A 57,671-nucleotide genomic window follows, 5' to 3' on the forward strand; every position below is an offset into this window, starting at 1 on the left:
CGTTCAAGCTGAGTACTGCGCTTATGGCTGTCCATACGGACTGTTACGCACCAATTGGACTAATCCAACAAGGCGGCCCTCGCCGGAGGGAGACGCGGCTACTGGCGCGGCTCGCTGACAAGCCTGTTCTGACCTTATACGCGCTGTTGGCAGAGCTTAGCGAACGTGGCGTCATGGTATCCTGCGACACGCTCTGGAGATATTTCAAGCGCCAGGGCCGTCAGCTTCAAAAAAACGTGTTCGCGACCGAGCAGGATCGTCCTGAGGTCTGGTGGAAGCCGCACCAGTCGAAAATCGATCCTTGCCATTTGTCCTTATCGACGAGACCTGAGCGACGAGCAAGGTGGGATGCGTTTGCGGTAGATTTGAGCGTGCTGCCCTCAGCTTGTACGAATTTTCCGATGGATTGAACGCGACGTAGGCAGCGAATAGTTTTCTTGCCAGACGGACTAGACCGATCGGCTTAGCCAGAACCGGCAAAATCCTAACGCGTTAGCCCGAATATCCTTCGTATCAAGAACGCTTACACTTCAACGCGTCGGGTTACGTGCTGAGGTGATACAAATGCTTACAGAATCGGCTTCGCTCGAAAACGGTCAATCGTTAACCTCAATCTATAAGCGCCCCCTCAAAGATATTTCTGACTTCCGACGGCCTTCCGCATCCTTCATAGCTCGTGGCAGGGCTCTTTTTTGGGAAGGAGAAGAAGAGGCCCAAAAGATCGAAATTGTTGAAGGCGTCGTCCGGGCGGTCCGACTCCAGGAAAACGGATACCGCCAAATCCTGGCCTTCTACTGGCCCGGTGATGTGGTTATGCCAACCCATTCAACGCACCAGCAGTTTACCGCAGAGGCTGTAACCGATTGTCGTGTTGTACGATCAAAAATCTCAGGAGTGTGTCGCAGCGATCAGCCCTGTGGTGCACACCAAGTTTTGGCAGACACCCTGACATTGGTGATGACTATGAGCCAGAAAAATTGTGTGGCGCGCATTGCGTGGCTGTTGTTGCGCATCCGACCGCACCTTCGTGCCGATCCCAAGCGTCCGGACGCGCTCCGGCTACAGTTACCCCGGGCTGACATTGCCGATCACGTAGGAACGTCACTTGAGACGGTTTGCCGCACGCTCGCGGAATTCAAAGCGAAAAACCTCATCGATCTTCCTAATCGCAAGACCATCAGGTTCACTGACCTTGAAGGTTTAGCGAGGATTTCAAACGGACGCGTCGTCGATTGAATTGAATCTTTAATTGAGTGTTTTCGTTGATTTCGCTGCGGGCCAACGCTTGGTATGCCGGCACTTGGGGCGCGCCCAGTCGTCGGGCGCGTCCCCTGGCTGCAACGCACTGCGCACAGAAATCGAAAATATCCCGAAGCCGGGGCTACCGGGTGCTTTGCAGTTTAGCGGTCATTCGCTCGTGCGTTGTTCAACGCACGAGCTTCTGTTTCCGAGATTCCGACCGGACGGTAGGACTGGCCTGTCGACGGAATACCGGTTGAACCGGTCGACCGGTTAGATAAGATTCAGGTCCGCTCTCCAGCGCGTTCCTGTATACGTCGAATACGTCATCGATGGCGTCAATCGTCCGATCGATATCATCGTCGGAATGGGAATAGCTCACGACGAGCGAGGGGAGCAGCAAGCCGCGGCGGATAGTTTCCTGCAGAAACAGCGTGCGAAAGATCTGCGATGACGCTCCGGTAACATCACAACATGCATAGACCAAATTTGACGCCCGGCCGGCGAGCTTGAAATGTTCGGTGAGCCCGCGATGGCGTGCAGAAGCTTCGATACCGGCTTTCAGGCGATCTCCCTGGCGATGCAGCGTCTCGACGACCGGTTGGTCTCGATAGGTGTCCATGACAGCCAATGCCGCGGCTAAGGCATGGGTCTCGGCGCCGTGCGTGCTCGAAAGTAGGAAGACACGATCAAGATTATGGTCTAGGCCGCCGAGTTTCATGATGCTGCGCTTGCCGACCAGCGCGGAAATCGCGATGCCGTTACCAAGCGCCTTGCCAAATGTCGATAGGTCTGCTTCGATTCCGTAGTGCTGCTGGGCAGAGCATTTCGGCCAGCGAAAGCCAGTGATCATCTCGTCGATGATTCAAGAGGGCGCCGTGCCGATGACAAAGTTCTCGCAACTTGGCCAGAAAATCGGCCGCAGGTGGCTCCTCCCTTTCGGCCTCGAGAATAAACGCCGCAATTCGGCCTGGGTATCGCGCAAAGAGCGATTCTGCCGAGGACAGGTCGTTGTACCGGAATCCGAGCGTCAGCTGCATCGCATCCACGGGAATGCCAGCGTCCATCGGTGTTCTGCAGATTGCCCAATCGTCGTAGGAGAAGAACGGATGGTTGGAGCATAACGCGACCATGTCGCGGCCGGTGTATGCGCGAGCAAGCCGGATCGCGGCAGTCGTAGCCGTCGACCCATCTTTGGTGAATTTTTGCCATCTCGGCTCCGGGCACCAGTTCGATTAGCCGTTCCGCGCACTCGGCCTCCAGCGGCGAAGGTCGCATGAAATTTGTTCCTCGCGCTAGTTGTTCGGTGGCTGCTTTGACCACCGGGGCAAAGCCATGGCCGAGCGACACAGCGCGCAGTCCCATCCCGTATTCGATGAACTCATTGCCGTCGACATCCCAGACGTGGCTGCCGAACCCCCTTGAGATGAAACCGGGCGCCAAGAGCGGATATTGATCGTCTCCCTTCGCATAGGTGTGTGCTCCTCCAGGGATCGCGGCGCGTGCCCGTAGCCGTAATTCGTCTGACGCACTGAATTTTTCGAGACCCGCCCGCGTCGCCCTCTTCCCTGAGCAATAAGAAGACCCCATCCTCATAACCGAACCCTCTCTCCTCTGCTTTCGACGGATCAGCCGTCTCCCGCCAATCTGTTGCGAGCCGACCTCATTTTATAAGGCCAAATGGCACATACTTGATGGTCCTCAAGTATGTGCCCGTCGTGGCGAGCACCTCAGAAAGTCGCTTCGAATCGCTCTGCCGGGGCGCGAGGCAAGGAGGGCTCCCGTATTGCAGGGGCCCGGCAAATCGCTCTGGAGGTCACCGTCTACACGTCGTCGTTATTGAGCTTTGTCAGATTGACCAAATGCAGAAGCAGCTAGGCTGAAGAACGCCGGGCCTCAGGTCGAATGCGAAGCATGTCTGATCAGTTCAGAGACGCGAGAGTCGAAATAAGTGTCGCGAAGGCGACGACACGGGTCATCGGCTGGCCGGTGTTCGGTGTCGCGTTTGCGCTGATTTGCGTCGTCGTATGGGACATTACTCTGCTCTGGCTTGTCGCTCGACTCTGTCGAACCGTGTTCTTTTAGAAACCAGGACCATAACCATCCATCATGCCGCATGATCTTCTCTGAAACAATTCTCGCTGGTGCTTATACCGTCGACATCGACAGACATCGGGACAACCGAGGGTCGTTTGCGCGGGTATTCTGCGCCGATACGTTCCTCGCACATGGGCTCAAGCCGGTCGTCGCGCAGGGGAGCATCAGCTATAATGCGAAAGGCGGCACCCTACGCGGCTTGCACTTTCAGTATCCACCGGCAGCAGAAACTAAGTACGTGCGATGCACAAGAGGCGCGGTGATCGACGTGATCGTCGATCTAAGGCCGGAGTCGCCGACGTATTTGGGCTACGTCACTGTCAATCTGTCTGCAGACAACGGCCGCGGGCTTTACATACCGGAACGCTTCGCCCACGGCTTCGTCACGCTCGCCGACGACACCGAGTTGATATATCTGATTAGCAACTACTACAGTCCAGGCGCTGAAGGCGGGCTGTCGCACGACGATCCCGCCCTTGCAATAATTTGGCCGGTCGAGGTGCGCGTGATCTCGGAACGGGACAGGGCATGGAAGCCCTACAGCGAGATCGGCGCTGAATTGAAGGCGCGAATGAGTCCTGCTCTGCGGCAAGACACCTAGGTCAAGCGGCGCAGCGATCTTGCAAGGGCGAGACGCCGTCATTTCGCGACCGCCGCGCTAAAAAGCGGAACGTGACTTGACAACTGTCAATAGCTCCACGGCGACAAAAGCTAGCGTGCCCTTAGCCTTCGTTGCTTTCCCCGCAGGAGCTACCAAATGTTGAAAGAGGTCACTTCCCCCGTCGACTCCATGGCTCGATCTGCGCGGGCATCAGAGCCGAGTTGCTGTCGTTTCTGCAACACGCCGCTCGAACGGGTTTTCATCGATCTTGGACTGTCGCCGCTGGCCAATTCGTATCTGCGGGATGAGAAAGCGAGGCAGGATGAGCAGTTCTTTCCGCTGCGCGCATACGTCTGCAGTGAGTGCTTCCTTGTCCAACTCGAGGAATGGGAAGCGCCGGAAAATATCTTCGGGGACTATGCCTACTTTTCATCCTATAGTGAGTCATGGCTGCAACATGCGAAGTCGTACGTCGCTCGAATGATAGAAAGATTCGGAATCGGTGCTCACAGCAGGGTCGTGGAGATTGCAAGCAACGACGGGTATTTGTTGCAATACTTCGTCGCGGAGGATGTGCCGGTTCTAGGGATCGAGCCAGCTCAAAATGTCGCCGCTGTCGCGCGCGCAAAGGGCATCCCGACCCGTGTAGAGTTTTTTGGTGAACGCGCCGCCCGAACGTTGAGACGTGAGGGGCTGCGCGCCAATCTTCTGATCGGGAATAACGTTCTTGCCCACGTCCCCAATCTGAACGACTTTGTCAAAGGGATGAGCATCCTCCTTGATGATCAAGGTGTGATCACGATGGAGTTTCCACATTTGATGCGATTGGTCGACGAATGTCAGATCGACACAATTTATCACGAACACTTTTCGTATTTCTCGTTCATCGCGGTCGAGAAGATCTTTGCGGCGCACGGATTGACCTTGTTTGATGTCGAGGAGCTGCCGACACATGGTGGGTCGCTTCGGATTTTTGCGCAGCACAGCAACACGGAATGGCATCCGATCTCACATCGCGTATACGATCTCAGGGCACGTGAAATCAGCGCTGGGTATGCCGATATCGATCACTACGATGCGTTTGAGGAACGCGCGACGCAAACAAAACTCAAGCTGCTCGCGTTCCTTGAGGAGGCGAAACGCCAAGGTAAGCGCGTCGTGGGCTACGGTGCCCCCGCCAAGGGCAATACCTTGCTGAATTACTGCGGCGTCACTCCCGATCTTATCGAATATACGGTTGATCGAAACCCACATAAGCAGGGCTGCCTACTGCCTGGGACTCATATCCCGATCTTCGACCCCGAGCGGATTAATGTGACGAAGCCGGATTACATACTCATTCTGCCTTGGAATTTGAAACGAGAGATCGTCAATCAACTGTCGTTCGCCCGGAGCTGGGGAGCTCAATTTGTGGTGCCTATCCCGGAGCCAAGGCTCGTAGATTGATCCTGATAGGCTTTGTTTGGATAGGTGTGCCATGGATGACATCGCGCGACACGTCGATCTTGCGAGCCTCGTGGAGAGCGAGTCTGCGGTCGATCTGTCGAGTGACGAGAGCGGGAAGGCGATCCACGAGTTCATCGCGGAGATGTACCCGATTTGCCGCAGCATCACCGGGGATGGGGTTAGAAAAACTATCGACTTGATCAGAAATTACATCCCGCTCACAACCTGTGAGGTCCCGTCCGGTCTCCAGGTGTTTGATTGGACAGTTCCTCCAGAGTGGAATGTTCGAGATGCATACATAAAGAATAGCGCCGGAGACCGTGTGGTCGATTTTAAGAAATCGAATCTGCACCTTCTGGGTTACAGCGTACCGATGCGGGCGCGTATGACGCTCGACGAACTCAAGCCGCATCTTTATTCGGATCCAGAGAGACCTGATTGGACGCCCTATCGCACCAGCTATTATGAAGCAACCTGGGGCTTCTGTTTACCGCACAATCAACTTCTCACCATGCCTGAGGACGATTACGAGGTCTGCGTCGACTGCAGCCTCGAACCAGGTCATCTAACATATGGAGATCTAAGGCTACTTGGTCATACTTCAGATGAAGTGTTGATCTCTTGCCATATTTGTCATCCGTCGCTGTGCAACGACAACTTGTCTGGAATAGCGATTGCCACCGCGCTTGCCCAGCATCTTCGAAAGATGGATCTTCGATACACTTACCGGTTCGTCTTTGTACCAGGGACGATCGGCTCGATCACCTGGTTGGCGCTCAATGAGGCACATGTCAAACGAGTAAAGCACGGATGTGTAATAACCTGCGCAGGTGATGCCGGCCCGATGACCTACAAAAGGAGCCGTCGTGGTAATACGGAGATCGACAGGGCCTGGTCCTATGTTCTCGAGAAGAGTGGCGAACCCTACGAGATCCAGGAGTTCTCACCCTACGGCTACGACGAACGGCAGTATTGCTCGCCCGGCTTCAATCTTCCGATTGGGGCCATCATGCGAACACCGTACGGAAAGTTCGCGGAGTATCACAGCTCAGCTGACAATCTGGATTTTGTTTGTCCTGCTGCCTTGCGCGACACGTTGGCGAAAACAATTGCCGTCATCGATGTCATCGAGAACAACGCATACTACCGGACGCAAAAGCCGTTCTGTGAGCCAAGGCTGGGCAATTATGGCCTTTACAATGGACTTGGCGGCCTTACAGCCGGGGACTTCCAGATGGGGCTGTTATGGGTCCTGAACATGTCAGATGGAGAAAGCTCGCTTCTTGATATTGCCGAACGGGCCAAACTTCCCTGGGAAACGATCAAACAAGCTGCGGCGGCACTGAGCCGGGCAGGTCTCATAAATGCAGCTGAGTTGGACCTGAAGGTTAGCACGATAGAGTCGTCTGGACGTTAAAGGGCCGAGGGCTGGACGGTTCGGATCTTCGATTGTTGAGAGGAGCTCCGGTGGTAGACGGAACTTGGTGTTCGACTTGGGCAGAAGCCAGACAAGTCATGATTCGGCGGTCGTGCTTGATTGCCGGCTGGCTAGCGCTGGCCTTCATTGCTTTTGCAACGCTTGCCCCGATCCAGGACCGGCCGATGGTAGCAAATTTGCACCTTGAGCACTTCGCGGCTTTTGCCGCCATGGGCCTGGCGTTTGCCGTGGGCAGCCCGCGCCGCCCGATCGTCATCGCAGCGACGATGGTCGCCAGCGCCGTCGTACTCGAGAGCCTGCAGTTGCTGACAGCGGACAGGCATGGCCGAATCGTCGATGCCTTTGTGAAGGCGACGGGGGGAGTTTGCGGGGTCGGTATCGGCCAAGTGATCGCGAGCTGGTTATCTCGGATCGAAATCCGGCTCGCGTTGCCGGCGAAATCTCGTCACTAGCTAGCGCGGTACTCGCGACCGGAGCCGGTCGGTTGCGGTGCTCGGATCTGCGCGGAGCAACTATCTCATCTTTCACGCAGACTTTCCTGCTTGTACCTCATGATCGGTGACAGGAGGTAGCTGATAACGCTACGAGAGCCGGATTTGATTTCGACAGTGGCAGCCATCCCGGCCGAAAGGCTGACACGCCTGTTGTCGATGTCCATGTAGTTGCGGTCGAGCGATACCCGTGCGGCGTACAGAAGCTCCTGCCCCTTCGGTTCGCTACTGGTCGTCTCTGCACCCAAAGATTTGGCGGTGCCGTTCTCTGGCGGCTTGTTACGAGCGATGGCATCCTGGGAGATGCTCGTAATCTTGCCATGCAACAGCCCGTACCGGGTGAAATTGAAGGTGTCAATCTTGATAGCGGCTTCCTGGCCTGCTTCGACAAATCCGATGTCCTGATTTGAGATCATGGCTTCGACCTCGAGATTGCTGTCGGTTGGTACGATCGCCATGAGTTGTTGAGCCGGCGTGACGACACCGCCAACTGTGTGAACGTCGAGCTGCTGCACGACACCGTCGATCGGAGCGATCAGGTTTTGCAGACCCGTGTGCCGCTCGGCCTTGATCACGTCCTGGGTTAGTCCGGCGGACTTCTGTTCCGCCTTGGCGAGCTCCTCGAACAAAGTGCGTTCGTACTCGGCGATTGTCTTGTTTCGGGTCTCCACGAGAACGCCAATCGCGGCGTCGGCCTCACCGAAGCGGCTTTGTTGAACCAGTATCTCCTGGCGCTGGCCGAGCAGTTCTTGGTATTCTGTCAAATATTGCAGCTTCGATCCCAGTTCCTTCTGGTACAGCTGCTCGCGTATCTCAACGCGCTGCTGAAGCGGAACGATCGTTGACTTCAGCTTCTCGATCGACGCCTTGGAGGTAGTTCGTTCGGCTTCCTTCTGTACGATCTGCCGGTCAATTGCGGCCAGTTTTGCCCTCTGCTCGGAGGTCTGACTGCCAAGAAAGCGACGATGCATCTCGACGAGCGAAGGAAGCGCACCGGGTGGCGGTTCGAAGGCTGAGGCAGGATTTGCGTTGTTTGACAGCAACGCCTTGAAACGCGCAGCGTCAAGCTGGGCGCTCATTAGGTCGCTCTTCAGGTGATTGAGTTCGGCTGCTGAAATTGTCGCGTCCAAATCAATCAGGTGCTCACCGGCTGTGACGGCCTGCCCGTCGCGGACGTATATTGTGCGGACAACGCTGGTTTCGAAGGGTTGAATGGTTTTGGTGCGGCCGCTTGGAATGACCTTGCCGGGAGCAACAGCAACAATATCGACCGTTCCAAGACAGGCCCATGCCAGTGCGATGGCGAGCCCCGCCATCATGCTGACGACGATAGCGCGCCCCACGGGGGAGGGAGGTGTCTCAACGATCTCGAGTGCGGCAGGCAAGAAGGCGAGTTCGTCGCTCGGACGGGCTCCATCGGTGGGCCTTAGCCTCGCGACCGCACGTCCGAGCTTGCGGGCGTGATCCGCGAAGACAATGACGGCGTTCCCCGAGTTGCTACTCTGTGCTGGCCCCTGAGGTTTGGGGGACCGCGGCTTATCCGTTGACCGCATGTGGCCAGCGAGGCTGGCGAACTTATCGACCAGGCGCGAAAAGACGACTAGCGAACGAGCCTTCGAAGCTTGAGCTACGCATAGGCCATCCCGAGCCAGGCGCAGGACCCGAGTGGCGCTGGCGCGGCGTCGGATGATGAAAACCAGCCGCCCATCCCAGGTGGCCTCGAGTTCAGATCTGGAGATGATGGCCGGTCGCTCGGCACCGGGTGCCAGGATAACCGCCTCGTGGCCATGCACTTTTCCGAGCAACAGGAAGCTTCCGCCTCGAAGCGGAATAATGCCCGGCAGGGGATGCGCTGAGAGTCCGTCCCAGTCGGTTCTCAAACAGCGCGCAAAGAGGTCCATCTCGCTCGCATATGCGAGCATTTCTGAAACATTGATCGCAGCATTGCCCGACCACCGGCGAATGCGGTCGGGATTACTTTCAATACCGCGGAAACGAAGCAGGACATCCAGGACGAAGAGTCCCGGGTCATCGACGACCTGTGTAGCGATCGGCTCCATTAGGCTCATCGGCCCCAAGACAGGATTGGGGGTGAATAGGCGAAGTTTCGTCGCGTCGCGGCAGAATCACAAGAGAGAGATGCACTAGCGAATCTCATGGAAGCCTGCCTGCAATCGATAGAGCTTCGAGTATCGTCCACCGCTTTTGACCAAATCTTGATGGGACCCGTCCTCGATTACTCGGCCATCTTCAATCGTGATGATGCGGTCGGCCATTCGCAAAGCTGATAGCCGATGGGCAATGATCAGCACAGTGCGGCCCTTTGCAATCGCCGCCATATTCTGTTGGACGATATGCTCGCTCTCGTAGTCGAGTGCGCTGGTAGCTTCGTCAAAAATCAAGATCCGGGGATCGGTTACTAGTGCGCGTGCGATCGCTATGCGTTGACGTTGTCCACCGGATAAACTGCTCCCACGTTCCCCCACGATAGTGTCATAACCTTGCGGCAGTCGCAGAATGAAGTCATTTGCGCCGGCCATCATCGCCGCCTCGATCACGCGTTCTGTCGACGTCGCCGGATCGCCGAACGCGATATTGTCCCTCATCGAACAGTTGAAGAGGACGCTATCTTGAAGAACGACACCGATCTGTCGGCGCAACCAAGCAGGATCCACCTGCGCCACATCGATTCCGTCGATCAGGACCCGGCCACGCTCGGGTATATAGAGCCGCTGCACGAGCTTGGCCAGGGTGCTCTTGCCGGATCCCGAGGCGCCCACAATTCCGATGATTTGGTTCGCCGGAACATGGAGGTGCACATCTCGAAGGATTTCAGGTCCATCGATGCGGTAGCGAAAGGTCGCATGCTCGAAGGTAATATGGCCTTTGATCGCAGCCAGCGCCATCTTGCTGGCACTGTATGCCGGCTCGGGCTCTGTGTTCAGAATATCGCCAAGGCGTGCGATCGAAAGTCTGGCTTGGTGGAAGTCCTGCCAAGTTTGAGCCAATCGAAGCACCGGTGCGCTTACGCGCCCAGCGATCAAATTGAAAGCAACAAGCTCTCCGACGGTCAAATCGCCACTCATGACAAGTCGCGCGCCCAAGTAGAGGATGGCCGCGCTGACCAGTTTGCTGACGAGTTGAACCGATTGACTTGCCACGTTCGCCAGGCTTGTCACCCCGAAACTCGCGGCGACGTATTCGGCCAATTGCTGCTCCCAACGGCGCTGGATCTGCGGCTCGACCGCCATTGCCTTTAGCGTCTCTATTCCAGTGACACTCTCGACCAGGAAGGCCTGGTTTTCTGCGCCACGTTGAAACTTTTCATCAAGTCGTCGCTGAAACAGCGGCGTGACGCCGGCGGAAATTCCAACGTAGACTGGAAGCGAGAAGAGAACGACCCAGGTCAGTGCCGGCGAGTATATGAACAGCACTGCAATGAACATAATAGCGAAAAACAGATCGATAATCAGCGTCAAGGCTGAGCTCGTGAGGAAATTTCGAATATTCTCCAGTTCCCGCACTCTCGCAACGGAGTCGCCGACCCGACGAGCCTGGAAATAGCCGATCGGCAGCGCCAATAGGTGCCGAAATAGCTGTGCTCCGAGCTCCACATCGATCCGATTGGTGGTGTGGGAAAACAGATAGGTGCGAAGGATGCCAAGCACCGATTCAAATACTGCGATCGCGACAAGGCCAAGGGCTAGCACGTCCAGCGTGCTCATACTTCGGTGAACCAGGACCTTGTCGATGACGACCTGAAAGAAAAGGGGTGACGCCAGCGCAAGGATCTGAAGAAAGAATGAGGCAGCCAGTACTTCGATCAGCAGTCGGCGGTACTTGTGAATCGCGCCCAGAAACCAGGTGATGTCGAAGCGGCGTGCAAGACCGGAAAGAGACGCGCGGCGCCTCATCAGGATCACCGATCCGTCCCAAGCGGCTTCAAGCTCGATCTGCGACATCAAGACCGGCTGAGAGCGACCAGGTTCGAGAGCGATAACCTTGTCCTCACCGGCCTTTCCGAAGATCAAGAATTTGCCGTCTCGCAGGATGGCGAGTGCCGGCATGGGCAGGCCGGAAAGTCGAGACCAATTTGTTTTGACGACGCGCGCCCTCAGCCCCAGCTCCTTGGCGCAGCCGAGTATCTCGGCAACCTTGATAACCGCTCCAAACCGATGCCGGAGTCGTTCTGGATCTACCGCGACTCCGTGAAATCGGAGCATCATAACCAATGCAATCAATCCCTGATCGGGGATCGTGCCAATTGGCCCGAGTTCCTTGTGCATTTGCGCTCCGCGCTGCCTCACGCAGTTGCGGCCCGGCAATCTCTGTAGCAGTGCAGATCGACCATGAAAGGTATGTCGCTCCGGTGTTGTTGTCGCTCAAGACACAACCCGGTATCCACCGATTGAGGCAGCAATCCGACACAAGAATGGGCCACCGCGGCATATTAGGCCAGGCCGCGAAAGCAAGTTGACGGCCGTCAATATCGGCGGAAACAGGTCGCCTACTGTCCAATAGATGGTTGAAATTGTAACGAGAGCAGCCGCGTGCCGCCTGATCGAATGGCAGCAAACTGGAATTGGCGGTCGCGCGGGCCTTGTTCCGACTCATCGGTCAGGAACGCGGCAATGATGGAAACTTCGTTCGATTTCGGCGAGGGGCCGGTAGTCGAGGGTTCGGCCAAACGTGCGAGAGCGCGTTCGGAGCTAGATGCCCAACACGCCGGCCGCGACAAGTTCGACGAGTCGGCTCGCCACACTCTGAAAGTGTTGTTCGCGAACAAGTTCTTCTTTCGCAACGGTGGCTCCGAAGTCGTCATGTTTGACGAGATGGAGTTGATGCGGAGCCGGAACGTTGGCGTAGTTGAATTCTCAATGAATGACGACCGAAACATTCCATCGCGATTTCAGCCGTACTTCGTATCGCAAAAATCGTACCGAACCCCCTCGCGAAGCGGCAAAATGAGATCCGCACTTTCCCTTATTCACTCGCCTGAAGCAGTCTCGAGCATTGCGCGCTTGATCGAGGATGAGAGACCGAACATCCTGCATTGCCACAACATCTACCACCAACTCACTCCCTCTATCATCACCGCTGCGGCGAAACGGGGAATTCCCGTCGTTCTAACGCTCCACGACTACAAACCAGTATGTCCGGTCTATACGCAGCTGAGCAATGGAAAGGTATGCACGAGATGCGCGGATGGTGGTTTTGAGGCGCTTCTCGCGCAACGTTGTGCCGACGGGTCGTTCGGTCGCAGCGCTTTGCTCTGGGCGGAAGCGCGGTATCATGCATTGGCGGGAAGCTACCGCCGCGTCGACAAATTCATTGCGCCGAGCAAATTCATGTACGAGGCCATCGTCCGCCGGTTTGGTACGGACAAGGTGGTGCACATCCCGAATGGGATAGACACGTCGCGTGTCGAGATGTCTGCGAGCGATGAAGGTTACGTATTGTATTTTGGACGCCTGGCACCTGAGAAAGGCGTCGAGACTCTCCTTCGCGCTCATGCGGCGGACCAGGCGGCCTGGCGACTGGTCGTCGCTGGCACGGGACCGTTGCTGGAGGAATTTCAGCGCAAGTATCCGGCGGCGGAGTTCAAAGGGCATTTGACAGGACCCAGCCTGGAAAGGACGATCAAGGAAGCGGCCTTGATTGCGGTCCCTTCCGGGTGGCACGAAAATAGTCCGCTATCGATCCTTGAAGCGATGGCAAACGGAAAGCCGATAGTGGCGTCACGGATCGGTGGCATCCCCGAGCTCGTCAGGGATGGAGTGACGGGTCTGTTGTCTGACCCCGGCGACGTTTCGCAGCTGTCTGAAAATATCAGAAGGCTTCTCGCTGATCGCGATTGTCGTGATAAATTCGGGCGCTGTGCGCGGAGGGTCGTAGAGACCGATTATTCACTTGAGTCGCATGGAGCCGCGTTGTTCTCGCTGTACGAGGGCCTAATCGAACTGGCCGGTTTGCATAAGAGAATTGGATCATAAAATGGACCTCACTGTCATTTCGACGTTCCGCTGCAACTCGAAGTGCCAAATGTGCTACATCTGGCAAAACCCGACCGAACCGAAGGAAGAGGTGTCCCTCGCAACGTTGTCGAAACTTCCTTCCGGGTTTGACAATCTGAATGTTTCAGGCGGAGAACCGACGCTTCGCAAAGATCTCGCGGAAGTAATCGACATCGTCTACCCCAAGGCAAGGGTGACGGAGATATCGTCGAACGGCCTTCACCCCGAGCGTCTGATTCCGATTATCAAGAAGTACCCGAATATCAAGGTGCGTTTTTCCTTGGAGGGCGATCCGGAAACCAACGACAGAATTCGTGGCGAGAAGGACGGATACAGCACCAAGATTGCGGGGCTGCGCATGCTTCGTGAAGCGGGTGGCACCGATCTCGGTTTTGCGATGGTCATTCAAGATGAAAACGTCGATCAGCTCGTCAACGTCTACGAGTTTGCCCGGAAGGAAGGATTCGAACTGGCGACTTCAACGCTCCATAACGCTTGGCAATTCTACAAGAACGACAACTATTTCTACGATCGGAAGGCGGTCGCGCGAAAGGTCGAAGGACTGATCTCGTCGATGTTGCGCAGTCCGAAGCCAAAGAACTGGTTTCGGGCTTACCTGAACCTTGGTTTGATCGAGAAGATCCTTGGCCATGATCGGCTGATACCTTGCAGCGCAGGGAAGGACTTCGCGTTTATCGACCCCTGGTCGGACGTATGGGCATGCAACGTCCGCTCCGATCTTCCCATGGGCAATCTTGCCCGGCAATCATGGGACGAGATCATGAACAGCGAGGTCGCGCAGCAGACGCGGAAGAAGGTTGCAGGCTGCGGCCAGAATTGCTGGATGGTGACCACGGCGCGAACGGCCATGCGGTCCAACCTGGTCCCTCAGCTGCCGAAAACCGTGCCGTTGCTCTGGGTCTTGAAGAACAAGCTCAAGGTATCGATCGGCAAGAGCATCTGTTTTGACAGCTACATCAATTATTCCGACGTGAGGCCGTCCCCGCACGTCGAGCGGATCTCGTTTCTGAACAAGAACGTCAAGGGCCGGCTGGTCAAGGGACGCATTACGCCCGACGAGCATTACCCGTTGCGAACATTCATGAACAATTGAAGTTGTGGAGGAAGGTCTGATGAGCAGGCGCGAGATCTATATGTTCGGCTTCCGCGGCTTCCCGCAGGTTCAGGGTGGTATCGAGACGCACGCAGAGAATCTCGCACCGCGGGTGGTCGAGCTCGGCAGAAGAGTTACCGTGTGCATGCGGTCTCCCTATGTCGAGCCGAACGCCGCGAAAATATGGAAAGGGGTTCGAATACTGCAGCTGTGGACGATACCGAATAAGTACTTCGAGACGCTGCTTCATTCCGTGATTTGTGCGGCCGTAGCGGCGGTCCGGAGACCTGGTTTGGTTCATATTCACGGCATAGGGCCCGCAATCGTAACTCCATTGCTGCGGGCCATCGGTCTGCGGGTCGTTGTCACCCATCACGGCGAGGACTACAATCGCGAGAAGTGGGGCTGGGCGGCACGCGCGGTGCTGCGAACCGGTGAAGCCATGGGGATGCGCTACGCCAACAAGCGCATCGCTGTCAGTCGCAGCATTGGTGACCTCATTGCGTCCAAGTATGGACAACCCTGTGAAGTTATACCGAATGGGGTCGCATTTTCGGACATGCCGCAACTGAGCGAGAGGGTCGCCGAATTGGGATTAGAGCCAGGGCGATACGTATTGACGGTCGGTCGTCTGGTTCCCGAGAAACGACAACTCGATCTTCTGCGTGCCTTTGCGGCTGCAGCACTACCAGGATGGAAGTTGGCGATTGTTGGCAAGATCGATCACCAGAACGAATATGCAGATCAACTGGTCAGAGAGGCGGCAGACTGCCCAAACGTGATCATGGCGGGCTTTCAGACCGGCGACGCGTTGCGACAACTCTACGCTCACGCTGCGCTTTTCGTGTTGCCGTCATCACATGAGGGCCTGCCCATAGTGCTGCTTGAAGCGCTAAGCTATGGATTGCCGGTGCTGGTGAGCAATATCGCTCCAAACCTCGAAGTCGTGGAAGATCCCGCACACGTTTTCCAGGTCGGAAATTGCGAGGAGATGCGCGGAAAGCTATCGGCGTTGACTGCCGCACGCCTGAGCGCGGAGGAGCGCGAAGCCGTGCGTCGTGAGAGTGCATTGCGTTACGATTGGTCCGACATCGCACAGCGAACGTTGGAAGTATACGACGACCTGCTTGGCCGGAAATGGCAAGGCAATGTCGCGCGGTCGAGTGGGACCGCAAACCGAAGAACGCAACAATTGAGAACAGGCCGCTACGACCTCGCCCGGAGCGTCAACGACAATCTTGCGAAGCCGCTCGTTGGTTCATCGTCGGCAGAAGTCGAACTGAAATAATGAGATCGGGTCGGCGGCCTCTGGCAAAGGCGCACGACGATCTTTTTGGTCTTCACGCTTCCGCCGTTTGCGGCCACCGATCCATAGCGCTGTTCCACACTCCTGCCTGGGCGTGGCCTTTGGCTATCGTCTAGCAGTTCGTAGAGACTGGCCACGCCTCAACCCACCTGCGCGCGCCCTTGGGAAAGCCAAGGCAAACCTCCACACGTTCACCTGGGCATCAGCAAGCCGCGGTCAGACCCTGCGGGCGCGTCTCGGCTGCCAGTGCCACGAGTTCACTATTGCACTCTTGCCTTGATTCTGAGCACAAATTGGGCTTCCGAAACCGGCTCAACCCTGAGAGGCTGCGGACCGGGGATTCGCAAGGCGACGAAGCGTCGGGTCGGACGCCGAAGCGGCTAAGCGTTGGTGGATTTTATACGGATGAGCAGGGTGGACACGTCAAGCGCAATTGACCGGCTGATCGTGCCGATCGTCGAATTGGCCGGCGAAAACCTGATGAGCCTACCCGACCCCTCGTTCGACTTTGTGCCGGACAAAATGAGAGAAGGAATCTCGGCCATTCATCTGCGCTTGAAAGCGGAGCTGAAAGCGCTTCTGCAGCTACGGACTATATATGGCGATATGATTACGTGCCGGATTGTTGCCGGTGAATATCCATGGATTCTCGGTGAATTGTCACACTACCAGCATTTGAGGCTTGCTTGGTCGCAGCTCATGCGGCTGAGCGACCTGTTCGATGAAATCATGAAGGAGATTGATCGCCTTCACAGCGAAACGCTGGAGATCCTTTCTGTCGATGTCGACCGAGCGATTGGTTGCGCGGCTAGCGGAGGCGCCCCTCGAATGGGGGCGATCGACCGGGACACGCGTGCGGATCGTTGGTATGAGGTTGCGCCACAACCGGAGCCGCCAATCTTTGACACCATGAGGATGGCGAGCGAATGGTCCGACAGCGCCCCTCCTTTCGCGGATTACTACGGTGCAGCTCGGTGCGACCTATTAAGCCAGATTGATGCAACCATGCAGACAATGTCTTCCGGCATCGTCGGCTTTCTGTCGGATCACGGCGGCGAACTAGTAGATCTGGTCGGACGTTACCACGATATGATCAGGAACTTTAGAACGGCTGCATCGCGGGATATGATATGAAGGTCACAGAGGGGGGCTGTGGGAGAACCGGGAAATTGCGCGATTCAAGTTATGCAGGTCAGCGATGGTGTTGCGCCGAGAACCTGAATTCAAACTTATCAATCCGAGGACTGTTTCGTGCTGACCTGCAAATGACGGGCAGTCACCTTGCCGGAGACTGAAACGAGCTCGTAGCTCAACCTTTGCCCTTCGGTCAACGCGGAAAGCCCGGCTTCCTCAACGGCTGACACATGGACGAATACGTCTTTGCCTCCACCGTCGGGCCGGATAAATCCATAACCTTTGAATTTGTGAAACCAAACTACAAATCCGGTCGCCAAAGTACCTCCACGAATATTCCTCATGTCCTGTTCCCGGATGTCGGACTCAGGACCTCAAATCGCGCGTAACGTAAATTGCAATCGCGCGTAGCTATCGGGGCCTAAAGTTGTGAACCCCGGTCGTCTTTCTCAGTTAATCCGTCTCGCTCCAGTCAGGCTCGGTTCAGAGCCGCGAGCATCTGTCGCAGCAACCATCCCCGAAATATGCGTTCTCGACTTGCAAATAAAGTAGGCATTTGCTTCGCAAATACGCAGCAGCATGGCGAATTCTTGATTGCCTTTCTCGCGCGTTAAGTGCTGGCCGCCCCAGCAGATGCTTTCTTCGCCAACCCCACGCAATAGATAATGTCTACGGGACCGGTCGGTTTCAAGGAAGCGTCGACCATTTTTGCCGCAGCAAGACCTGCCGCGTATGCTACGGGAGGGCAAGTGCTGTGCTGCATCAAGGCACTCCTCGAAGAAGAACTAAGCCCGCGACGCCGGGCTAGCGGGGTGCCCAAAGGCGATGGAAGCGCCGATGTGGCTGCGAATGGGAGGACGGCAGAAAGTGACAGTTCGATGAGCATAGGGGTTGTTCGGGGGAGCCAGCTCCTGAGCCGAAAGCGCTAATCGGAAGATCGTTAGGCTCATGACCGAATCCTGCGTTGCGGAGAGCTTGATCCTGTCCGCTGCACGCCGCTCCGCTCCGAACGCCGGGAGCGGGCCCACTAACGTCACGTTGAAGAACGCGAATAGCTTGAGTTTTCCGGTCCACTTCAAGCAAGCTTACGTCGACCGGACGATGAACAATTTGACTGAGCTCAAGTGAGGGATAACCACTTGCTTTCTCAGAGCGGCGCCCGCGCCCAAATCAGAAGATCAGATAATTCGGAGCGGGAGCTTTAGCCTGCTGGCAATTTTCTTATGGCTTGTGGCGTTCTCCGCAAACGTCTCGAGACCGTATGCACACTCTTGCCTTGCAGGATCAGGGACCGCAACTGCTCGATTTCGTCATTACTCCACGGTGGAGCAATTGGACGCTTCGAAGCGGGCAGTGTTAGCAATGTCACACTCCCTTCGGGTGGGTGGCCAACGTGAGAATGCCGCGATACTAGTGAAGCGGCGTGAGTTGGTAAGTCGTAACAATCGGCTGTTCCTGCCCGGCATCATAGTTCTGGCTGGCTATGGCCCGAATGGTTTCGCGGTGCCTTAAGTAGGTCGCGCACACGTCCCCCTCATCGTCGCCGTCCGCTGTTGCGCGGCGGGCCAGTGCCGCCCAATCGATTGCGCAGAGAATTGGTTTGTCACCGTCAAGCAAGGCGAACCGTATGCCCCAGTGGTCCACTACAATCCCGGTCGAAGGGTCTGACCGAAGCGGCATGGCGATCAATCTCGGTTGAGCAATGCGTTACGGGCTACCTGCTTCTATAGGCAACGAGCGCGGCAAGGGCCGCCTTCGCGTCACACTGCTAGAGCGCGTCTTACCGTCCAGATAAGCGCAGCATACGTGGGAGGACGACCAGGAATCTGACCAACGTCAAATTGCAGAGGGGGAATACTCATGCACGGGAGCCCCCGACGACGAGATCCTGAGTCATGCGAGCCGCATACCGTCTACAATCAGTAAGGTCTGCAGTCGGCCGAACGGACCGCGTCTTTTTCAGCCGGCTCTCCCAGCTCCTGGCGGGGGGCGGCCGGCAGACAGTTCTAGATCGTCGCGCAGGTCCTGGGTGTTCAAGGTACAGCCCTCAGGGCGGCCCCCGACCACCTCGACGAGCCGTTCGGTCAGATGTAGTCGACCGTGAAGAATTCCCCAAGCCATTGATTTGGAATCCAGAAGCGGGATTTTGTCGTGAGTGGATTTGCCGGGAAATGGGTCTGCAGGAGGGGATTCCTGCGATCCAGGTAGCACGCGAGACTGCTCATGCAGGGGATTCGTACATAGAAGCATTATGGCCGTTTCCGGGGGCTCCTGACGAGGTTCTTCGCGGCCCCTCATGATGCCAGCACAAGGCTCGCCATCATCAGGCCGATGGCCGCGATCCAGCCGCCAAGTGCACGAACGGCGATGGCTCGCCAAGATGTTGCGCTGTCCGAATTCGTTCGTTTGAATACCGCGGTCAGCGCCATCGTCAGCGTGATGGCTCCGTAGCCCACACAAGCCAATCCTGCCGCAAACAGTAGCCGGTCGGTTTCGGGCCCGAGGTCGGCGCCGTTCGCTGCTCCCCGTATCACGGCGACTGCGAACGCAATCGCGCACAGCGCGAGCGTGGGGACTTGCGCCGCTGCCGCGAGCAGCATGCCGATTGCGAGCATCATTGTCGCGTCCGCAAGCTGTGCGGAAGCCGCGCCGAAAACGTTTCCAAGAGACAACCCGACCAGCAGTCCAAGCGGAAACACCAGGATGAGCCAGCGCCCCTTGGCGACCCCGAGCGTACCAGCCAGCACGCCGGTCGCAGTCCAGAGAACGACATCCTGAAGATCGGTGAGGGGGTGCACCGCACCCATATAGAAATCGCCGAGGCGGGCCGCCACGATATGCGCCTCGGCGGCATTCGCGCCGGCGAGCATCATCGCAGCGCTCATCAAGGCCCGTGCGGATTTCAGCTTCATGCGAGGGCTCCGACGCCCTGGGCGAGGAAGTAGCAGCCAATTCCCGCGATGCCGGCGCCCAGTCCCTGAATGATGCGCTCGCCGGCGGGCCAGCGCGTCAACGTACCGATCGCGATGCCGCACAGGTGCAGGAGGCCGGTGGCGGTGACGAAGCCGACGCCGTAGGCCAGCGCATTCGCCGCGCGTGGAAGCTCGGCTCCGTGCGCATGACCGTGAAAGACCGCGAAGATCGCAACGACGACGGCGGCCGCGGGAAAGGGCAGGCGTAGTCGGGCCGCAACGGCGACCCCCAGGATCACGGCCGAGACGGCAATCATCACCTCCGGCATCGGAAGCGGAACATGCAGCACGCCCAGAACCCCGCCGACCGCCATGACAAGCGGGAATGTGATCGGCAGGATCCAGATTGCGGGCGCCAAGTTGCGCGCCCCAGATCCCGACGGCCACCATTGCGATCAGATGATCGATGCCCGTGATCGGATGGAGCAGGCCGCTGACGAGGCCGCCCGCCACGCCGGCCTGCTCGTGCGCGAGAGCCGGTTGCGTCAGTGCGAACGAAACGATCGCGGTCGTGAGGGCTCGGGGGACGCGTAAAGACATTGTGTGCGACTCTCGCTTAGATCGCGGCGAACACGCGCGCCAGACGGCCGATGAACCAGAACATCGACACCGACCCGATGAGATAGGCCGGAAGGGCCTCGCCCCAGCGCGGCACGACGGCATCAAGCCGTCGGTGCGCCCAGATCAATGCGAGCACGAGCAGCACGAAGGCAAGCTGTCCAATCTCCACGCCGACGTTGAAGAACAGCAGCGCTGCGGGAAGGAGCCGGCGTTCGAGCCCAAGTCCCGCCAAGGCGCTTGCGAAGCCGATGCCGTGGACCAGGCCGAAGGTGAACGCCACGATCCAGGGATAGCGGGCGGTGAGTCCGATCTCGCCGCGCTGCTGCTTGACGATTTCCACCCCGATGAACGCAATGCTCAATGCGATGCAGGCGTTGAGCGGGCGTTCCGGCACGCCGATCAGGCCGAAAGCTGCCGCGGCAAGCGAGGCGCTGTGTCCGATCGTGAAGGCCGTGATCGTCTTCACCAGACGCCAGCCGCCGCCGACAATCCAGATCAGGCCGAGCACGAACAGCAGGTGATCGGCGCCGAGCAGAATGTGATCGATTCCGTAGTTCACATACGTCTTGGCCAGTTCGATCCACGCCTCGAGCGTCGGGGCGCCGGTGCCAAGGACGGAGACGACGGGATTGGCCGTCGAGATCGTGTAGCTGCGCGGCTCGCCCTCGATCGGGATCAGCTTGATCAGGACGATCGACATATTGGAGCCGAGATTGGAGATGGTGATCGGACCGACCAGCCCCTTCTGGCCGCAGTTCATCTCGGGCAGGCGGAGAAAGCAGTGGGACGGCATCCGCAGATCGACTCGCGATGCGCCGATCGATGGCTCGATGCTCCAGCGGCCGACGAACGCGCCGGGACGGACCTCGCGGAATTCCAGCACGCCCATCGCCGCTTCATGCGCACTGAGCGCCGAAGGCCGGATGAGCGCAGCAAGGGCCAGGGTCAGGGCCAGCAGCGCCAATCGCAGATAGTGGATCGCCCTCACGGCTCGTACCGCACTTGGTACGACGCCTTGAGCCGCTCGACCGCTTCCCAGGCCAATCTGCGGGTCTCCTCCGTATGCCAGATCCGGGCGGCCTCATCCCGAACCTTGTCGAGATTGGCAAGATTCCCCGGCCGCCGGGAATCCAGCCGAGCGACATGCCAGCCTTCCCTGGATTGCAGCAGCCTCCATTCCCCCTCTGGCATCGTCAGCAGTCGATCACGGAAATCTTCGCCGAAGGATGCCGCGAGACTCGGGATCGGCCGGGCGAGGATGGCGCGCGTGAGATGCTGTAGCTCCTCGGATTCGCGCTGCTGTGCGATGTCCTCGAGCTGGCGCTGTGCCGTGGACTGGTCCGTCGGCGGGGTGATGTAGAACGACACGCGCTCCGGCTCGTCGAAGCGGACGTGGTTCTCTGCAAACCACGCTTGCAGCTGCTCATCCGAGGGGCGCGGGACGCGGATCTGGTCGAAGATCAGCAATTGCATCTTGTAGGCGATCCGATCGCGGATCGTCTCGTCGCCGCGGTCCACGCCAAGCGTCTTGCCTTCGCGGTAGAGGATCTCGCTCGCGACCCAGCTGTCGATCATCTTCTGGAGTTGGTCGCTGGAAGGGGCGCGTTCCTTGTCCTCGTCGAAATTGTCGATGAAGGACTGGCGCATCACCTTGGTCACCGTGATGATCTTTTCGTCCTTGGCAGGTGGATGCAGCAAGGCATCGATGCCGAAGATGGTCGCTCCGAGCAAGGTGAAGTGCAGCAAAGGTTCGCGCACGAGTCGCACAAGTGCAGAGGTAAAAGAGCGCGAGGGCGCCGTTCCTCCCTGGGCAACATCGGCGTTCGGGTTCAAACCTTCGGCGTGCGATATCGGAAAGGACTGCACTTCAACTGGTGTCGCTGACACTGACATGCGGTTGTCACAAACTCTCGTAGCACGCGTCTTTGCGCTTTATGCGGCCGCGCATTTCATCTGTCATCTTCAATCGCTCATGCGACGAGGAAAAATGCAATGGGCAAACGCAGGAGACAAGATGCCGCACATGCAGTGCGCACCTGCGTCGGGCCGAACACAAATCTTTCACGAAGCTGTATCGGAACTTTGGTCACTATCGCGACGTGCAGGGAGCCGCTCACGCGGTTGGGCCAATCGGGTTTCAAGTCCCCGCACCTCTGCCGAATTTTCTCGATATGTGAACTGAACGAGGGGCGATAGATGTTTCCATCTGGCAAGACGATCCTGTTGACCGCCGCATCGGCATCCTTGGCGCTGACTCAGAGCGCTGCAGCCGAGGAGTTCGATCGCGGCGAGCGCCGCGGCAACCCCTATGTTGCCGGTGACATGCACAACCACAACACTTGCACGGATGGTTCGGTTGCCGCTGGCTACACGATCGACCGCGCGGTCGGGCGGGGCACCGCGTCCGCAGGTGGCAACAACTTCGATTTGGACTGGTTCACGCTCGGCAACCACGGCGGCTCCGGCAACCGCGACTGCCGCTTCAGCGACACCAGCGCCAATCTTCCGGGACAAACCACGACGACCTGGAGCCAGACGCTCGGCCAGACCATCGACGGGATCACGATCAGCAGCCTGAAGGGCACCCCGAACGGTACCGGCACCGGCGCGCAGATGTGGCGCTGGCAGTCGATCCGCGAGATCGAGTATCCGACCATCGTCGACCGCTCGGCGAAGTACGAAAAGGTGCTGATCGAGGGTCTCGAGTGGATCGCGCCTGGCCATGAACACGTCGACGTCGCCGTCATCACGGGGCAGCACCCGCGGAACCGGAAGGGGACCGGCAACGCCGACAAGATGGCGGAATTCGAGTATCGCTTCGACCGCGCAGATACTGATGCGATCGGCCCCGTCGTCGACGCCGGCGGCAATCAGCTCTGGCCGGGCAAGGACAACGTCCACAACACGGGCACGGCAGGCCACCAGAAAGCGCTCACGGGCATCAAGTGGTTGCAGACGAACTATCCGCTGCAGCCTACGTGATCCCGACTCACACCGAACGCCAGGGGCCGTTCAGTGCGACCGCCAACAAGGGCTACAACATCGAGCACTTCCGCGACTTCAACAACGCGGGCCCGACGGTTGCGTTCGGTATCGAATCGCCCGGTCACTTCGCCGAAGGCGGAGCCAGTGGCGGCTCCGGCTCATACACCGCCGCCGCAGTCGGCGGCGGCACCTACGGCATGAGCGGCATTTACACCGCAAAAGTCGGCGGCCTGTGGGACGGGCTGCTTGCCGAAGGCCGTAATTCCTTCATCTTCGTAAGTTCCGACTGGCACAGCCGCGGTGCGGGCGGCGCGCGTGACTCCTTCACCACGGCCGATTTCATTCCCGGCGAGTACACCAAGCTGTATGTTCCGAATGCCGGACGGTTCTCGTCGCAGCACGTCATCGACGGCATGCGTTCGGGCAACTCGTACTCGGTCAACGCGGACCTGATCGGCCCGGATATGGTGTTCCGCGCCAAGGCGCGCGGCGACGACTGGAAGACCATGGGCGAGACGCTGGCCGTGAGGCCCGGCGAAAAGATCACGGTCGAGATGGAACTGACCGTTCCGAACGAGAACAACAGCCCCTACAGCTTCAACAATCCGCTGCTGTTGCCGGTGGGGATCAAGCAGCCGCTCAACAAGCCAACGCTCGACCACGTCGATCTGATCACTGGCCAGATCACGGGCGTCGTTGCGCCTGACGCGCCCAACTATGCGGTGGCGAATGCCGCGGGCACGGCCGGCGCGGCGATCGTGTACAATCCGTCGGCAATCATTGCCCGGCAGATCCCCGCAACGCAGATGAAGCGTGAGCATAGGGGAGACCGTGACGGCGTGCGGCTGCGGTTCACGACGACGTTCACCGCAGGCACCAAGTCGTTCTACATCCGCGCGCGCGGAACGAACATTCCGAATGGCACTCCGAACGTCTCCGATACCGCTGGAAATCTGCTGCTCGATGCCAACAACGCGCAGGTCACCTGTACCGATCCGGCGTGCCCGACGCATCTGGAAACGGTGAATGGCGCCAAGAAGGTGACCCACGACGTTCAGGCCTACTCGAACGTCTGGTTCTACGCCAATCCGATTTTCGTCAGGCTGGAAGGCTCGCCGAAGCTCCTGGTCGAGACCAACGCCGAGCTGGCGCGTCGGCTCGGGCAGCGGGCTGACAACGATCACGATCACGACCACGACCACGATGATCATCATCACGACCACCACTGACGTGACGTGAGGCCATCCGGCGGGACGCATCGCGCGATGCGTCCCGCCGTACTTGTTTCGAAATGACTGATCCCGCCAGCACGCCCTCGATGTATCTGTTTCGCATCACCGCCTGCGCACTGGGCCTCTTCGCCGGCCTCGGCTGCGGTGTGGCCGCACCTGGTGCCGCCGCGCCCGCCGCGAACGAACCCACACGGGAACAGTGCAGCGCTGCGGTCGCGGAGGCGCGCGCATTGGCCGCGAGCTTGCGGCCGGACCATCTCTCCCGCTACTTTGCCGAGCGGCACCTCCACCAGGCCATGGCTGAAGCCGGCAACGGCGAATTTGACGAATGCCTGGAAATGGCCGCGCGTGCTTCTGACGAAGTGCGCGAACGGCGCCATGACCTGCGGCCGGGCGAGAGGCTGAACGTGCTTGGGCCCGACGAGTAGCAGTATCGGATTTTAGAGATCCTGCACGCTGTCATCGCAGCGTCATGCTTGCCCGCACATTGTCGGCCCGCGTTTCTAGAACAGGTAGACGTTGCGACATGGATCAGATTGAGCCGCTTTTTCCGATTCCCCTGCTGCGCTCGCCCGGGCTGCTTCCGCCCTCGCTGAACGAAGCCGCCGTGGCCGCGATCCGGGACACCCACGTCGAAGGCAATTTGCGCTCGGGCCAACTGTTCCATACCGAGGTTGCCGATCCCCACGACAACGAGCTGTTCCGCCAGATCGCCGAGCTTGCCGTCCCGAAGCTGGTCGATTTCGGCGTTCTGTTGTTCGGCGAAGAGCTGCGCTGGACCGTCAAGGAGATGTGGACGAACATGCTCGAGACGGGCGGAAACCAGACACTGCATTCTCACGCCAACAGTTTCGTCTCGGGCATCATTTATCTGGCGCCGTCGCATGCGGCCTGCAAGACGGTCTTCGTGCGGCCGCCCGGCGGCTTTGACTTCTCCTTCAGGCACCACACGCGAACCGCCGCCATGGGTCCCTTCAACGCGGGCAAGTACGTCCTGCCGGAGGCCGAGCCCGGCGATCTCGTGCTTTTTCCGAGCTATCTCTACCACGAGGTGCCGAGGAATCAGGGCGGGCAGAGAATTACGATCGCCTTCAACGCCATTCCCGATCATCTCGATTGCTGGGGCTATCGCATCAACTTCGCGCCCTGAGTGCGGCGAGCCGATTGCTCTTCATCACTCGCCAAACTCGCGCAGCAGAAGCTCCCGCGCCTCCCTGCGCGATGGTGCAGCCTGGTCGATCTGGCGCAGCAGGCGCGCGGCCGCCGCGCGATCGGAGCCGATCAGGGATTTCGCCATGCCGATCAGCGGTCCGTAGGCTGGATCGAATTCGGAACTCAGGCGAAGCGCGTCGATCAGGCCCGGTGAAGCCGCTTCGATCAAGGCGGCACCGCGCGGATCGCCCGGCAGAGACGCGCCGGCTTCCAGAAAGCGATTGCGCGCGCGCCAGTAGGCGTCGAGGCGCGCGCCCAACGCATCGCGTTCGGTTCCGCTGGCCAGGAGTTCATTCGGATCCGGTCGGATGTCTTTCGTGATGGCAAGCAGAAGCGACCAGGGTGCTGCCCTGAGTGCGCGGACGTTCCGCCGCGCATCGAAGGTCACGAACGGATAATCGTCCGTGTTGCGCGGTCCTTGACCTGCGAATGTGGAGAGGCTGCGTGGACCTCCGAGGTATTGGCCGAGCAAATCGATCGGTGCCTCGAACCCCAGCGGCCGTATGACTCGCGCGGTCGCTGGATCGTGCAGCCGAGCAGCGAGCGCATCGGTATCGAGATGGCCGCCATCCCGGGTTCCGATGAGTGCGAGCATCGGCGTGCGGACACTGTAGTGATTGAGCCAGGCCGAGCCGTCGGGATAGACGTCGAGGAAGCCGCGGATGATGGCGCGCAGGGAGGGAAGATCGAGCTGGTACAGCGGCAGCCATTGGCAGAAAATCCCTCCTGGCGCGAGCCTGCGTTTCACGGCCGCGAAATGCTCCACCGTATAGAGCGCGCCGCTGCCATCGAGCGCGGGGTGAAACAGGTCGGCGATGATCACGTCGTGCTGGCCCGTATCCGCAGCGACGTAACGGCGGGCGTCCGCGACGGTCACCCGCGGGGCGGAAGCCGGCGGTGGATTGACGAACCAGGGCAGCAGGTCCACCACTTCCCGGGAGAGTTCGACGCCGCGCGCGCTGACTCCAGGCATCTGCGCGCCACCGACCATGGTGGCGCCCGTACCGATGCCGAGGAACAAAGCCCGATGCGGAGCCTCGTGAAGCAACAGCGGCAGCATCGCTTGCCGGTAGTCGGAACGCGTTGAACTCGTCCCGCCCATGCGGAAATGCCCGTTGACCTCGAGGTAGCGCGTACCTGCGGCGTCATCGACCGCGCTGGCAGTCGCCATGGGCCCCTCACGAACCGCAAGCAGCGCGCCACCCGACGGCACGCGCGTCAATGATGGCGCAGGCTTGAGCCGCAGCACGAGCGCCAGGATCGCCGGCGCAGCGGACCACCGCAGTGCCGATCGGCCCGGCGGCAACAACAGCAGGTAGCCGAGCGCAACGGCGAGCAGCGCCGTCCAGGCGCCAAGGGCCGGAATCAGGAATTGAGCGGCGACCAGCGGCGCGATGCAGGCGCCGAGGCTGTTGATGCCGACCGCCGCACCGAGCGATCCGCGCTGATCGCTCACCCGTTGCGCCAGCAGGCCAAACAGCGCGCCCATTGCGGTCGCGGGGACCAGAAAGAGCGATATCGCCACGGCAAGTTCGCCGAATATGTCCGCAGGCGATGCAATCTCGACCAGGTGGCCGGCGTAGGGCACAAGCACGGCGGTCGTGATGCAGGCGAACGCCGTTGCGGCGAGCAGGCCGCGAAGATTTTCAGCATTCGCATCTCGCCCGATCCGCTGCCAGAGCAGGCCTCCTGCCGCGGTGCCGAGCAGATACGCAGCCAATAATCCGGCGAAAGTGTAGACGGTATCTTCCATCACCTGCGCGGCGAGCCGGACTACGAGCACTTCGAATGCGATTCCGAACAGTCCCGTGGCGAACAAGGTGATCGTGATCCGCAAGTCCCGAATTCGCTGCGGCCGCCGTTCTTCCGCATCGGCGTTGCCAGCCGACGAACCGAACACGAGCGCGGCCAGGGCGCAGAACATGTTGACACCGGCGAGGCTGATCAGCGTTCCCGAAAATCCCAGCGCCGGGATCAGAAGGAATGTGGAGGCGAGCGTGCCGGCCAGAGCCCCGGCCGTATTCGCCCCATACACGCCTGCCGTGACGCGCGCCTCGCCGCGCGCGTGCCGCATCATCCGTTCCAGGGCGGCCAGCGTTCCGCCCATGGCTATCGTTGCGGGCAGCAGCACGAGCGTTGGCAGCGCCAGGCTGCCGGCCCAAAGCAGGGCAGGAGTCGGTTCGGTACCGAGCAGAGGTGACAAGGCCCGACCGGCCGCGGGCAGAAGCCAGACGCTGATCAGGCCCCAGACGGCAATGACGGCTTCAAGGACCGCATAGACACGCCATGGCGATTTCGAGCGGCGGATCGGCCGATCGCGCGCGAACGCGCCAAGAGCCAGGCCGCCGAAAAATCCGGCAATGACACCGAGCACCGCCATCATCTCGGTGCCAAGCGCGAGGCTCAACTGGCGCGTCCACACGATCTCGTAGCCGAGGCCCGCAAAGCCCGATGCTGTCACGATCGGGACCAGCGCCCAACGGTGGCTTGCAGCCTGACGGGCGCGCGCCGATGCGGCTTCGTCCTGCACCGCGCGCGTGAACCGGTCTGCCGAAGCGATCGCAGTGCTATCCGGCTCAGATTGCATTACCCTCACTCCCGTTTCGAACGCGGCCGGCTGCGCGGGCCAGGCCGGGATTCCGGTATTCGCCTATTCCGTCGGCCACGCTGGCGTTCTCCGCCGACAGAAGCATCCGCTCCATGTCAGTTTTTTTCAGGATTTGTGACGGCCAGTCGGTGCCCTTGCCTTGGCGCAGGCCGGCGCGGGCGCGTTGACGCCGCAAGTGCGATGCGATCAGAACCTAGCCGCCACCGTCAGCCGGACCGCGAGGGGCTCTGCGGGATGGACGTGGCGATCAGCGACGCCGTCGATCGGCTCTCCCGGCAATCGCGACAGGTAATAATATTCGATCTGGTTGGTCTGGGCGTTGAAGAGGTTGAGCACGTCGAGTTGCACCCGCAGGCCATTGTCGAATCTGTAGCCGGCGCGCGCATTGAAGATCAGCGACGGTCGCGAACGGACGCTGTCGTCCTCGATAAGGGGACGCGGCCCAAAATAGCGTGCCTTCAGCGCGCCGAACCAGCCGGTGTCGCGACCGAGGGTGACTGCACTGCTTGCCACCCACGCCGGTGCGCCGGGGATGCGGGCCCCGGCGGGGTCGAAATCGGTGAAGCGCGCGTGGGTATGGGCGACGTCGAGGTCGACCGTCATCCACGGCAACGGCTTGTACTGGTTCGTCCACTCAACGCCGACTCGGCGGCTGGGCCGGCTTGGCTCGGTGGTGCCGGCGTCCCCGACGAACAACAGCTCCGAGTCGAAGTCGAGTACGAATACCGCCAGCGAGCTGGTGAGACCCTCGATCACCCTGGTGCGGATGCCGAGTTCGGCGCCGCGAGAGCGCACGAGCAGCGGCACGCGGTCGAGCGGCGTCACCTTGTCGTTGGGGTCGACGGTGATGGTCGCACCGCGGATGTCGTTGCTGTGCAGGCCGTAGCCGGCATTGCCGTAAAACTCGGTCTTGTACCAGGGCCCGAGCACGAGACCGGCCTTCGGGCTGGCCATCGAGGCCTGCGCGTTGCCCGAATTCTGCGGCGTATCGCTGAAGACATGCCCGGCGAAGAAATCCTCGCGGATACCGACCGTGGTGCGCAGCTAGTCGGTCCAGCGCGTGGTCGTATCGGTCCAGAGGCTGACATTGCCCTCCTGCACGCGGTCGTCGCGCACGGTCGAGAGCCATGAACGCTGCTCCGTCTTGAACAGGCCGACATGGATATCGTCGTAGCGGCTCTGCACGCCAATACGGGTTTGCGCCTCGACGCCGGCAAAGCGCCAATCGAAAGTGTGCCGGGCATCGACGCCGCCGAGAGTACGACTGTCGAGCTGGCTGAACTGGTCGCCATTGACGGGGTTGTCGAGAAAGTAGGTGAAGTCGTTGAAGAGCCGCAGGTCCGAGCGTACGACATAGGCGCTGACATTGGTCTGTCCGTAGTCGCCCGACTGCGCCCAATTGCTGGACAGGCTGAATCGGTTGGTCGTGCCGCCATCGGTCGGATCGAGCGTGCCGAGGCGATTGATCAGGCCCTGGTCGATCGCGCGTTGGGCGACCTGGTCGGTCGAATTCCAGCCATTGGAGTAGGCCATCGCCGTCAGCGTCAGGCCGTCGGTCGCGGTGCCCTGGCTGTAGCGCAGGACGCCGTTCAGCTTGCGGACATCGTCCGGCACGTCCCACGGGCCGTCATATTTGGCCGCCTCGACCGCCGCCAGCAGCGTGCCATCGCCAACACGGCTCGATCCCGCCGCCACTGCGCGGCGATAGCCGAAGCTGCCGAAGGTGGTCTCCGCGATGTTGTGCGGCAGCTTGTTGACGTAGTCGATCGCCACGGCGCCGGCGGAGGCGAAGTCGCCCTGGTCGGCGAAGTACGGTCCCTTGCGGACATTGACCGACTGGATCAGCTCAGGGATCAGGAAATTGATGTCGGCGTAGCCTTGCCCATGCCCGTGCGTCGGCATGTTGACGGGCATGCCGTCGACGCTGATTGCGAGATCGGTACCGTGATCGAGATTGAAGCCGCGCAGAAAGTACTGGTTGGCTTTGCCTTCGCCGGAGTGCTGCGTGACGATCAGCCCTGGCACCACTTCCAGCGCCTCGCCGGGCCGCGAGAACGGAATCGCGTTTACCTCGCGGCCGCTGATGCGAACGGCGCTCGCGGCGGTGGGCTGCAAGGCGGGCGGGCCGACAGGTGCCGCACCGCTCGTACCGCCACCTTCGGTCGGGTTGTCCGTGCGAGCGGTAGTCAGGTTGCGCGAATTCCCGTTTTTCGGCGGACGTTTGCGTTTCGGATGCTGTTCGTCTGGTGCCGCAACGGTGACCGGCGGAAGCTCGGCGGGCGCGCCCGTACTGCGCTCATGGGCTACGGCCGGAAGCGCGCACAGGGCGGACGATGCGGCGGCGGAAAACATCCGCAACAAGACCTCACGCACCACCGCGTCTCCGCACCACCAACCTGTCCAGCAAGGCCACACTATAGCAGGTGAGTATGACGATGTGGCAACAATATCATACTGGCACCTGACGGCGATCGCGGGTCGCAGAGTGCCGGGATCGCAACAGGCCGTGGAAACATCAAGGAGGTGATCGTCGCTTCGCACAGGTGTCACATCGGCAACCGATAAGCTTGCTCGCCTAGGCGACCGCTGCCTGACAAGCCCAGCTTGGCTTGAATAGGCGGGCCCGCCGGCTTTCCTCGACTGAGATTCTTGCGCGTTGCTGTCAACTGGCCGATGACGAGGGACATGAGAGGGCCGTATAAGGCGACGCGGCGGATATCAGTACGGCTCGCACTCGTGCTGGCGCCTTTGCTCGGTGTTTCCGCCTCGACTTCGGCGCTGCCGGCGGACTTTTCGGATGTCGACGCACCAGGCTTCACGGAGCCCGCGGCCGGCCGCCCGTTCTGGGAGCCTCTCGCGACGTCGATATCGGCAGACGATCCTGCGGTGCCATCGCGGTCTCCCGTCAAGCGGCAGGCGATGCGCGGCAATCCGCTCTGGGCAGTTCCGCTCGCAGTGCTGTCGGATACGAACGAACGGCCGATCTTCTCGGCCTCGCGGCGGCGGCCGCCACCACCCGTGGTTTCGATGGATGCCTCGAAAGCGCCGCCAATGCCGCCGAGCCCGCTGCCGGCCGAGCTGCGGCTTGTGCTGGTCGGAACCGTCGTCGGCAGCGATCAGAGCGTCGGGATTTTCGTCGACCAGACGACCAAGGCCACGCTGCGCCTGAAGCTCGACGGAGATTATCAGGGCTGGCGACTTCGCTCGGTGCATCGCCGCGAGGTGACGATGGCGCGCGGTGAGCTGACCGAGACGCTGACACTCCCGCAAGCAGCCGAGGCCGCGCCCGCATCACGGCCCGCGGTTGCAGAAAGTGCGGTGAGCCGAGGCAGCTCGCACACGCCTCAGTATGACTGAGTGAGCCAATCCCCTTGATGTTGCCATCGAGGATCGGACGCACAGCAGGCGCAAGCTGCGAGAATCGGGTCCCCGGAACGACTTCCAATACTGGCGCGCGTTGAGGGATCGCTGAAGGTAACGAAGACCAAGCAGGATACTGATAGTCTTGGTCGGCCGGCAGGACTCGAACCTGCACCCAGACCGTTATGAGCGGTGGGACTCGTCGCCGCCGTTAAGTTTCCTGCCCTTTTCGTCGAATTCGAACACGTTCGCCGCGCTTCGTGCGGATTGTCATTGGTGCGAAACTGGTGCGGATCGTCTGTAGTCGAATCTTGGACTAGGGCCTTGCGTTCTGTTGGTGATAACGTGAGAACGCAACTCAGACCCGTGACCGACGGCAAGCGACCTCCATACGGCATCGTGCCGGCTGATCGCCGCGGCCTGCCAAGGTTGCACGCATATGGGAAGTAAGCAAAAGCGGTTCATGGCAAGCCAGGCGGAGCATAACGTGAGTTTCTTGGAGCGCCTAAAGACAGAGGCATCTGCTGAGTGGCGGGCCTACACTGAGCATCCCTTCACGAACGGATTAGCCGACGGCTCGCTCGCCGAAGCGGCGTTTCGTTACTATCTCGCCCAGGATTACCTGTTCCTCATCGAGTTCGCGCGCGCCTACGCGCTCTCGGTCTACAAATCGCCCAAGCTTGCCGACATGCGTGAAGCAGCGGCCGGTCTTTCGGCCATCCTTGATGTCGAGATGAACCTTCATGTGAGGCTCTGTGCCGGTTGGGGTCTGTCTCCGAGCGACCTTGAACAGGCCCCTCCGGCGGTCGAGATGCTAGCCTATACTCGCTACGTGCTGGATGCTGGAATGCGCGGCGACCTGCTGGCGCTCAAGGTGGCGCTGGCCCCTTGCGTGATCGGGTACGCGGAGATCGCGAAGCGGCTTGCTGCGCGACCCGATGCGGACGCTGCGACGAACCCCTATCGCGTTTGGATCGCCGAGTACGCCGGCGCGCCATACCAAGACGTCACGGCGAAAGCGGCAGCACACTTGGAACGTCTCGCCGATCTCTACGCCACGCCGGCCCGCGAGGCAGAGTTGATTGCGATCTTCAAGGAAGCCACCCGACTCGAGGCAGACTTCTGGGAGATGGGCTGGCGCGCGGGCCAGCGTGTCGAATAGCCGGTAATTGTCTGGCCCATAACCTGAAGGTCATAGGTTCAAATCCCATCCCCGATTTGAACCTGCCGTTCAACAGGCTCCTGAGTTTAGGCGGACGATCGGAGGGAATATCGCAGATTTGTGTCGTGTGGGGAGAGGCGGTAGCGGTCTCCCGCTACCAAGGCTGCGATTTTGCACTCCAAACTGAGATTTTGTACGATTTCTTACGCTAGATGGTAGCGCCCCAGCGCATCGACGTAGGTTTATAGCCCCGTGACCGCTAATGGCGCAAAGCTGTCATTCATACCAAACGGCATATCGTTGTCGATTGGAATGAGTGGAAAACGTCGTTTCCAACGGGCAGGGAGATCCTAAAGGCCGACCCTGCTGCTCTTTCTCACTCCTTCCTGCGCCATCCTGCGCCCGAGACTTCGACCTCAGGGTCGCACGGACCAGAACCAATCACTTGTAGTGAGAACCGTAGGTGTCGATGTGCTGGGATGAAAAACGGCTCACCCGCCTGTATTTCATCGGCCGTCGCGGCGTTGACGGATCAGGGAGCCTGAACCTGCACCGCCTTACTGACCTCGGTCATCGAGCCCGGCGCGATCACGAGATAGCGGCGGCTATCCGGTGCGTCGCCTTTCACGACTTGCCGTATCGGCCCGAGCGCATTGACGATGGCTGCACCGGAAGGGTTTGTCATGAAGCTCGCGATTGGCTCCAGGTTTCCCCTGCCATTGGCTTGCGCAGCGAGGGCGAGCACATAGGAACGCCGCGGCTCGAGGCCGGTGACCGCGGCCTGCAATACCTGTGACAGGCCCTGATCGAACAGGCTGACACTGGTGGAAGGTTTGGCTGCGTCTGGCGTCGCACTACCGACTGGCGCCATTGTGAAATGAGCGACCTTACCGGCGAGATCGAGTTGCTGAAGGTTGTCTGATCCTGAGCTGGCCGTGCCATCCATCACGCTCGTGGTCTCGTTGCCGGACGCGCGCGCTCCGGGCATCGCATTGGGAACGTAGGCCACTGCTTGCGGCGCCTGCCCGATCGGGATATTGGCGATCACGCGATTGGAGAGCGTGTCGATCGCGGTCATCTGGTCGTCGTTCTCCAGTCCGACATAGACACGTGAGCCGTCGCCCGAGGGCCAGATGCCGTGCGGCAGCTTTCCGACCGGGATCGTTGCGACCTTGGTGAAATCGTCGGTGCGATAGACTTGGATCTCGTTGAGCCCGCCGACCGTGACATAGGCGAACTGGCCATTCGCGTTGCGCACGATGTTGACGTGGTTAGTGATGGGTCCGGTATCCATGGTCTTGAGCACGGTGAACGGTGGCCGCGCGTCAAACACCTCGACCTTGCCGGTGTCCTTTAGCGTGAACCAGACCTGCGAGCCATCTGGTGTCGCCGCGATATCGGGGCAAAACGGGCTCGCCTGAACTACCTTGCCCACGATCGCACGATCGGCGAGCGAAATGACGTCCACCTCCGGATTGAACGACGAGCAAACGTAGCCGTACTTGCCGTCGGGTGAGAAAATCTGCATGCCCGGGCCATTTGGCAGCGTGATCCGTGTCTTCTCCGAATAGGTCGTTGTGTCGAGCACGGACACGTAATTCTCGCCGCGCACGGTCACCCACACTTCCTTGCCGTCGGGCGTAAAGAAAGCCTCATGGGGCGAGCGCCCGACATAGGTGGTGTGCTTCACGGCATTGGTCGCCGTGTCGATGAAGGTAACCGAATTCGATCCGATCGAGACCACGGCGAGGGTCCGGTGGTCGGGCGAATAGCCCATCCCGTGCACCAGAAGCTGCCCCTTGTAGAGCGGGCTGAAGTTCGCTGGCGACGGCGCACCCAGCCTGATGACGCCGAGCAACTTGTTATCGGCGGGATCGATGACCGAGACCGTGTTGGAAAATTGCTCGGCGGCGTAGACGCGATCATGATGGCTGACCGGAATGTCAGGCGCTGATGAGAGTCCCGGCGCCTGTCCGCTCCATCCCTGGGTTGCCAGCAGACTCAGGGTTACCACCGAAATTGCCGGCATCAGAAATCGACGCATGATCTATTCCCTCTTTGACTAATGAGCTGTGGTCGCCGTGGCCGTCGGGCGAGCCCCTGAGGTCGCGGCGAATAGTTTGACGTCTTTGGCTTGGTCGGGCGCAGCCGCGGGCGGCGTCAACGCCTGACCGAGTGCGAGCCGCATCGCGACGGTCTCCTGCTGCTGCTCGACGATGATTTCCTGCGCGATGCGGCGCAGTTGTTCGTTGTGCCCGTGGCGCAGTTCCGCCTGAGCCATCTCGATTGCGCCCTGATGATGCGGAATCATCATCGCGGCGAAGTCGCGATCGACGTCTCCGTAAGGCGCGATGTTCATGCCGTTCATCATGCGCTGCATCGCCGCATGGTTTTCCGCCATGAATGGTGTCTCAGGCCCGTGTCCGCACAGTTCCGAAATCATCTCCGACATGACGTGCGCTGGCTGACTGTCTCGGCCAAAGTGGCTGACGAGCGCGAGTGCGGCCAGCGTGACTGTGACACTCAACGCTTTCCACATTCGACATCTCCCTATCTGGCCGCGATCGCAATCAAAGCTGCGACGGATCAATGGATCTCGACAACGATTTTGCCCTTTGCCGACCGGTCCTCGATCGCCGCATGGGCTGCGTCGACGTTTGACAGATCGAAACGTCGCGGATCGAGCCGCGGCTTGAGCTGACCGGCCTCGACGAGCCTGGTTGCCTCGCGCAGGATTTCACCGTGATGGGCGCGGCCCTGGCCGGTCAGAAGCGGCAACAGGGTGAAAACGCCGGAGTAAGTTCCGCCGCGGAACGAGAGTGGCGCGAGTGCGTGCGTGCCCCAGCCCAGTGCGCTGACGACGTGGCCAAAGCGCGTGATGGCGTTGAACGACGCATCGAGCGTGGCGCCGCCGACATTGTCATAGACGATGTCAAAGCCTCGGCCCGCGTTGTGTTCGGCCACATATTGTTCAACACTCGTCGCGCGATAGTCGATCGGCGTTGCGCCGAGCTGCTGGATGTAGCCGAGGCTCTCGCTTGAGCCGGTCGCAAAAACATTGGCGCCAAACGAGCGCGCGATCTGCACGGCGACATGGCCAACGCCGCCGGCGCCGCCGTGGATCAGCACGTTCTCGCCGGCCTTGACATCGGCGCGATCGACAAGCCCCTCCCATGCCGTGATGAAGATCAGCGGCAAGGCAGCGGCCTGCCGCATATCGAGGTTCTTCGGCTTCCTCGCGAGCAATGCGGCGTCGACCGCGGCATATTCGGCAAGCGATCCCTGCATGCCGCCGACCCCACCGGTCATGCCATAGACCTCGTCTCCCGCGTCGAACGTGGTCACCTCAGGTCCGACCGCGACCACGGTACCCGCGAGATCGATGCCGAGGATCGCCGGCAAGGGATGGCGCGCATGCGCGGCAGCGCCGGCTCGAATCTTGGTATCGAGCGGGTTGACGCCGCTTGCAGCGATCCGCACCAGCACTTCGCCGCGCGCAGGATTCGGTCGCGGCATCGAGGCAAGCTGGAATGGCTGCTTCGCGCCGCCGAGGGTGGCGGCCTTCATCGCATCGGCTAGCGTCATTACGTCTGTCCTCAGATGGTTTCTTCTTCACGCAGGGTGAGGGGACGATTGGCAAAGTATTTCACGATCTCGTCCTTGCGCATGAATGCGACCCCGTTGTTCTCTCGTGCGGTCACGGCGCTTCCTCATTTCGGAATCTGACCAAGCTGCTGGAGGAGGGTCAGATTGTCCTCAAGATGCCAGTTCTCGGCGATGTGCCCGTCGCTGATCCGATAGATATCTGTGGCGATGAAGTCGACGGTCTGCCCCGCGCCTTGCGTCTCCTTGAATCGGCCGGTGAAGTGTCCACGGAAATGCAGATGTGACACGACGCGATCGCCGGCCAGGATCATCTGCTCGACCTCGCACGTGAGATCTGGAACCGCAACCCGGAAGAATCTGGAAGCAGCAATCGGACCGGAAACCCCCTGCGCGCGGCCGGGAGGCAGCGTGCGGTCCTTGAAATTGGCGGCAAGCGCCGTTCTGGCCAACTCTTCCTCGCCATTGTTCCAGAACGTGTCATAGCGGCGCGCGGCGAGGATCTGCGCGTCAGCCTGCGACTTTGGCAGGCTGGCATCGATAATGAGTTGCTCCGGCTGCACCAGTTCAGCCGCCGAAGCAGCGCTCGCGGTGGATATCGCGGCAACGATCAGCAGCGCGGAGAACGTCCACACTGGAGATGAAAAGAATCGTCCAAACACCGTTTTCATCGACGACTCCCGATCTCAGGGCGCAGCGATAGCCTTGGCCGCGATTGTCTTGAGCGCGCCGGACATCGCTTCGACCACCGGCTTGGCGCTGTCGCCAAGGCCATGCCGATGCGCGAGATAGGCCGGATCGTTGTAGGACAGGAAAGTCGTGCCGGCTTCGTCCTGCCAGACCAAAGCCTTCAGCGGCAGGTCGATGCCGATGGTCTGCACCGCCTGCATCAGCGGTGTGCCACCCTTGGCGGCGCCGAAGATCAACAGGTCGGTCGGCCGCAACGGCAGCCCGGCCGCGGCGGCACCCGCAGCGTGGTCGATATGGGCGAATACGGTCAAACCTCTGGCGCGGACTTCGGCCTCAAACCGGTTCATGGTCTCTTCGGGTCCAACGCTGCTGCGCAGCGTAATCAATCCATCGGCGGCCACTGCATGCACTCCCCAAAACGATATCGCTGCGATCAGCGCGGCTCTCGCGAATCTTGCGCTCATTTCTTCTTGAACAAGTTTGCCGGGTCGAATTCCGGCTCCGGCACGAAGCCGTCACGGTTCGGCATTTTCACTTTCGGCAGGCTGTCGCGATCAAGCTTGCCGTCCGCCGTCAGGATGCCGTTAAGGCTCAGGAGGTAGGCGGCGACGGCATAGGTGTCCTCATTGCTGAGCGAGCCCGGCGCTTGATACGGCATGGCGCGACGGATGTAGTCGAACAGCGTCGTCGCATAGGGCCAGTAGCTGCCGACGGTCTTGATCGGGTTGGACGAGGCGAGCGTGCCTTGTCCGCCGACCAACCGGTCCTTGAGGCCGCCGACGCCGTTGTCCCCGTGACAGCCTGAGCAGTTTTCGGTGAAGACCTGCTTGCCTTGCGCCACCGTGCCGCTGCCGGGTGGCAATCCCTTGCCGTCTGGCCTGACATCGATATCCCACAATGCGATCTCGCCGGGCGTCGCCGGGCGGCCGAAATCATAGGCGAGGGCGGGCGCAGCAAACACCAGCGCAATCGTAGCGGCAAGAACGCCCTTGCTAGTCGAGGACATTGCGAACCCTCCCTGTTTCATCCACGCTCCAGGTCTGCTGCGCATTATAGTGAAACAGCGCGTTGCTCCCCATCGCGGCGATGAAGGATTTCCGGTCGGGCTGGACGTTGCCCTGGTCGTCGGTGGAGCGGCTAACGATCCTGGTTGGCTTGCCGTCCCACACCCAATCCATCTGGAAACGCACTTGCGCCTTCGGCAACGCCGGCTGGGTCAGTTGCGCCGGCTTCCAGCTGTTTGCGCCGTCGGTCGATATCTCAACCTTGGCGATTTTGCCATGTCCGCTCCAGGCAAGGCCGTTGATCCGCTGATAGCCGGGCTTGATGGCCATCGTGCCCGACGGCGTGGTGATTACCGAATTCGTGTCCATGCGCAGTTGGAACTGCGTGGCTTTGCCGTTGGCTTGCAGTTGCGTGTAGCGCGCGGTCTCCCAACGCGTCATCCAGGGCTGGTCGCCGAACTTCAACCGGCGCAGCCATTTGATGTTGAGGTTGCCCTCGAAGCCCGGCATCACCAGCCGCATCGGAAAGCCATGCGCCGGCCGAAGCGGTTCGCCATTCTGACCATAGGCGATAAAGGCTTCATTCAGAATTTCATCAGGCAGCGGAATGCTGCGGGCCACGCCTGCGGCGTCGCCGCCTTCGGCCAGCATCCAGTGCGAACCCGCGTCCTTGCCGACCAGGTCGACAATCAATTTGAGCGGAACGCCTGTCCACTCGTTGGTGCTGACCAGCCCATGGGTGTTCTGCACCGTCAGGTTCGCGTCGGCCTTCTTCCAGTTCTCCCAGCCATTGCCCGTGCATTCGATGAAGACCACGCGCGAGACCGAAGGCATCGCCTTGAGGTCTTCAACATTGAACACCAGCGGCTTCTTCACCATGCCGTGGACCAGCAGCCGGTGCATCGCGGGATCGAGGTCCGGCGCCCCGGAATGACTGCGCTCGTAGTGCAGGTCCGATGGCGTGATTCCGCCGAACAATTTGTCGAGCGGGGTCTTGGAATTTATTGCATCTGCCGGGTCGACATTGCGCTTGCCGGGGCCGGCTTCGGGAATGCGGGCCAGCTTGACAAATTGCGACCGCTCGCTATGGCCGCTGAGGTCGGCGCCATCCTCGCGCGGCGGAACGTCGGCCAGCGAATCGGCGGCCGCCGGGCCTGCAGCGAGGCTTCCGGCTAGGCCCGCGGAGGCTGCCATGAAGTTGCGGCGAGAGAGATTCTGCCGTTTGCGGTCCGGCTCGGCAAGATCGATCGAAAAATTGACGTGATCGCCCATCTCGGCTTTCCAATGGTCGTTGCCAGGATGGGGACCGTAGTACCTGCCACCGAGGCGTTCCTTGGTGCAGTTCTGAAAATTTCTGAAGTCTGAAGCTGGGTCGCACCGGCGTCGGCCGATCAGTTACGCCTTTCGTAGTGACCTTAGCGAAGCATTTCGATCGTGGCGCGCGCGGCGCGCAGATCCGCCGTCTCGAAACCCTCAGTGAACCGGCTGTAGACCGGCGCGAGGATTTGGCGCGCTTCTTTCGATCGGTCTCTTCGGAGCATCCGCGCGAGACTGGTAGCGCTACGCAATTCCCAAAGCAGGGCGCCCTGTTGTCGCGCGACGTCGAGCGCCTCTCGAAAGCGTGCTTCGGCTTCCACCTCATCCACACCGATCCGGAGCAGAATCTCGCCCTTGATCCGGAGCATTTCCGGCAGGTACCAGCAGGCTTCGCCTTGTTCGGCATCAGCAAGTGGGCGTTCGACGATCGAGAGCGCTTCGGAAAACTGCCCCGATCCGGCCAGACCTTCGGCGAATGCACCCAGAAAATCCGGGAAGCGCAAGATCCAGCCGGGTTTGGCGTCGAGCACGCCACGTAACCAGGCGGAGCCGGAAGCGAAGTCACCGCGTCGGATCGCAAGCGTCGCTTCCATCGCGCGCCCGACGGTTTGCCAGAAAGGCAGGCCGCGCCGCACGGCAAGTTCGACCAGCATTGCCACCGCCTCTTCGCTGATTTCGAGATCGCCCGATATCAACGAAAGCGGGCACAAGCCCCAGCCCAGCACGTAGCGGAGCGTCAGCGTTTGCCCCGATGCTCGCGCCTGCTCCAAGCTCTCGCGTGCCAGATGCATCGCCTGGTCGAGGAAGCCCTGAAGACAGAGTACGCGCGCCAGCAGGACCTTGGCGACTACATGCTGATCGTGTTGAAACCAGATCATGTGCCGCTGGCCGCTCGGAGCGATATAGCCGTCGACTACTCGCTGGAGATGGCATCGCGCCTTAACCTGATCGCCCAGATAGTGCGCTGTGTAGCCGATCAACCGTTCTCCAACGAGGAGGTCCGCGCTGTCGGCCTTTTTGCGCGCAGTTTCCGTGAAGCGTTGCGCGAAACCAAGTGCTTCTTCGTGTTCGCCGTTGTGGTCGAGGTAACACCACATCGCCCAAAGCGCGCGCAGTTCGGCATCAGCGTCATTGATGGCTGTTGCGATCTCGAGACCCTTCGATAGGACGGACCGAATCTGCTCGCCGGCGCCCATCGATTGAACGAACGCCCGTCCGAAGGCAATGTAGAGCTGCATCCGGAGTCGCGCGCTCAGGGCCTGCTCAATCTCCGGACAGGTCAGCGCACGCTCGGCACGCTCGCGGCACTCGCCGACCAATGATAGGGTCAGCCACATCGGTACGCAGGCCGCGGTCAACGAGACCCCGATCGCCAGATCGCCGGCATGAGAGAAGCACCAATCGAGCGCGCCGCGGATGTTGTCGAGATCGCGGACATCCCAGGCAACGTCATCGACCTTGTCCGAGGGGGCTCCCGCACTCACCGGCACGAACAGGTCGCGAAAATATTCGGCGTGAAGTCGTCTGGCGTGTGCACCCTCGCCGGACCCATTCAGCTTTTCCAGCGCGTAGGCGCGGATCGTTTCGAGCATTCGCCAGCGGCCGGCAGGTCCCGACCCGTCCAGCTGCACCAGCGATTTAGTCGCGAGCTTGGCGACGATGTCTTCGATCATGGGCAGCGTATTCGTCGCATCTGCTACCGACGCGGCTGCTTTGAGGCTGAAACCGCCATGAAAGACGGCCAAACGGCACAGCACCTGTTGCTCCTGTTCAGTCAGGAGTTCGTAGCTCCAGTCGAGCGCTGCACGAAGTGTTTGATGGCGCGGCAACGCGGTCCGGCGGCCGCTCGTCAACAATCCGAAGCGGTCGTCCAACCGTGCCGCGACATGGCGAAGCCCAAGTGTCGCGGCGCTGGCCGCGGCAAATTCGATCGCCAGCGGAATACCGTCGAGACGACGGCAGATTGCTGAAATGGCGGCAAGATTTTCCCGATCTGGCAGACAATCGGCTTGCGCCGCCGTCGCTCGGGAAACAAACAGTTGCGCGGCGCTATGCTCAAGGACGTTCCCGGGATCAGCCTGATCCTCTGGCGGCACGTCGAGCGGCGGCACGCGATACACGTACTCGCCGTCGATGCGAAGGACCTCACGGCTGGTCGCAAGGATCGATACGTGCGGACACAGCTGCACGATCGTCTCGGTGAATTGCGCCGCTGCCTCGATGACGTGTTCGCAATTATCGAGCGTGAGGAGCAGCTTCTTGCTGCCCATGAGCTGCGCAACCGTATGCGATGCGGCATCCTCGCCGAGCCTCAGGCCCAGCACGCGGGCCACGGCTGATGGCAGCAACGCGGGATCCGACAGTGAAGCCAATTCAACGAGGAGGCAGTCGCCGCCAAAGTCCGGGAACAGGTCGCGTGCTACTTCCAGCGCAAGCCGCGTCTTTCCGATCCCGCCTGGACCGGTGAGCGTGACCACGCGGTACGCCGACAAAAGATCGCGTAATTGCTGTCCGACCGCATCGCGACCAATCAATGCGGAGGTCGTCTCGGGCAGATTGGTCTGAAAAAGTTGCTCCGACACAATGGGCTGCAACGAACGGGCCTTTGGTCGCTGGCCGGGTGGCCTTGGCGCCCATGTGCCGAGCAGGCGGTAGCCGCGGCCGGATATTGTCTTGAGCATCCCACGGTCGGGACCGAGCGCCTTGCGTAGCGCGGAGATGTGAACCTGGAGCGTGTTCTCCTCGACGGCCGCGCCCGGCCAGATGCGGGACAACAGCTCGTCCTTTGTCACGAGTTCGCCGACCGACTTGATCAGCACTTCGATGATCTCGAAGGCCCTGCCACCCAGCGGAACCGGTGCGCCGCGCGTCCGTAGTTCGCGGCGGTCGAGATCAATCTCCCACTCACCCGTCGCATATACGAGCTGTCGGCCCTGCGCGGGCATTCGTGAAACCCCTCTGATGTTCTGGATGGGCTCGGAGCCCAGCCAGGCATCATATGCGCACCCGCGCTCGCCAGGTCCAGCGTTTTTCCGCTATAGCTGGCGCCTTGCGCAGGCTTGCTGTTCAGATGTGAGCCGCCGGATGGCCGTGCTCGCTGTCCGCAGTCTCTGAGATCGGGCGTCATTAAACGCCCACCTTTAGAACTTGACCACGCCGCAAGGGTGATGCCGTCACAGCAATGCTGCTCTATGCCAAGATTTGGGAGAACTAGAACTGAAGCGTGGGCTCGGCGCCGCTAACGACGCAGCGGAGACCACACTTCTCGCTGTTTGAGGCGCGTTGCGGGGGGACAGAATGTGTGGTCAACAATCCGACTTGCACTAGACGTCCGCTTCTGGCGCACACAGCGGACATTCGGTCGATCGAGAACGCAATCCGCACGACTTTTCTGCTCGACGGCGCTATCGCGGTGAATACTCATAATTCGAAGTTCGTGAGCGCGGCTTGACACATGTCCGCTATCCGGCGAAGTGCAGATTCAGGCCGGACATCGCGCCGCGTTTTCTAATTGGAATCGTTTGGTGGCGGTACTTTGCGGACGGAGATCGAACACGGCGTTGGCCGCTTCGAAGTGCTACAATCGACCGAATGATGCCGATAGCTTGCGAAACCACAAAAATACTTTTGCGGTGATTTTCCCTTTAAAATCAAAAGTGTAACTTTTTGGCGGCCCCATCGCCGGAATATGTTCGGTCGCAGAAAGAATTTCGGAGGTCAATACGCTATGCGTGATTTGAACAATCGAGTGGGTAGTGCTGCCGGCTGCGATCGCGCATTTTAGCGTAGTCTGGCGGAATTGTTCTCGCTCCTCTCGCATTGAGGCACTGACCGAGGTAGTGAGTTTTGTTTACTCCGATCGAGGTCTGTAATCCACCGCGGTTCGCCATTGGACTATTGCAGCGCAGTTAATCGTGCAGAAGGGCGGGTAGTCCCAAAGCTCCAGCTCGAGCACCGGCAGGTTTTGGCGCAAAGTGGTCGATGGGATATACGAACTTAGATTTCGCTAGCGATCACTGGATGGACTAGCTCAAACTTCCCCATGATGGATTGGACCGATTGATCAGGCAGCATAGAAGCTCGAATGTTCAACGCGGCGAACTATAGATTGATCATTGTGCAACCGGCAGGCCTACGCTTCTGTCGGAATCGACCGTTGATTGCGCGTGCGCATCTTTCGGCGCGGAAGCACCTCGAATTCCAAAATGCTGAACCCACCCTCGAATGACGCGAACGATAGGGGGGTGATGCGCCACCCCAAGCGCGCTCGCGGTTGGGGTTTTCGCTGTAAGCCGTTGATCTGCAGTGATCGGATATTGGGCCAGTTGGAAAAATTCGCTTGAGAAACCAATGGCGGTAGCGTGTCTCTTAATCAGCGGGTCCCAGGTTCGAGCCCCGGTGCGCCCACCAAGTCTTTGCAGGGACTTACTCTGCAGTCGCTTGAACTGAGGCGGCTTTCGGCATGTATTCTTCGTGTCCCATCTTCACGTAAGCGCCCCGCTGTCGATTTTTGCGGCGGGCTTCTGATCGGCGACCGCGGACCGCTGTCCTCGGCCAACGCGCCGCGCCTGATTTGGGCAGTTGCGGCACGTCGGTGGCGCTCGCGCTTTCGCTGCCCGAGAGTCCGACAAATCCCTGATCCGGCGGCAACCCATGCCGTCGTCCTGGTTCAGCATCATAGTCCAGGGATCGCGCTGGGAATCGTGGCCAGACGCACCGTCGGCACCGTGACCAACCCGAATGCGTGAAGTTCGAATTCAGGTCCGAAGACCATCCGGTCTGGGGACGCGTCCTTTGCCATCGCACTTGGAGCACTTGCCAGGATAGAATCTGCGGCCCGGTTCGGGCTGGCGTACCGGCAGCGATCCGGTCCCGCCGCAAGCGTCGCACCTAATCTCGGCGGCCTGGTCGCCGGTCAAGTTTCGCCGGATCCCGAGAAGAGCGCCGTCGGCGGGGCCGCGCGTGGCGCTGGCAAACGACCGTGGCTCGATCCAGGTTTGCTTTGAGCATCGTACCGCTTGGCCAGTTCCAGCAGACGTCGCCGGGTGAACGGGTCCGCGTTCTCCGCCAGATCGCGCGCCCGCTGCGCGAAGCCGCTGTAGAACTCCTGCTCCATGACGCACCCCACAACATCGCTTCCCCAAGTTGAGTAGGTTGCGGGCGCGGAGTCAAGAAGCCGAGCGGTCGGGTACTTAGCGTAAAGCTTGAGTCCGCGATCGACCCCGAACTAGAGTGGCGATCGCAGGGGAAATCAGATGGCTATTCTCTATCCCGTCCGGAAGGCGTGCTCGGCATGCGGCAGGCCGATGAAGACGGTGCCAGACGAAACAGTCGAGGGACGGCTGTGGTACGTCTGCACCACTTGCGACGACGACCCGCTGACGGTCCGTTGCGGCCGCCGAAGCAGTAGATCTTTCGCGCCGGACGTGGCGTCCGCCCACAGGAACGAGGTCGGCGGAATCCAGTTGGTTCGTCAGGCCTGGCGCAAATGCCTGGCCGGCGTGGCCCCGCCCCAAGCCCCCCAAAAATCCCCGGTGGGGCTACGCTCTTTGACCTGCCGGCACCTCGCGGATTTTTTCTTACCTGCGTGAATCCCAGCTCCGCCACGTCCATGCATCATGGCCGCATCGCTGGAGAGGTCCCGATGTACGATGCCGAAACCACGGCGCTCCTGCGCGCGGTCCTCGATGATGTCTGCGAGAACGTTTCTCGGTATGAAACCACGGCTCGCACGCACGTGGCCTCTACGATCCTTGAGGCCGCCACCAGGGGCGAGACCTCGATGGACGGCCTGAAGCAGGTCGGACGAAACGCGTTGCGCCATGTACCGATCGTGCGCAGTTGATGTGGCAGACGGTCGCCGTTGCCCTCGATGAAGTGGACGCGCGGAGCAATCTCAGGCGGAGCGCCACCTTTCCATATGACCGCCGCGCAACTTCCGCATCTCGTAGACTGATTTGTGCAGACGGCGATGGTCGGGGAAATACCACCTCATGACCTGTCGCAGCTTGTCGGAATCTCCGCGCGCCCAGTTGCGCATGATCTCGCAGCCGAAGGAGATCGTAGTGATGGGTCTTGCCCCCGCCTGAATCATTCGGTCGAACGCGCGCTCATGCGCGGCCGGCGAGATGCCGCCCACAGCATCGGCAACCGGGTAGACCTCGTAGCCTTCGGCCAGCATGTCGAGGGTCGGAAAAGCCAGGCAGACCTCCGTCCAAAGCGCGGCCATGACCACCTTGCGCCGCCCCGTGTCCTGGACGGCCTTGCGGAAGTCCTCGTCCTCCCAGGCGTTGACCCCCGTGCGGTCGATCTCTTCCACTCCCGGCAGCGCTTCTCGGATTTCCGGAATCGTGCCTTCGTTCACGCCCATGCCGACTGCGACGGTCGAGAGCACGACGGGGATACCGTAGGCTTGAGCGAGTTTGCATAGCGCAACCACATTGAGGGTGATCTCCTCACGCGGGGACGAGGTTACGGACGAATATTGCTCGGGCTGGTAATCGATCAGGGCCAGAACGCAGTTTTGCGGGGCCAGAAGATGATCGGCCTTGGGATCGCGGACGGGCTCTGGCTGGATTTTTGCCACGTTCTTCCTCTCGAGTTCGAAGTGAAGCTGTCGTCAATGACTAATCTGACAGCCGCTTGGCCAACTCAAATAGCCTTTTCAAAGAGAACGGCCTTGCCAAAATCCGTATCGAAGCCGAGCAGAAGGAAGCTGAGAAGAGTGCCGCCGCCCAGCGCCGGGCCGATATGCGGAAGCTGGCGGATGGGTTCGAGTCCGCCCCTGGGCAGCGCGGCTCTTCTAAGAGCCTGATATCCAAAGCTACACGAGCACGCCCGCGACGTCACTCGGTCGCTCTCTGGCACCAAGGGCTTCGAGACGTCGCGTCGCGAGCGCAAGAAGATCGAGATGCGGTTTGCACACCTGAAGCGCATCCTGAAGCTCGGCCGACTCCGACTGCGTGGTCCACGAGGCGCTCAAGACGAGTTTGATCTGGCCGCCATTGCTCAGAACCTACGGCGGCTCGCATCGCTGGTTGCGCGACCGCCACCCGCTCAGGCCTCTGTGTACTGCGTAGCGTAAAAGTTGCGTAGAGAGCGTCTGGGTCGGCGGATCAAAGCCGGTCGTCCTTAGCGAATGGCCGAACGATCCATCGCTCACAGCGGACTTTCGCAACAAAATCGGCCAATAGCGGACTCACTCAGTTACCTCATATGAACGAGTAAACGGGGCGGGGCTGAGGGACGGCAAAAAAAGCGTCGGCTTCAACCCGTCCCTTGGCCAGCCGGCGGAACCACATACAACGTCAGCGCAAAGACCGCGTAGATGAAGATGAGCAATGCGCCGACGAACCAAGCCGAGCGCCCGCTACTCGTAATGAAGCTCGCCGTCACGGTCGCAATCATCACCATGGTGACGGCGCCCGGCCAGAACTGCAGGCTCATCGGCGCTGGTCCGACGACATAGCTGAGCAGCACCAGCGCGGGTGCGACGAATAGCGCGATCTGGGAGGCGCTGCCGAGCGCGATGCTGACGCTCATGTCGAGGCGGTCCTTGCGCGCCGCAGAAGAGGCCACGGCAAACTCGGCGGCGGCGCCGACCAATGAGACGATGATGAAGCCGACAAAGGCCGGGCTCATTCCGAAAGTTTCCGCCGCCTTCTGCACGGACTCGACAAAAATCTCACTCACGAGTGCAACCAGCACGGTGACGACGAGCAGCGTGCCGACCGCAAGGCCAATCGGCCAGTGTTCCTCGCCCTCGCCATGCTCGGCGCTTGCGAACAATTCCTTGTGAGTCTTCAGCGAGAACAGCAGGCCGAGCGCGTAAGCGATGATGAGCAGGATCGCGAGACCGACGCTGAGCCTCCGCATGACGGCCTCGCCCTGCACGAGATCGAGGTCGGCGACGGCCGACGGGGCGAGCAAGGCGACGGTGGCCATCAGCAAGAGACCGGAGTAGAGCCGCGCGCCGGCACGGTTGTATTCCTGGACGTGATAGCGCAGGCCACCGAGCAGCAGACAGGCACCGAGCATGAACAGGGCGTTGGTGACAATCGCGCCCGCAATCGACGCTTTCACGAGCATGTACTGGCCGGCGCGTAGCGCGGTGATCGCAATGATCAGCTCCGTTAGGTTTCCTAGCGTCGCGTTGAGCAGCCCGCCGACGGCATCGCCGGTCTTGGCGGCGACCGCTTCGGTCGCGTGGCTGAGCAGGGCGGCCAGCGGCACGATGGCGAGTACCGAAAGCACGAAGAGCAGCGTATGGGAATGCGGTGCGACCGCCTCCGCCACAAGCACGGCCGGCACGAAGATCAGCATCCAGAGCACCGGGGTGCGCCGGATTTCGTTGAGCAGGCTTTTCACGGCGGACGCCATCTCCATACTGGATGCGATGGCGGAAGATTCGGCCCCGCCGCGGGACCGGCATTGATCTGGCTCAACACGGGCCCCAGGCCGGGAAGAGCATCCTGCAGCCCATTTTTCGCCATCTCCGCAGAAATGTCGGCGTTGGGTCAAGATGCGAAAAACTCAACGTGAGCAAATTCAGTCAGCTAGCCCCATTGAACGGACCTGAATGAGGCGCGCTGCCACTTCGCTTGCGGGCCAGAGTCGGAAGTCAATCGGCGTGCGCCTTCAAGTCCGGCACGTCACTAGCGCTTGGCTTGGTCCTCCCAGTCCTCCCACTCCACATCATTGATTTTCAGGTAGTTGGAAACGGCCGCGCCAATGGTTGGGAAAAAATATTGCTCGCCAAGCTGCGAAAACAGTCCGAATCTCTTCAGCTTGTCCTTTACTGGATCTTTCAGTTCGGCAAAGCACAACTCGATACCCTGCGCGTGCAGCGCCTTGTCCAATTCGGCGACTGTATCGCCGGCAGAGACGTCCACGCTGGTGACCGGCTCCGCTGCAACGACCAGCCAGCGTACGGGCGTCGGCGATTTTGCCACTGCGTCCAGTACGCGCTCCTTGAAGAACTCAGCGTTGGCGAAGAATAGAGGCGCGTCCCACCGAAACAGGACCAGCCCGGGGATTCGTCGTGCATCCGCATATCTTGTGATGTCGTGATAACCTTTGACGCCATGAGCGCGACCCAACACGGCGGAGTGGGGGCGCCAGCCGTCCCATAAGAACTCGGCGATGGCGATGGCGATTGCGAGCCCAATCCCTGGAATCACTCCGAATACGGCCACACCGACAAAGCAGACCATTGCTAGCCAGAACTCCCACTGCTGAATCCGATAGATTCGTTTGAGGTCGGTGACCTCAAACAAGCCGATCGCAGCAGCGATGACGACGGCCGCCAATGCAGCGGAGGGCAAATGCTGAAGTAGGTTTGGTGCCACCAGCAGAAGGACGGCGATGGCAAGCGCGCCGACGACGCTGGTTAGCTGGGTACGGGCGCCGGCGGCTTCGGCAACCGGAGTCCGCGAAGAGCTGCTGCTGATCGGGAAACCTTGAAAAAAGCCGGTTGCCAGATTGGCGGCGCCAAGCCCGACCATCTCCTGGTTGGGATCGACATGAGTGCCCAATCGTGCGGAATAGGAACGCGAAAGTACGCTGGTGTCCGCAAACGAAACCAGGGCAATGGCGCACCCGCCGACCAGTACCGGGACGATATCGCCGTAGGCGATCCAGGGGATTGCGAAACTCGGCAATCCCTCTGGAAGGGGACCAATGACCGCCACGCCGTAACGGGTGCCGAGATCAAGCGCGCCGACGACGGCGGTCGCCGCAACTACCGCGATCAGAATGCCCGGCAGCCGCTTGCTGTCCTTGAGCAGCAGAATGACCACCAGCGTGCCGAGTCCAATCCCGAATGCGACCCAGTTTGTCTTTCCTTCAAGGATTGCATCGGCGATCGCCCATAGGTCCCGCAAAGGTCCTTCGCTCCTGACTGAGAAACCGAAGAACTTTGGCAGTTGGCTGATCAAAACGGTCAACGCAATTCCGTTCATATAGCCGTAGCGTATCGGCTTGGAGAGCAACTCGGTGACAAAACCCAGGCGCGCGATGCCGGCTAGAATGCATACCGTCCCCGAAACGATCGCCATCATGGCAGCGAGCGTTGCGGCGCGAAGAGGATCACCACCAGACAGCGGAACGACAACGCCGAGGATGACAGCTGCCAGGGCAGAGTCGGGTCCCAGCACGAGGATGCGGCTGGGGCCGAACAACGCGTAGACCAACAGGGGTACGATCGTTGCGTACAGACCGTAGATACCAGGCAAGCCCGATGCTACCGCGTAGGCAATTCCAACCGGGACCAGCATCGTCGCAAGGACGAGTCCAGCGAAGATATCGTGCGGAAGCCACGCCGTCTCATATCGATGGAGGGTTTCGATTCCAGGCAGCCAGTGGATCCAACGCCTCATTGGCGACCACTCCCAGATCCGGTCGGACTCGCTCGCCACGCGTCATGCGTTGGCTGCGTTGTCCCGCTTAGAACCAAGTCAGGCTGTTCCGACCTTCGGCAAGCGGAAGAATGTCACATCTCCGCTCATTCGCGTCAATTTTGGTATGTTCGCGGCACGTCCGGTTAGGGTCATGAGCGCCCTTCGGAGTGTCGGCCGGCTGCTTCCGGTCTACCTCTATGAGCCGACCACCCGGGACGCTGCCTAGACTTCGCATTCGGGCCAGAAGCCGACTACTCAAGTGGTGTGCCAAGGCCGCTCGGCAGTATGACTATAATAACGTTCTGTCCTTCCTCAGGGTGGCGCGAGATGTGTCCTTTCCCGTGCGTATCCTCGACGAGAACAGCTTTTCCCGCCGGAAGGCGTCTCATTTCTCCATCGCTCGTTTCAAATTCCACGTGGCCATCCAGCCATATGGCGAGGAGTCGTTCCGGCGGCCTGTGAAAGCCCGCTTCGCACACCCCGGCCGGGATGTGAGTAAAACGGATGCGTGACGCCGGGTACCAAGCCGAAATTTCAAACGGCGCTTCGTTGGGAAACGCCGGCTTCATCGTCATCGCGATATCGACTTCTCCAAAATGGGACTCCCCGTCAGGCGTTGCATATATGCGCAGGCACCTCATCCCCGGCCTCCATCGCTGCATCCAGCTCAGCCTATGGTGTGGCCTCTGTGCGTGGAATGCAATGTCGGGTTCGGGCCAACAGGCAACAATCGGAGGTTGCGCATGGAGGGAGAAAAGGCGAAAGTAATAGTCCTTCGGTGCATTCATTCATGGGGACGCAGGTCATGGAAAAAGCGAAGGTCAAGCTTCCGCTGTTTGGCGGATGCCTATGCGGCGAAGTTCGCTACAGCTTGAGCGGAGCGCCTTTGCTGGTTCACGTCTGCCACTGCCATGACTGCCAGTCGATCTCAGGTTCAGCCTATAGCTTAACCGTGCTGGTCCCCGCTGCGGCGTTGACGCTCACTGGCCCGTTGGAAACATTTACGCGGACAACGGCTCGAGGTCGGGAAGTTCGCAATGCTGCGTGCGCCCATTGCCGCGCGGGTTTGACATCGAACGACGTAGCGCGGCCGGACTTTACGGCTCTACGTGCGGGGACTCTCGACGACGCCAGCTGGGCGGTTCCCATCGCCCAGACGTTCGTGAGGAGCGCAATTCCTTGGGCTGTCATACCAGGCATCGAGCAGGTTGAGCCAAAAGAGTTCAACTATGTGAATTTGAGCGCCGCGTGGCGCGCTACAGCGCCGGTCTTCTCCTCGGTCTAGCCGTGCGCTGTTGGACCACCGATCACTTCGGATCAAAATTGCCCATGTCTCTTCTGGATCAGAGGACTAAACCGCTCGCGCGGTAGAACGCCACGGCTGGCGACACGGCGAAGCAATACGCGACAGCTCATCGTGACGAGCGGGACAATTAGCCCGTAGCTGGCGATGATCCGATGATCGAGGACGTGCTGATCTGGAAGTTCGTGGCGGAGCACCAACCATTGCACAAGAGCCAACTCGAACCCTCGATCGCGATTGTGTGCAACGTCGCGCTAGTTGGACCCAGTCCAGGAATCTCGACGTAAGCAGAGTTACAAATGCGGTGATGCTCTTGACGAGCAACTCGAAACAGTTTCGGCTCTGATAGCTCCGGGGGCTTTCCAGCCGCCAGAGATCAGTTTGCCTCATGGCCTTCAAATATCGAGGAGCTCACGTTTAGATTGTGTGGTGTGGTATTTTTCCTATAGCCAAGCCATTGAAAGTACAGGTGCCGCCAAACATTAAATCCCCATAGGCGATCGTCCTGATCGTCTGAAGGTTGTTTGACGCGACTAGCTCGATCACGCGGCATCGTCCTACGTCCCCCCAGCGCGGTTTCCTCCTGTGGAGGCTTTCGGACGCCGGCCCCCGTGTGCGCGGCAACACCGTCATGGGGCCGGCATCCGAAACCCTTCACACGAGCAGACATCGGCACCTGATCGATCACCTCGCTAGCACGACCCGAGCGCGTCGTTGACGACGTAAAGTGCATCCGCGCGACCAGCGGCGGTGAGGTCCCGCTCGGCCCGCGGGTGGGGCAACTCCTACCAACCACTCAACGGAAATTTACTGGTGCACCCGCTCGGCATCGGCGGTCGCGGTGCCCATGTATTTCGACTGGAAATGAGCAACCCGCTCGCGCCACATTCCGACGAACGCCTCCGATGTCAGCTTCTCCACCGATTTCCACGCCCCTTTGACGGCCGGAAGCGAATTGCCCCAGATCGCGCGCCTGCACCATTTTTCGCCCTTCTCCCTGCCTTCGCTGGTGGCGCACATCGATTTCCAGGCGATGCGATTGGGTTGGCTGAGGTGCTCCGCGGCGCCTTCCCAGCCCTGCTGATGGATCAGGTAGAAATCGTTCAAGTCCGGCTTCCTGTGCGTCACCCACTCGAACAGAATGCCTTCAGTAATGATCTTGTAGGCTGCCGCAACGGCATTATCGCGGGGATTGAGAATGTCTCCGGAGCCGAATTTGCCGAACTCGTATTTGCTCAGCTGGAACAGCCCGATATACGACCCGGTGCGTTGCTTGGGGTCGAAACCGGACTCGACCTTGGCGACCGCCTTCATGAAAGTGAAATCCAGACCGAAAGCGTCGGACGCGCGCTTGATCTCTTCCACCGGCGTTCCGACCGGGATGTCCTTGAACGAACGCAAGACGATCGCAGCCGGCTTCTCGGCAGGCGGCAGTTCGGACCAGACATAACAAATGAGATACCTGAAATCCTGCGGCCCCGAGTTGGACACACCGCCGGATGCACCGCACGTTGTCGGCACCAGTTGCGCGGCATCACGGTGGCCCGGGTCCGCGGATTCCTGCACAGGTGGTAAATCGGCCGACAGCGTCTGAGACGGATCGGGCAACGCGGCCACGACAATCGATTCCGACTTATCCGAGGCCGCCGTCGCGTCGGTGGCCGTCCCCACCGCGGCTTCGGCGGCCGTCGTCACTTCGGCGCTAGCGACAGCGGCGTTCGCGACAACGATGCTAGCGACAACGGCGTTGCCCATTGCGATTGCCTGCGGTTCATCCGCGGGCCTGGCGTTGTCGGCGAGAGATGCTGCGCGGTCCTGGATTGGCACCGCGCGGGCGTTCTCGGTGCCGGCCGAACCGAAGCCAGCCAGCCAGCCAACGATCCACCCCGCGAGAACGACCGTTCCGCAAAACGTCGGCGCCACTATCGTAAATCGCCGCGGGTTCATGATGCTGTCGCCTCCATAGACACCGCCGGAGCCGTGTAGAAAAGCCAAGCATGCGAAAAGGTTCATTCTTGGGATCAATGTGGGTCGCGCAATGGCGCAGACGGCCGCTCGTCAATATTTCCAAAGCATGTTGCCCGATTGCAACGCGTCGATCGCAAGCACTTGCGCCCGTCTCAACGGCAACTCGCACCGTAATTGTGACTACGGTCCAATTTTCGACCCACTGCGACCAGATTTGGAGGAGAGGCTTGTTGCGCTGTCAGGATGACGCATCGGGCGTCGGCTTCGCGCATCGTCTCGAAACGATGGAATCGCGCCTATGGGACCGGGCGATGTTCGTTAAGGAACTACCAGCAATGCAGCGCGCGATAACAACCGCTGTACTCGCCATTTTCATGCTCCCTCCGGGGATCGCGCACGCTCAATTTCTGTTTGGACCCCAACACGCGTTCTGGCGAAGCCAATACGCTCCGTACAAACACAAGCACCACCACCGGCAGACAAACTCTGAAACGGCTAAGAGTGCTCGGCCCGAGCCCCTTCCGAAGGGCCCGCTCCAGATCATCATCTCGATAGCAGACCAACGGGTCTCGCTTTTTGACAACGGGGCCCTGATTGCACGCTCTTCAGTGTCCACGGGAAGAGAGGGGCATCCTACGCCCCTCGGCGTGTTCAGCGTCATCAGCAAACAACGATGGCACCGTTCAAATATTTATAGCGCCGCCCCCATGCCCTACATGCAACGCATCACCTGGTCAGGGATAGCGTTGCACGCCGGTGTCGTGCCTGGGCATCCGGCGTCACACGGCTGCATCCGTTTGGAAAATAATTTTGCCGTTCGACTCTGGCATCTCACGAAGCGCGGCACGCGCGTGATCATTGCGCATGGTGATGTCCAGCCGGTCGGGATAACCAATCCGCATCTTTTTCAACCGAAAGCCGCGTTCAGTCCGTCCGAATTCCAGAGTGCCACCGTCGCAACCAAGAGCATCGGTGCAGCCGCGGCAACGCAGGGAACACTGGTGTCAAACGCCGAGACTCCAGAAGCCGCCAACCTCCAGGTGCCGGGCTCGGCTCCCGCCGCAAGCGCGCCTAAAAAGATTGTCCCGATCTCCATCTTCGTCAGTCGTAAGTTGAGCAAGCTGTTCGTGCGTCAGGGCTTCACGCCGTTGTTTGATGTCCCAGTCAAGATCGAAAATCCGGAGGAACCGCTGGGAACGCACGTGTTTACCGCAATGGAATTCCAGAACGAGGGAACGGCTATTCGCTGGAGCGTCGTGTCGATTCCAGAGGAATTGCCGCGTATGTCCGAGGCTGCCACGAAAGGGCGAGAAGCGCCCGCGAAGCAAACCGTGCCGGGACCGTTACCCGACAAAGCCAACGCTGCGCTCAACCGTATCGAAATGCCCCAGGAAACGGTCGAGCAGATCTCTGAACTCCTGACGCCGGCCTCTTCGTTGATTGTTTCCGACAACGGAATTAGCCAGGAGACGGGAAAAGACACGGATTTCATCGTAGTAACGCATTGATGCGGCGACGCAACCCGCCAACAAACGACGCCGCTACGCAACCCGCTGGAATTGTTCGACCGCAATTCTGGTGCAACTTGATGTCCGCACCCAAGCCAAAGCGGCGCGAGGTCCGCTAAGGGTCAATCGCGCCGGTTTATCCTTCCCGCGATTACTTCCTGTCGACCCCGGTGAGCTGACATCTTTAGTAGCCATCGCAAGGTCTCAAATGAGCTATGAGCCGAATTGACGAGCCTTGTGCAGTTCAGTCGTTCGCCCGGGGCGAGAAGCGATGCCGGGACTTCCACCCAGGCGACTCGCCGTCTGAGGGTTAATGACCGGCAGAATTTTAGGGCTGCCCGATCGGGAGCTATCGCGTTTCGTGCAGTCGACTAGGCGCCTGCCAAAGTGTCGCGCACATTGACGCGACCCCGTCTGGCTTGCTGACGTAGAGATCGCTCTCCAGGACGAATTGCATGCTCTCATACATCGCATAGAAGCGTGCGCGTGGCTGGGAGAGATACGGTTCCGACTGATGGAAATTCACTGTATCTCCGCTATTTTGTATTGAGCCGCAATTCTGTAGCGGCGATCTCGAAACGAGGTTTTGCATGACCTCTCAGTCTTGGATCAGGCGGCTCTGCGCGCCGCTCGTCGCTTTAATTTTGATCGTCGGGCCGTTGGTTTCGCCCGTACGCGCTATTGAGGATGCTCGAAAGGTTGGCGTGGTGTCCTTTGGCCTTTTCGGCGATCAAGGCGTGTTTAGAGCGGAGGCGACTGGCGCAGCTCAAGTCGTAGCGGGCCGTTTCGAGACTGGCGCGATCGACGTCCAATACAATTCGAAGGAAGGCGGAAGTGCAACGATCGAAGCCCTGACCAGGTCGTTGCAGGTTACAGCCAACCGCCTGGATGCCGAGAAAGATGTTCTCTTTCTGATTCTCACCTCGCATGGCTCTCCCGACGGCCTTGCGATCAAGGCGGGGCGGCTCACGCAAACGCTGACGCCGTCTCGTCTCGCTGGCATACTCGCGAAGACTGGTGTGCGACACAAGGTGGTGGTCATCTCGGCTTGCTATTCCGGGGTCTTCATCCAACGTCTCGCGAACCCCGATGTGCTGGTCATCACCGCGGCCGATGCCAATCATCCGTCGTTCGGCTGTCAGGATAAGGCAAAGTGGACCTATTTCGGTGATGCTTTTTTTAACGTCGCGCTCAGGCGAGCCGTAAGCCTAAAGGATGCGTTTCTCGATGCGCGCCTGCTTGTCCGTAAGCGAGAACTGCGGGAGCAGTTCGAGCCGTCGAACCCACTCATGGCAGGTGGTGAAAACGTGCAGCCATTGCTTGTCGCACGCATCAACGGAAGCCGCCAACCTTCACGCCATTAAGCACTTGGTCGACTGATCCCAATTCACGAGTCCAAGCCTACTTAAGTATGGTCACTTCATACCGCGCTCAATGGCCCTAACCAAGTGCTCGGTGCTACCTATAAATCCGGATAAAACGCAGCGGAACCGGCCCTGCGAGCCGGCGGCGTAGCGCCAGCCGGCCTTTCTCACGATCTAGCGGCGCTTTGCCGCTCAAGATGCGGACTGATGAAGTGAAGAGTATGGGGCAAGCGCATGACAACAATTGTTGGACGCTTGTAAGAGAGTGCGCGACGGCGCTCTCGATAGCGAACTTGGCTAAGCCCGCTATGGGTCATTCGCGTCGGTTTGGCCGGAACTTGGCGACTTCGGGTGTACCCCGGTGAACGGACATTCTCAGAGCATGCGGGCACGTCTCAAACGGGCCAACAACGGAAGAAGCTCTGCAAGAGGTGATCGTCGGACATTGATTGCAACATCAATCCGCATCAACGCGCTAGTCGCGCGCGGGCACCGGCTTTGGCGTGATGGTCGCCGCCGGAAGCGGCGTGCGAGTCAACTCGGAAGACGCTAACGGCGTGAAATCTGGGTTGTGGTCGTTGCCGACCCGTATGCCGGAATAGGCGACGAACCCGTCAGCGGTAGCGACCGCGTCGCCCGAGCGTAACGAGCCGTCCATCGCGAGATCGACTGACGCAAGACCGGCGGGATTGTGGCCGTTGCAGGTGCAATCGGCTCGCAGCGCCTTCCGATAAGCAAAGGCGTTTTCGCTATCGGCGTATCGTTCGCCGGTTGCGGCATAGGCTCTGTCGATGCTGGAGCCGAAGAAAACTTTGGTCGGGCTTGCCGGACAGAAGGCTTGGCACATCTGCGCCGGCGAGGCCGCGCCGCGCATCAGGGGAAAATATTTGCCGTCGCAACTGCGCACGCAGAAGGCAGGTCCCGCGCTTACGACGACGGGCCGCGGCGGTGGTGATTGCGGATTGTCGTTGAAAGACGAGGTCTGCTGCTGTTGCTTCTGCCCGCCACCGAAAAAGAAATCAAGCAGGCCTTCGGCCGCACTCATTTCGGGCGTCAGCACCACGGGGCCAACGATGGCGACAGCAACAAGCGTGCGGCGCAGCTTGCGCTGAAAGGACAATTCGGTACGCATCGCTTGCTCCACCGGACGCAACGAACTCTCTTCAGCACTAAGGGCGCTTGCGGCAATCTTGGATACGAAACGCGCTCTAACCTGGGCGGAGAAGGGAAAAGAAATAGGCGAGTGAGCACGGCAAGTGCCACATTTCGGCCGTTATGGGACGCCGTCGGAGCCGTGATCCCCCAGAGTTCGCGCCGCGTTGAAACCGACCGAAGTCCGGTTCGGGTCACCAGCAGACCATGCGTTACCGATTACTAACGATCCAGGCGCGGTGGGAGAGTAACGGCGTTCGGCTGCCTTGCAGCCCAAGCGATGTTATACTCGCCATCGATTTGCACCATGTATGCAAGGGTAGGCGTGTCACTCCCATCAAGTGAATTGAAAGTACATCTAGCCCTTTCTCGAATGATGGCGCCGATAGAACC

At 60.1% G+C, this 57,671-nt stretch carries 44 protein-coding genes, 1 tRNA gene and 4 pseudogenes (1 of these 49 running past the window's edge); 21 read left to right on the plus strand and 28 right to left on the minus strand.

All coding sequences use genetic code 11. The features are described 5' to 3' along the window. A partial coding sequence (locus ABIC09_RS06015) for a hypothetical protein (protein WP_502917647.1) occupies positions 1 to 410 on the plus strand: 410 nt, incomplete at its 5' end. A 154-nt stretch (positions 411 to 564) separates the two neighbouring features. Then, positions 565 to 1,236 (plus strand): Crp/Fnr family transcriptional regulator, encoded by a 672-nt coding sequence (locus ABIC09_RS06020; RefSeq protein ID WP_354108694.1) that lies wholly within the window; start codon positions 565 to 567, stop codon positions 1,234 to 1,236. 190 nt (positions 1,237 to 1,426) lie between these two features. Here the strand turns inward: ABIC09_RS06020 and ABIC09_RS06025 are convergent. Continuing rightward, positions 1,427 to 2,829: pseudogene (locus ABIC09_RS06025) on the minus strand (glutamate-1-semialdehyde 2,1-aminomutase). Between the two features lie 526 nt (positions 2,830 to 3,355). On the opposite strand from ABIC09_RS06025, the gene ABIC09_RS06030 reads away from it, so the two are divergent. The 4 genes from ABIC09_RS06030 (at position 3,356) to ABIC09_RS06045 (ending at position 7,273) form a co-directional block, all read left to right on the plus strand. Continuing rightward, positions 3,356 to 3,937 carry a dTDP-4-dehydrorhamnose 3,5-epimerase family protein gene (locus ABIC09_RS06030; RefSeq protein ID WP_354085504.1) on the plus strand — a complete coding sequence of 194 codons (582 nt, stop codon included), beginning with the start codon at positions 3,356 to 3,358 and terminating at the stop codon, positions 3,935 to 3,937. Between the two features lie 189 nt (positions 3,938 to 4,126). Then, positions 4,127 to 5,383, plus strand: a complete 1,257-nt coding sequence (locus ABIC09_RS06035; RefSeq protein ID WP_354108920.1) for a methyltransferase domain-containing protein — start codon at positions 4,127 to 4,129, stop codon at positions 5,381 to 5,383. 31 nt (positions 5,384 to 5,414) lie between these two features. Next, complete coding sequence (locus ABIC09_RS06040; protein ID WP_354085503.1) at positions 5,415 to 6,800, plus strand: DUF4910 domain-containing protein; 1,386 nt, start codon at positions 5,415 to 5,417, stop codon at positions 6,798 to 6,800. Positions 6,801 to 6,916: 116 nt separating this feature from the next. Further along, complete coding sequence (locus tag ABIC09_RS06045) at positions 6,917 to 7,273, plus strand: VanZ family protein (protein WP_354108695.1); 357 nt, start codon at positions 6,917 to 6,919, stop codon at positions 7,271 to 7,273. 65 nt (positions 7,274 to 7,338) lie between these two features. Here ABIC09_RS06045 and ABIC09_RS06050 read toward each other — a convergent pair whose 3' ends face one another. Together ABIC09_RS06050 and ABIC09_RS06055 are read right to left on the minus strand one after the other, a co-directional pair. Then, positions 7,339 to 9,372, minus strand: a complete 2,034-nt coding sequence (locus tag ABIC09_RS06050; RefSeq protein ID WP_354108696.1) for an HlyD family type I secretion periplasmic adaptor subunit — start codon at positions 9,370 to 9,372, stop codon at positions 7,339 to 7,341. An 84-nt stretch (positions 9,373 to 9,456) separates the two neighbouring features. Continuing rightward, positions 9,457 to 11,598, minus strand: coding sequence for a type I secretion system permease/ATPase (locus tag ABIC09_RS06055; protein ID WP_354085500.1), 2,142 nt, complete (start codon positions 11,596 to 11,598; stop codon positions 9,457 to 9,459). 345 nt (positions 11,599 to 11,943) lie between these two features. Between ABIC09_RS06055 and ABIC09_RS06060 the strand changes: the two genes are divergently transcribed. The 4 genes from ABIC09_RS06060 (at position 11,944) to ABIC09_RS06075 (ending at position 16,880) form a co-directional block, all read left to right on the plus strand. After that, positions 11,944 to 13,305 carry a glycosyltransferase family 4 protein gene (locus tag ABIC09_RS06060; protein WP_354108697.1) on the plus strand — a complete coding sequence of 454 codons (1,362 nt, stop codon included), beginning with the start codon at positions 11,944 to 11,946 and terminating at the stop codon, positions 13,303 to 13,305. A gap of 1 nt (position 13,306) precedes the next feature. After that, complete coding sequence (locus tag ABIC09_RS06065; RefSeq protein WP_354085498.1) at positions 13,307 to 14,440, plus strand: radical SAM protein; 1,134 nt, start codon at positions 13,307 to 13,309, stop codon at positions 14,438 to 14,440. Positions 14,441 to 14,459: 19 nt separating this feature from the next. After that, positions 14,460 to 15,728 (plus strand): glycosyltransferase family 4 protein, encoded by a 1,269-nt coding sequence (locus ABIC09_RS06070; RefSeq protein ID WP_354108698.1) that lies wholly within the window; start codon positions 14,460 to 14,462, stop codon positions 15,726 to 15,728. 423 nt (positions 15,729 to 16,151) lie between these two features. Then, entirely contained in the window at positions 16,152 to 16,880 is a 729-nt protein-coding gene (locus tag ABIC09_RS06075) for a hypothetical protein (RefSeq protein WP_354108699.1), read from the plus strand. 98 nt (positions 16,881 to 16,978) lie between these two features. Here ABIC09_RS06075 and ABIC09_RS06080 read toward each other — a convergent pair whose 3' ends face one another. From ABIC09_RS06080 to ABIC09_RS06105, 6 genes and pseudogenes are all read right to left on the minus strand, one after another. Then, complete coding sequence (locus tag ABIC09_RS06080) at positions 16,979 to 17,200, minus strand: cold-shock protein (protein WP_354085554.1); 222 nt, start codon at positions 17,198 to 17,200, stop codon at positions 16,979 to 16,981. Positions 17,201 to 18,290: 1,090 nt separating this feature from the next. Beyond that, positions 18,291 to 18,560: a DUF1488 family protein gene (locus ABIC09_RS06085; RefSeq protein WP_354085495.1), complete on the minus strand. Its 270-nt coding sequence runs from the start codon at positions 18,558 to 18,560 to the stop codon at positions 18,291 to 18,293. A gap of 614 nt (positions 18,561 to 19,174) precedes the next feature. Beyond that, positions 19,175 to 19,753, minus strand: a complete 579-nt coding sequence (locus ABIC09_RS06090; RefSeq protein WP_354085494.1) for a HupE/UreJ family protein — start codon at positions 19,751 to 19,753, stop codon at positions 19,175 to 19,177. A 35-nt stretch (positions 19,754 to 19,788) separates the two neighbouring features. Continuing rightward, positions 19,789 to 20,392: pseudogene (locus ABIC09_RS06095) on the minus strand (HupE/UreJ family protein). Positions 20,393 to 20,408: 16 nt separating this feature from the next. Then, positions 20,409 to 21,401, minus strand: coding sequence for a HupE/UreJ family protein (locus ABIC09_RS06100; protein ID WP_354085492.1), 993 nt, complete (start codon positions 21,399 to 21,401; stop codon positions 20,409 to 20,411). Further along, the gene (locus ABIC09_RS06105) at positions 21,398 to 22,171 is read right to left on the minus strand and encodes a peptidylprolyl isomerase (RefSeq protein WP_354108700.1); all 774 of its coding nucleotides are present in this window, start codon (positions 22,169 to 22,171) and stop codon (positions 21,398 to 21,400) included. The genes ABIC09_RS06100 and ABIC09_RS06105 overlap by 4 nt, the downstream gene beginning before the upstream one ends. 438 nt (positions 22,172 to 22,609) lie before the next feature. Here ABIC09_RS06105 and ABIC09_RS37400 point away from each other — a divergent pair, with 438 nt between their 5' ends. The 4 genes from ABIC09_RS37400 to ABIC09_RS06120 all read left to right on the plus strand — a co-directional run bounded on the left by ABIC09_RS37400 (position 22,610) and on the right by ABIC09_RS06120 (position 25,780). After that, the gene (locus tag ABIC09_RS37400) at positions 22,610 to 23,395 is read left to right on the plus strand and encodes a hypothetical protein (protein WP_502917648.1); all 786 of its coding nucleotides are present in this window, start codon (positions 22,610 to 22,612) and stop codon (positions 23,393 to 23,395) included. Next, on the plus strand, positions 23,359 to 24,627 hold the full coding sequence (locus tag ABIC09_RS37405) for a hypothetical protein (protein ID WP_502917649.1): 1,269 nt from the start codon (positions 23,359 to 23,361) through the stop codon (positions 24,625 to 24,627). The genes ABIC09_RS37400 and ABIC09_RS37405 overlap by 37 nt, the downstream gene beginning before the upstream one ends. A gap of 89 nt (positions 24,628 to 24,716) precedes the next feature. Next, complete coding sequence (locus ABIC09_RS06115; protein ID WP_354108701.1) at positions 24,717 to 25,058, plus strand: hypothetical protein; 342 nt, start codon at positions 24,717 to 24,719, stop codon at positions 25,056 to 25,058. Between the two features lie 98 nt (positions 25,059 to 25,156). Further along, a complete protein-coding gene (locus tag ABIC09_RS06120; RefSeq protein ID WP_354108702.1) occupies positions 25,157 to 25,780 on the plus strand; it encodes a putative 2OG-Fe(II) oxygenase in 624 nt (207 codons plus the stop codon). Between the two features lie 24 nt (positions 25,781 to 25,804). On the opposite strand, the gene ABIC09_RS06125 is transcribed toward ABIC09_RS06120, so the two are convergent. Together ABIC09_RS06125 and ABIC09_RS06130 are read right to left on the minus strand one after the other, a co-directional pair. After that, positions 25,805 to 28,429, minus strand: a complete 2,625-nt coding sequence (locus tag ABIC09_RS06125; RefSeq protein ID WP_354108703.1) for a spermidine synthase — start codon at positions 28,427 to 28,429, stop codon at positions 25,805 to 25,807. 207 nt (positions 28,430 to 28,636) lie between these two features. Next, positions 28,637 to 30,802: pseudogene (locus ABIC09_RS06130) on the minus strand (TonB-dependent receptor). A 333-nt stretch (positions 30,803 to 31,135) separates the two neighbouring features. Between ABIC09_RS06130 and ABIC09_RS06135 the strand changes: the two are divergent. Next, on the plus strand, positions 31,136 to 31,807 hold the full coding sequence (locus ABIC09_RS06135; protein WP_354085486.1) for a hypothetical protein: 672 nt from the start codon (positions 31,136 to 31,138) through the stop codon (positions 31,805 to 31,807). 153 nt (positions 31,808 to 31,960) lie between these two features. On the opposite strand, the gene ABIC09_RS06140 is transcribed toward ABIC09_RS06135, so the two are convergent. Further along, positions 31,961 to 32,036: transfer RNA gene (locus ABIC09_RS06140), tRNA-Met, on the minus strand. 261 nt (positions 32,037 to 32,297) lie between these two features. On the opposite strand from ABIC09_RS06140, the gene tenA reads away from it, so the two are divergent. Continuing rightward, a complete protein-coding gene (gene tenA / locus ABIC09_RS06145) occupies positions 32,298 to 32,972 on the plus strand; it encodes a thiaminase II (RefSeq protein WP_354108921.1) in 675 nt (224 codons plus the stop codon). Between the two features lie 532 nt (positions 32,973 to 33,504). Here tenA and ABIC09_RS06150 read toward each other — a convergent pair. From ABIC09_RS06150 to ABIC09_RS06190, 9 genes are all read right to left on the minus strand, one after another. Continuing rightward, the gene (locus tag ABIC09_RS06150; protein WP_502917650.1) at positions 33,505 to 35,016 is read right to left on the minus strand and encodes a YncE family protein; all 1,512 of its coding nucleotides are present in this window, start codon (positions 35,014 to 35,016) and stop codon (positions 33,505 to 33,507) included. An 18-nt stretch (positions 35,017 to 35,034) separates the two neighbouring features. Next, positions 35,035 to 35,424, minus strand: a complete 390-nt coding sequence (locus ABIC09_RS06155; protein ID WP_354108923.1) for a DUF305 domain-containing protein — start codon at positions 35,422 to 35,424, stop codon at positions 35,035 to 35,037. A 134-nt stretch (positions 35,425 to 35,558) separates the two neighbouring features. After that, positions 35,559 to 36,557 (minus strand): zinc-dependent alcohol dehydrogenase family protein, encoded by a 999-nt coding sequence (locus ABIC09_RS06160; RefSeq protein ID WP_354108704.1) that lies wholly within the window; start codon positions 36,555 to 36,557, stop codon positions 35,559 to 35,561. A gap of 125 nt (positions 36,558 to 36,682) precedes the next feature. After that, positions 36,683 to 37,246 carry an ester cyclase gene (locus ABIC09_RS06165; RefSeq protein WP_354108705.1) on the minus strand — a complete coding sequence of 188 codons (564 nt, stop codon included), beginning with the start codon at positions 37,244 to 37,246 and terminating at the stop codon, positions 36,683 to 36,685. A 15-nt stretch (positions 37,247 to 37,261) separates the two neighbouring features. Further along, the gene (locus ABIC09_RS06170; protein WP_354108706.1) at positions 37,262 to 37,666 is read right to left on the minus strand and encodes a DUF302 domain-containing protein; all 405 of its coding nucleotides are present in this window, start codon (positions 37,664 to 37,666) and stop codon (positions 37,262 to 37,264) included. A 59-nt stretch (positions 37,667 to 37,725) separates the two neighbouring features. After that, positions 37,726 to 38,271 (minus strand): c-type cytochrome, encoded by a 546-nt coding sequence (locus ABIC09_RS06175; protein ID WP_354108707.1) that lies wholly within the window; start codon positions 38,269 to 38,271, stop codon positions 37,726 to 37,728. Further along, on the minus strand, positions 38,258 to 39,541 hold the full coding sequence (soxC, locus tag ABIC09_RS06180) for a sulfite dehydrogenase (RefSeq protein ID WP_354108708.1): 1,284 nt from the start codon (positions 39,539 to 39,541) through the stop codon (positions 38,258 to 38,260). Before soxC ends, ABIC09_RS06175 begins: the two co-directional genes overlap by 14 nt. Before the next feature lie 143 nt (positions 39,542 to 39,684). Then, on the minus strand, positions 39,685 to 42,531 hold the full coding sequence (locus tag ABIC09_RS06185; RefSeq protein ID WP_354108709.1) for an ATP-binding protein: 2,847 nt from the start codon (positions 42,529 to 42,531) through the stop codon (positions 39,685 to 39,687). Between the two features lie 1,970 nt (positions 42,532 to 44,501). Next, positions 44,502 to 44,702, minus strand: a complete 201-nt coding sequence (locus ABIC09_RS06190) for a hypothetical protein (RefSeq protein WP_354108710.1) — start codon at positions 44,700 to 44,702, stop codon at positions 44,502 to 44,504. 528 nt (positions 44,703 to 45,230) lie between these two features. Between ABIC09_RS06190 and ABIC09_RS06195 the strand changes: the two genes are divergently transcribed. Then, positions 45,231 to 45,431 carry a hypothetical protein gene (locus ABIC09_RS06195; RefSeq protein ID WP_354108711.1) on the plus strand — a complete coding sequence of 67 codons (201 nt, stop codon included), beginning with the start codon at positions 45,231 to 45,233 and terminating at the stop codon, positions 45,429 to 45,431. Positions 45,432 to 45,482: 51 nt separating this feature from the next. Here ABIC09_RS06195 and ABIC09_RS06200 read toward each other — a convergent pair whose 3' ends face one another. Then, entirely contained in the window at positions 45,483 to 46,172 is a 690-nt protein-coding gene (locus ABIC09_RS06200) for a hydrolase (RefSeq protein ID WP_354108712.1), read from the minus strand. Positions 46,173 to 46,409: 237 nt separating this feature from the next. On the opposite strand from ABIC09_RS06200, the pseudogene ABIC09_RS06205 reads away from it, so the two are divergent. Further along, a pseudogene (locus tag ABIC09_RS06205) lies at positions 46,410 to 46,670 on the plus strand (transposase); the annotation flags it as partial. Positions 46,671 to 46,852: 182 nt separating this feature from the next. Here ABIC09_RS06205 and cax read toward each other — a convergent pair. From cax to ABIC09_RS06220, 3 genes are all read right to left on the minus strand, one after another. Next, positions 46,853 to 47,953 (minus strand): calcium/proton exchanger, encoded by a 1,101-nt coding sequence (gene cax, locus ABIC09_RS06210; protein ID WP_502917651.1) that lies wholly within the window; start codon positions 47,951 to 47,953, stop codon positions 46,853 to 46,855. A 287-nt stretch (positions 47,954 to 48,240) separates the two neighbouring features. Continuing rightward, positions 48,241 to 49,962: a SulP family inorganic anion transporter gene (locus ABIC09_RS06215; protein WP_354108714.1), complete on the minus strand. Its 1,722-nt coding sequence runs from the start codon at positions 49,960 to 49,962 to the stop codon at positions 48,241 to 48,243. Positions 49,963 to 50,234: 272 nt separating this feature from the next. Further along, the gene (locus ABIC09_RS06220; RefSeq protein ID WP_354108715.1) at positions 50,235 to 50,558 is read right to left on the minus strand and encodes a cupin domain-containing protein; all 324 of its coding nucleotides are present in this window, start codon (positions 50,556 to 50,558) and stop codon (positions 50,235 to 50,237) included. Positions 50,559 to 50,788: 230 nt separating this feature from the next. On the opposite strand from ABIC09_RS06220, the gene ABIC09_RS06225 reads away from it, so the two are divergent. Continuing rightward, the gene (locus tag ABIC09_RS06225) at positions 50,789 to 51,268 is read left to right on the plus strand and encodes a GFA family protein (RefSeq protein ID WP_354108716.1); all 480 of its coding nucleotides are present in this window, start codon (positions 50,789 to 50,791) and stop codon (positions 51,266 to 51,268) included. An 825-nt stretch (positions 51,269 to 52,093) separates the two neighbouring features. Here ABIC09_RS06225 and ABIC09_RS06230 read toward each other — a convergent pair. Then, positions 52,094 to 53,233 carry a lysozyme family protein gene (locus tag ABIC09_RS06230; RefSeq protein ID WP_354108717.1) on the minus strand — a complete coding sequence of 380 codons (1,140 nt, stop codon included), beginning with the start codon at positions 53,231 to 53,233 and terminating at the stop codon, positions 52,094 to 52,096. Between the two features lie 251 nt (positions 53,234 to 53,484). On the opposite strand from ABIC09_RS06230, the gene ABIC09_RS06235 reads away from it, so the two are divergent. After that, positions 53,485 to 54,762, plus strand: coding sequence for a L,D-transpeptidase (locus ABIC09_RS06235; protein ID WP_354108718.1), 1,278 nt, complete (start codon positions 53,485 to 53,487; stop codon positions 54,760 to 54,762). 590 nt (positions 54,763 to 55,352) lie between these two features. Further along, complete coding sequence (locus ABIC09_RS06240) at positions 55,353 to 56,126, plus strand: C13 family peptidase (RefSeq protein ID WP_354108719.1); 774 nt, start codon at positions 55,353 to 55,355, stop codon at positions 56,124 to 56,126. Positions 56,127 to 56,601: 475 nt separating this feature from the next. Here ABIC09_RS06240 and ABIC09_RS06245 read toward each other — a convergent pair whose 3' ends face one another. Continuing rightward, positions 56,602 to 57,258 carry a DUF2865 domain-containing protein gene (locus tag ABIC09_RS06245; RefSeq protein ID WP_354108720.1) on the minus strand — a complete coding sequence of 219 codons (657 nt, stop codon included), beginning with the start codon at positions 57,256 to 57,258 and terminating at the stop codon, positions 56,602 to 56,604. Between the two features lie 242 nt (positions 57,259 to 57,500). Further along, positions 57,501 to 57,671: the 3' portion of a hypothetical protein gene (locus ABIC09_RS06250; RefSeq protein WP_354108721.1), read on the minus strand. Its footprint extends 312 nt past the window's final position; the window shows 171 of its 483 coding nt (coding positions 313–483); the start codon falls outside the window, past its right edge; it ends in the stop codon at positions 57,501 to 57,503.

Source organism: Bradyrhizobium sp. S3.12.5 (assembly GCF_040548225.1).
Taxonomy (GTDB): Bacteria; Pseudomonadota; Alphaproteobacteria; order Rhizobiales; family Xanthobacteraceae; genus Bradyrhizobium; species Bradyrhizobium cytisi.

Coding starts and splice junctions, on each gene's coding strand:
- ABIC09_RS06020 (WP_354108694.1), top strand. CDS start 565: ATGCTTACAGAATCGGCTTCGCTCGAAAACGGTCAATCGTTAACCTCA.
- ABIC09_RS06030 (WP_354085504.1), top strand. CDS start 3,356: ATGATCTTCTCTGAAACAATTCTCGCTGGTGCTTATACCGTCGACATC.
- ABIC09_RS06035 (WP_354108920.1), top strand. CDS start 4,127: ATGGCTCGATCTGCGCGGGCATCAGAGCCGAGTTGCTGTCGTTTCTGC.
- ABIC09_RS06040 (WP_354085503.1), top strand. CDS start 5,415: ATGGATGACATCGCGCGACACGTCGATCTTGCGAGCCTCGTGGAGAGC.
- ABIC09_RS06050 (WP_354108696.1), bottom strand. CDS start 9,372: ATGGAGCCGATCGCTACACAGGTCGTCGATGACCCGGGACTCTTCGTC.
- ABIC09_RS06055 (WP_354085500.1), bottom strand. CDS start 11,598: ATGCACAAGGAACTCGGGCCAATTGGCACGATCCCCGATCAGGGATTG.
- ABIC09_RS06060 (WP_354108697.1), top strand. CDS start 11,944: ATGATGGAAACTTCGTTCGATTTCGGCGAGGGGCCGGTAGTCGAGGGT.
- ABIC09_RS06065 (WP_354085498.1), top strand. CDS start 13,307: ATGGACCTCACTGTCATTTCGACGTTCCGCTGCAACTCGAAGTGCCAA.
- ABIC09_RS06070 (WP_354108698.1), top strand. CDS start 14,460: ATGAGCAGGCGCGAGATCTATATGTTCGGCTTCCGCGGCTTCCCGCAG.
- ABIC09_RS06075 (WP_354108699.1), top strand. CDS start 16,152: ATGAGCAGGGTGGACACGTCAAGCGCAATTGACCGGCTGATCGTGCCG.
- ABIC09_RS06085 (WP_354085495.1), bottom strand. CDS start 18,560: ATGCCGCTTCGGTCAGACCCTTCGACCGGGATTGTAGTGGACCACTGG.
- ABIC09_RS06090 (WP_354085494.1), bottom strand. CDS start 19,753: ATGATGCTCGCCGGCGCGAATGCCGCCGAGGCGCATATCGTGGCGGCC.
- ABIC09_RS37400 (WP_502917648.1), top strand. CDS start 22,610: ATGTTTCCATCTGGCAAGACGATCCTGTTGACCGCCGCATCGGCATCC.
- ABIC09_RS06115 (WP_354108701.1), top strand. CDS start 24,717: ATGTATCTGTTTCGCATCACCGCCTGCGCACTGGGCCTCTTCGCCGGC.
- ABIC09_RS06120 (WP_354108702.1), top strand. CDS start 25,157: ATGGATCAGATTGAGCCGCTTTTTCCGATTCCCCTGCTGCGCTCGCCC.
- ABIC09_RS06125 (WP_354108703.1), bottom strand. CDS start 28,429: ATGCAATCTGAGCCGGATAGCACTGCGATCGCTTCGGCAGACCGGTTC.
- ABIC09_RS06135 (WP_354085486.1), top strand. CDS start 31,136: ATGAGAGGGCCGTATAAGGCGACGCGGCGGATATCAGTACGGCTCGCA.
- ABIC09_RS06150 (WP_502917650.1), bottom strand. CDS start 35,016: ATGCGTCGATTTCTGATGCCGGCAATTTCGGTGGTAACCCTGAGTCTG.
- ABIC09_RS06155 (WP_354108923.1), bottom strand. CDS start 35,424: ATGTCGGAGATGATTTCGGAACTGTGCGGACACGGGCCTGAGACACCA.
- ABIC09_RS06160 (WP_354108704.1), bottom strand. CDS start 36,557: ATGACGCTAGCCGATGCGATGAAGGCCGCCACCCTCGGCGGCGCGAAG.
- ABIC09_RS06165 (WP_354108705.1), bottom strand. CDS start 37,246: ATGAAAACGGTGTTTGGACGATTCTTTTCATCTCCAGTGTGGACGTTC.
- ABIC09_RS06175 (WP_354108707.1), bottom strand. CDS start 38,271: ATGTCCTCGACTAGCAAGGGCGTTCTTGCCGCTACGATTGCGCTGGTG.
- soxC (WP_354108708.1), bottom strand. CDS start 39,541: ATGGGCGATCACGTCAATTTTTCGATCGATCTTGCCGAGCCGGACCGC.
- ABIC09_RS06185 (WP_354108709.1), bottom strand. CDS start 42,531: ATGCCCGCGCAGGGCCGACAGCTCGTATATGCGACGGGTGAGTGGGAG.
- ABIC09_RS06190 (WP_354108710.1), bottom strand. CDS start 44,702: ATGGAGCAGGAGTTCTACAGCGGCTTCGCGCAGCGGGCGCGCGATCTG.
- ABIC09_RS06195 (WP_354108711.1), top strand. CDS start 45,231: ATGTACGATGCCGAAACCACGGCGCTCCTGCGCGCGGTCCTCGATGAT.
- ABIC09_RS06215 (WP_354108714.1), bottom strand. CDS start 49,962: ATGAGGCGTTGGATCCACTGGCTGCCTGGAATCGAAACCCTCCATCGA.
- ABIC09_RS06220 (WP_354108715.1), bottom strand. CDS start 50,558: ATGACGATGAAGCCGGCGTTTCCCAACGAAGCGCCGTTTGAAATTTCG.
- ABIC09_RS06225 (WP_354108716.1), top strand. CDS start 50,789: ATGGAAAAAGCGAAGGTCAAGCTTCCGCTGTTTGGCGGATGCCTATGC.
- ABIC09_RS06230 (WP_354108717.1), bottom strand. CDS start 53,233: ATGAACCCGCGGCGATTTACGATAGTGGCGCCGACGTTTTGCGGAACG.
- ABIC09_RS06240 (WP_354108719.1), top strand. CDS start 55,353: ATGACCTCTCAGTCTTGGATCAGGCGGCTCTGCGCGCCGCTCGTCGCT.
- ABIC09_RS06245 (WP_354108720.1), bottom strand. CDS start 57,258: ATGCGTACCGAATTGTCCTTTCAGCGCAAGCTGCGCCGCACGCTTGTT.